The sequence below is a fragment of the Streptomyces sp. NPDC001068 genome (assembly GCF_042897315.1).
Classification (GTDB): Bacteria; Actinomycetota; Actinomycetes; order Streptomycetales; family Streptomycetaceae; genus Streptomyces.
Map to the genome: position 1 here is coordinate 1 of NZ_JBIAYD010000020.1, position 56651 is coordinate 56651.

Here is a 56651-nt window from a genome sequence, read left to right on the forward strand (position 1 = left end):
CCGGCGACGTTCACCGTCACCAGTGCGAAGGCGACGCCGATCGGCGCCGGCGCGGTGGCCGACATCCTGGCCTCCTGCCTGGGCTCGGACGCGTCGCAGTACCACGCGGTGCTCGCGGTCCGCGCTCCCGTCGCCACCCAGGACGAGGACGGCGTGGTCGTCGCGGCCAACTCCGCGAACCAGTACGTGCAGTGCGAGTCCAAGGGCCGTAAGGGCACCAGCCAGGACTCCCCGCCCACCTTCATCAACGACCGCCTGTGGGGCACCGGCCACCTGATCGAGTACTTCGACTCCACCACCGAACCAGCCGGCGGTGGCCAGTACCTCTCCCTGGGTGCCGGGCACTACGCATCCAACATCGCCAAGGTCACCATCAGCTTCGGCGCCGACCCGACGCAGTACCCGGCCGCCATGGCGGGCGGCGCGTTCGCCTACACCATCGCCCTGTCCGCCGGCACGACCCCCCTCGATCCCCACATCCAGACCCCGACCCCCTACGTCCACGCCTACGACGCATCCGGCAAGGAGATCTACAACCAGAAGACCGATTCCTCCTGAGGCAGGCAAGGTTCGTGCGGAGATCCAGCACGGCGACAGTGGCGGTGGCGCTCGCTCACCGCGGATGGCGGCCGAATGCGAGCACGTCGGTGTCCACCTCCGAGGCTGGTCTCTCAGGCGGCTGAAGGGGGAGAGCCGCGGCGGCGAGGGCGATCTGCTCGGCTCGCTGCCGTGACGCTGCCGCAGCTGCCCGCGAGGCCGCGAGGGCTTCCTTGAGCCTCACCACCTCCTTGCGCAGCCGTGGCTCCACTTCCGGTGTCTGGTGCGTCTGCGCACGGACCTGGGCGTAGAACTCCTCTTTGCGGAAGGCCTTACGCACGGGAAGAGCCGGTCCTCCCGCAACACCGCTCGGTGCATCCGCCCGTCAGCGGCGCCGGGGGCCGGGCCGACACCGGTCCCGCGCCCCGGCGCTGCTCGAGAAAGAACCTCGCCGTCCGACCGCGCGAATCCGCAGCGCCTGTAGCACTCGTGCTGGCAGCTGCCTTCACCGGTGAGGCTGGCGTGGGGAAAACCGTCGTGTCAGATCGTCGCTGTCCCAGCCGGACCACCCCCGCCACAAGGCCATCTACCTGGCCAGCCGCGCCGTCGGTGTCGCTGGGAACCACCACGCGATCGGTCCCCTCGCTCGGCGACGTCCCACGCCCGCACAAGTCCACGCTGATCCCCGAACGGCCGCGTCCCCATCCTGGTCACCGAGCGCCGATTCCCGCGGCTCCGACCGGCTGAACCGGTGCACAAACCGCTCGTTCACCGCGCCCAACTCACACGCCCACACACGCACATCAGCAAGGTCCCCACCCATAAACACACCAACGAGCGACCTGGCCAGCAGTCACGATAGAGACCGTTGCAGTCGTCGTGGGCGTGAAGTGCGGAATGCCGGGGGGAGACAGGTCGGGGCGTGGCCTGTGACGTCGCGCCGGGTGGCTCTTGCGCCCGGCGCTGTCCCGGGGACGTCGACGCCGACCTCCACGACGAGGTTCGGCGCCACGAGAGTGACGTGCAGCTTCTCACGACTTCCCCACGGGCGGACAACGTACGCGGGTAGGCGAGCCGGTGCCTCCGCACCCGAACCCCCTATGGGCGTCGAAGTGTGGCTCGCTGAAGCGGAAGTGGCGGGAGTGTGACCATCGCGCCATGACATGTTCATGTTTACTTCGCATGGTTAACGCTTCTGGCCTCAATGATCGCGATCATGAAATATCTGAAGGCCCTAAAAGTGACTCTGCCCGTGATGCTCGCCACCCTCATGCTCTCCATCGCGGGCTCTATGTCCACTGCGTCGGCGGCGACGACCTACTGGACCTACGAGGACCGCTTCGAGGACAACTGCCTCGCCGCCTCCCCCATAACCTCCAATGTCTGGTCGGACGACTGCAGCAGCACGGTAATCCACGTCTACGACTGGTATTGGGGGAACGGCTTTCAGACGGTGGACGGTGTCACCTACCGCGCGCTGATCAGCAGAGCCAACGACAAGTGCCTGACCACGGACAACAAGACCAGCAACAACGCTCTGTGGACGAGTACATGCGACGGTGGCGACCAGTGGTGGAACGGTGACTTCAACAACCTCCGGAACCTGAACGGCAACTATCTCCGTACCTCGGGCAACGGCAACGCCGTCTACGCCAGCCCGTACTACGTGGGCGTCGAATTCGACCGTTTCTACTGGGAAGGCTACCGTCATAGCTGACCGATCTACGGCACAACGAAGGGCCTCGCTCCCCGCGGAGCGAGGCCCTTCCGCTTTTCTCTCCGCCGGACATCCGGTGAGGTGAGGAGGCCCGCCGATCGGACTTACTGAGCCGCTTTCATCCTGTACTGGTGGGTGAAATGGGCTGGTCAGCGGGTGTGGTGACGAGGCAGGACCCCTTGTCGCCGGCGTGGTGATTCCACTCAGCACGCCGGCGACAAGGGGTCCTGTTGGTTCCGTATCCTGCCATGTTCGACGTCCCGCACGAGCTTGTCGGGCATGTCGCCTGGCTGCTGCACGATACCGGCGGACTCTCAACACCCGTTGGCGCAAGCTCGGTTGCTTCCAGCAGGCACTCCTCACCCTGGTTACACCTGCGGAAGAACGAGACGTTCGCCCAGCACGGCGCCGGCTTCGGCATATCCGAGAGCACTGCATGGCGTTACGTCGACGAGGCCCTGGACGTCCTGGCCTCCTGGACCCCAGCCCTCCAGGAAGCCCTCACCGGTCTCGGCCAAGGCGACCACGTCATCGTTGACGGCACCCTCATCCCCATCGACCGCGTCAAGGCGGACGAGCCGTACTACTCGCAAAAACACAAGAAGCACGGCATGAACGTCCAGGTCATCGCACGGCCGGACGGAACCCCGCTCTGGTTCTCCCGAGCGACGCCCGGCCGCACCCACGACCTGACCTCCGTCCGCGCCCACGGCATCATCCAGGCCTGCCTCACCCGACAGATCCTCGTCCTCGCGGACCGCGCTTACCAAGGCGCCGGCGCCACCTTCCGCACCCCCTACTACCACCACGGCGAACAGCCCGAGCACTACCAGGCGTTCAACCGCGACCACGCCCGACACCGAGCCCCCGGTGAACGCGCCTTCGCCCAACTCAAGTCCTGCCGTATCACGCGCAGAGCACGTTGCTCGACCCGTCGCATCAGCCGCATCGTCCAGGCCATCCACGTACTGCTGACCTGCCACTTTTCAGGCCCGTGCCGCGGACAGTGCGCGGTTGAAGGTCTGCTGCGTGGGTGTGTGAGGTCACGGGCCCGCGGGCGTCTGAGTGCCGTCGTCACATACGGGACGGCTCCCATATCGGCACGGTCGGCGGGAACCGGGACGCCCTGGCGCTCACAGATCCGGATGATCCGGTGGGTGCGGGCGGCGGTGAGGTCGTGCGCACGGCCGGGCAGTGCGGACGAGATCCACAGCAGCCGCCCGGCAGGGTCGGTCACCACTTGTACGTTCACCACATGCCGACGGCGCTTGTGAGATCGGCCCAGCTGTCGCCGACCCGGTCGCGTTCCGCCGGCGTGCCATCCAGTGACGACTCCCGAACCAACCGCCTCCGCCCCCTGCCCGTCCCTCGGTGCAGGGAAGCGTGCTCGCCGCGTACGTGGGGCTGCCCTTCCGGTCTCCCCTCGTCTGACACGGCTGAACGGCGTTCCCGGTGCCCACTACCATGGCGGCCGGGGATGACCTGCGCCCAGACGCACCACGTTCCAGAGAAGTCCGGAGGTGCCGACTGGTCGAGGCATCTCGGCGGTGTCCCCGAAGGCGATGACGTCTCCTCCGCCTCGGTGGGGCAGCGCTCAACCGCATGGCCGGGCGCCTGATGTCATGGGGGCGTGAGAACACGTCTTGCAGTCGTCGAAGTGCGCTATTTGCGTACCGCACGGAAGACACCTCCCCACTGCGTCAGGCCGTCCTCGCCTGGCTTCCGGCGTGTGCGGGAAGCAGATGACATCCTGGGACAGGGTGGCCGGCTTGTAGGGAACATCCCCGCAGGTGCGGGGAGCCGGAGTCGGCCCACAGCGTGGCTTCGTTCACGGTTGTCGGCAGCGTTTGTCGATCGGTTTGAGCAGCAGTTGGTGATCAGCGGCTCGGCGGATGTTCACGGGAAATGACGTCACCGGGAGCAGCGTCGTGCTTCGTTGCCGTGCTGGCGCTGAACGGAGCGATGAGGAGGGGCGGTGCTCGAAACCCGAGTGCGGGCCGGACTCGGGCCACGGCAGGATGGGCGGATGGAGCAACCCCTTCAAGTGCCTGAACTCGCCGCTGACGCGGGATTCGCGCTGCGGCCGTGGCGTCTTTCTGACCTTCCGCTGGTCCGTGAGGCGTCGGAGGACGACTACATCCCGTTGATCACGACGGTGCCCTCGCCGTATTCCGAGCCGGCAGGCGTCGCGTTTGTAGAACGGCAGTGGGGCCGGGCGACCACGAGGGCGGGGTATACGTTCGTCATCGTGACCTCTGCCGGTCTGCCGGTCGGCCAGGTGGGGCTGTGGTTGAGGGATCTGGAACAGGGCCGTGCGTCGCTGGGCTACTGGGTCGTCAAGTCGGCGCGTGGTCAGGGAGCCGCCGTGGCTGCTGTCAACGCCGTGGTCGGCTGGGCCCTGCGGGATCTGCGGATTCCCCGGCTCGAACTGTGGGTGGAGCCGTGGAATACAGCCTCCGTGCGCACTGCCGAGCGTGCGGGGTTCCAACGCGAGGGACTGCTGCGGGGGTGGCAGCAGATCGGGAACGAACGTCGGGACATGTTCATGTATTCGCTGCTGGATGACGAGACGTGATGTCGTTGGTCCCGCCACCGGGCTGGCAGGACCAACGGGCTGGAAGCAGGGTCAGCCGACCTTGGCCGGGGCTTCGGCGTCGAGGCCGGACCGATCGCCGAGTAGAGCCGATCCCGAGGAGACAGCCTGGTCGAGCAGTCGCTCGACCACCTCGTCGACCGTCTTGTCGCCGGCCACGGATGCGGCCGCTTCGTCTTCGTCTTCCTCGACTCGTCCGATCCGTCTGGCCCACAGGCCCGAGGCCGAACTCCGGGCCAGGCTTCCACGTCACGGACTTACACGATCTTTCAGACACGCTCGGCCCTGAGCCGTCGCATCATCTGAGGCCGAGAGTCTGGCTCAGGGAGTGTTCACCCGCGGGGCAGGCCGGGGACGCCGTGTTCGCGCAGGGGGCCGACCTGCCAGCCGCGTTCCTGGCAGGTGTCGAGGATGCGCGGCAGCGCGGCGAGGGTGGTGCGCCAGGAGCCGGTCGCGGAGGTGCAGTCGGAATCGTGCAACAGGATGGTGCCGCCACCACGCAGGTCCCTCAGGACGGTGCGCTCGACGGACTGCGGGGTGGCCCGCCTGCGCCAGTCCTCGCCCCAGCATGTCCAGAGCACCGGGGTCAGACCGAGGCGCCGGCACGCTAGATGGGCGGCGGTGCTCATCACCCCGTACGGCGGCCGGAAGAGCACGGGTGGTCTGCCGGTGACGTCGGCCACGGCGTCGCGGGCGCGGGCGAGGTCGTCGTAGGCGGCGCGGGGACCGCGGAGCAGCAGCGGGCGGTGGTGCCAGCCGTGGACGGCGATCTCGTGCCCGGCCGTGGCCATCTCCTTGGCGAGCCCCGGTGAGCGGGCCAGCATGGAGCCGAGCAGGAAGAAGGTGGTCCGCAGTCGGCGTGCGTCGAGGAAGTCGAGGAAGCGCGGGGTGGACAGGTGGTCGGGGCCGTCGTCGAAGGTGAGCGCGACGTGATCAGGCCGGCCGAGGCCGGCCAGGCGCGGCATTGCCGCGTTGCGCAGCGGCCCGATCGTGGAGATGACGGGCGCCGCGTGCAGTGCCGCGAGCGTGGGCACCGCCGCGGCCGAGGCGAGCGCCGTGGCACGGACGAGACGGGCCGGGGTCATCGACCGTCTCCGTCCAGGTAATGGGCGACGGCCGTGAAGCGGCCGGGCGTCTCGTTGTAGGTGTAGGCCAGTGGGGCGGCGACACCCAGGCAGGCCGTGGCCGCCACGGTGCCGGCCGTCAGGGCGATCCGTCGTCGGCCGGCGAAGTGTCGTATCGCGGGCTGTGCGTCCGGCGCTGGGTGCGGCCCGGTTCTGGCGGCGATGGCGGTCACCGGTCCGGGGGCCAGGCGGTGCAGGTCGAGTCCCACCGCACGCTGGGCCCGACCGCGCGGTCCGTGGAGGATCTCGGCCAGCACCGGGCCGAGGTCCGCCGGGTCGCGGATCCAGGCCGCCAGGCCCGCCTCGTCCAGGGCGGCCGCGTTGGTATGGCCGTGACCGGGTATGCAGCGGTAGCTGGCCACCGGCAGTCCGGCGGCGAACGCCTCCAGGGAGGTCAGCCCGCCCGCGTTCTGCACCAGGATGTCGCAGGCGTGCATCAGCCCGGCCATGTCGTCCACCCAGCCGAAAGTGTGCGCGATGCCGTCCCCGCGCAACTCCTCCGTGAGGGCCTGGTTGCGGCCGCACACCACCACGGGCACCGCTACTCCGGTCTCCCGTATCTCGGCGGCGGCCCGTCGCACCGGTCCGACGCCCCACGACCCGGCGACCAGCAAGGCCAGGGGAGCGTCCGCGGGCAGGGCGAACCGCTCGCGGGCGGCGGTCCGTTGCCCGGCGGTGGCGGGGGTGAAGCGCGCATCGGTGACCGGACCGACGACCGTGGCGGCGGCCGCGCCCTGTACGTGGGCCTGGGCTGCCGGCACCGGATGCACGGCCAGGTGGGCGTCGATGCCGGGGGCAACCCAGAGGGTGTGGACGGAAAAGTCGGTGAGGTAGGTGAAGGCCGGCACCGTCAGCTTGCCGCGTCGGCGTAGCGCGCCGAGGACCTGGCTGGCGCCGGGGTAGGTCGAGACGACCGCACGGGTGTCCGGCGCGAGCGCCCGCAGGGTGTGGTGCTCGGCCGCGCGGAACAGGGCCCGCCACAGCGCGCCGGGGCGCGTCGCCCGGTCGGTGGCCGCGTACAGGCGCTGGTAGCCCTCCGGCATCCAGGTCAGCATGCGGTGGTAGGCACCGCACAGCAGCCGGCCCATACCGGTGGGCAGCAGGTCGAGGAAGTCGTGCCGGTCCACCAGATACCCGTGCTCGGTCAACAGCTTGGCCAGCCCCGCGGCCGCACCGTCGTGTCCCGCGCCGACACCGGCCGAGATGATCGCGATCCGCCCGGCACCGCGCTGCGGCGGTGCGGCGGACGGCGAGGGCGTCGATTCCGGTGCCCGGTCGTCACGGTGGACCACGGTGGATCGCCTCCTGATGGGCTATGGGGCACACCGAGGCCGCGCGTGCGCGCGGGCCAGGGCCACGACTCGACCGCTGTGGTGCCGGGAAGGAAAGCTACTACATGATGTAGTACTTGGGAAATGATCGCTGCGGGATGGGGGCGGAGGCGATTCGGGCTCTGGCAGCCCCGCTGATGCCGGTCAAGTTACTACGAGATGTAGGGGCGGTGATGGTTCGTCGGGGGGAGGGGTGCCGATGGCGTCAGGTCTCATCACTGTTGCGGCAGCGCTGGATCCACAGGTGATGCTGACGAGGTTCGGGGCGTGGGCCGTACTGGTCGTGGACTTCGCGGAGACCGCCCTGCCCGTGATGGGCGTTCTCCTGCCCGGTGGCACCCTGCTGTTGCCGGCCGAGGTGGATCGTGACGCACTCGAGGCAGGCGTTTCGGGCTCGTCCGTGCCCGACCGTGGGCGGTCACGGCATTGGTGACCAGGCGGCCTTCCGGGATCAGGTGAACCTGGCGAACCGCCTGGGCTTCGTTCCGTTCTTCGTCCCCGCCCCCGATCGGGTCAATCCTGCCTCGCGGATGCAACGTCGTTCCTGCTCTGGGCGTGGCCCGCCAGGTGGGGGTCTCCGTGGACGCCACCGGGCGAAATCCGACCTCGGACGCGCTGTGTGGCGAACGGCCCACCCTTCATATCTACAAGATGTAGTAGATTGGCTGGGCGGCCACCCTGGCGTCGTCGCCATGTCATTCAAGCGCCACCTTGCAAGTGGGAGGCGACCGGTGACAGAGCCCGACCCCCCATTGCCGCTCGCTCATCCCGTGAGCACTTGACGCACGCACAAGGACGGAAGGACCTCTCCCTATGGCCGCGGCCGCCACCGCGCAACTGGCCCTCGACGGACCCGGTATGGACGGCTCGTTGTTCACCTCGGTCACCGACTTCGCCCGTGACACCAAGTGGCTCAACAGGCCCATGGAGGTGTGGACCAACATCGGTCTCGGGGTCTTCGCCATCCTCATGATCGCGGGCTGGTGGACCGCACGGCGCCGTGGCCCGCGGGCGATGACCGTCGCGCTGGCCGCGCCGGTCGCCGTCCTGACAGCCTTCGCCGCCACCGAGGTCATCAAGAAGCTGGTCGCGGAGGTGCGGCCCTGCCGGTCGATGCCCCACGCCTACCTCGTCGACACCTGCCCGGCACCTTCGGACTACTCCTTCCCCAGCGGGCACGCCGCCGTCGCCGCCGCGACCGTGGCAGCGCTCTTCCTGCTCGACCGCCGGCTGAGCGCCGTCGCCGCCGCGTTCGCCGTACTGGAGGGCTTCAGCCGGGTCTACGTCGGCGCCCACTATCCCCACGACGTCCTTGGCTCCGCCGCCGTCGCCCTCCCGGTCGCCTACCTCGTCAGCTGGGTTCTTCGCCGCTGGGCCACCCCGCTGGTCGGTTCCCTGAGCCAAGGTTCGCTGCGCCCCTTGCTGACGACCGAGCTCATCACCACGGCGTCGGCCCGGCAAGCCGTTTCGGCCGGTGATCCACTTTGATCGCCCGTCCGACGCCGCCGCCTCTCAACATCGTGCGGCGTGCCGGAAGCCGGGACCAGGGAGCCGGCACCGGCGTCGGCAAGCCGGCGGTCGGCGGCGGGTCGGCCGTGTGCCGGCGGGACCTCGGGGGAGTGGCGCGCGTAAGGCGGCCCTGCCCGACGGATCCGGGGCCAACCCGAGGCGTAGCCCTGCGGCTTGCCGCCGTCGGCAATGACGCGGACCCGGCGTAGACAGGCCGGACGCCGGCGTCGGGCTCACGCTCGCCCGTGAACCGGCGTTGTCGCTCGGCGGTCGGCTCGCCTTGGAGCGAGCCGCGCACCGCGCATGTTCGTCGTGCTCCTGCCGATCCGCCCGGGCAACGGCGGGCGTGAGGACCGGCGCCTGGAGGTCAGAAGTGCCGCTCTCCGTGCTCCGGACGATCAGGGGCGGCACAGCAGCCGTCCGGTCCGTGTTCAGGTGCATCGTCGTGGTAGATCGCCGCGGCGGCGGTGGTATTCGCCTGTGTCCTGCACAGCGCCCACTGCGCGCTGTCCAACATGCGGTCGCTGTCCGAGGCGGCGTTGGCCAGGCTCGCGCAGCAGACGGCCAGCAGCACACCGCCCGCCAGCAAGGGCAGGCGGCGACGGGCGGGCGGCGGGGCCAGCAGGGCCCGTACCCGCTGGGGCACCACCCCGCCGGTCGCGGCCAGCGCCGCCGGACGGGACGCACCGCTGGACGCCAGGGCGGCGCGGCCCACGGCGTGGGCTACGACCGTGCGGTCACCGACCCGCTCGGCGGCCTCCTCGTCGGCCCAGCGCTCCAGGACGAAGTCGCCCGCGACGGCCACCGGTCGCAGCAACGGGTTCAGGGCGGCCGTGAGCCGCCACACGCTCTGGAAAACGTGGTGACGCCCGCGCAGATGCGCCCGCTCGTGGGCGAGCAGTGCTTCGCGCTCGGCATCACCGAGACGCCGCAGCATCCCTCGGGAGACGACGATCCGGCCCGGTGACCCAGGCAGTGCGAAGGCCAGCGGGACGTCGTCGTCGATTACAGCCAGCTCCGTGTGTCCGGGCAGCTCGGCGCACTCCCGTCGGGCCCGGAGCAGGTGGCGGCCCTGCCGGACGGCGGCCACGCCGAGAGAGACGACACACACCGCGAGCATCAGGGTGCTGACGGCCGCGACCACGGCATAGACCGGGTCCTGGGAGCGCAGCACGGACACGGACCAGCGGCCCTCCTCCGCGATCTGCGGGATCTGTGCCACTCCGGTGAAAGCCAGCAGGGCGAGGGATCCCGCCCATCCGGCCGCCGTCACCAACGCGGCGCAGGCCAGCGCCAGGGCCGCCGGGCGCGGGGGCAGCCGGTGCGCCGCGGGCGGCGCGAGCACCGCGAGTGCGGCGGTGACGAGGAACGGGACATAGACGCTGATCAGCACCGGCTCACCGCTGCCCGGGCGAACGCCGGCTCTCGGGGAACACGTCGTCGTGCCCGGCCAGCAGCTGCTGCAGCAGGTGCTCGTCCTGTTCGGACAGCTCCGAGACGAAGCGGGCCAGCACCGCCTGACGGTCGGAGCCACCCGTCAGAAGAGAGTGCATGCGCTGGGCGGTGTGCGACGCCTCGTCGCGGGCCGGCTCGTAGGCATAGCCACGGCCCTCGCGGTGCCTTACCAGCATGCCCTTGTCATGCAGCCGGGACAGGATGGTGAGTACCGTCGTGTAGGCGAGGTCGCCCGGCAGCTGTTCCCGGACCTCCCGCGCGTTCCGAGGACCGTCTGCCGCCCAGAGCGCGGCGAGTACGTCGCTCTCCAGTTGGCCGCGAGCCCGTCTGCCGGATGCCTCGTGGGCTTCCTCGTCTCCTTGGCCCGTCACCTCACCGTCCGCCTTCCCTCGCCGTCGTCGCGTACAGGCTACCCGCCCATGTCCTACCCGTTGTAGGACGTGTCCTTGCCGGAGACCGCCAGGTAGCCGACGAAGCAGGCGATGGTGACTGTCCAGGCGAGGGTGACCGGACGGCGACTCCGCTGGAGTCGCCGCCGATGACGCTCGCCTGGGGCACGGGACCTGTGACGCCATGGCCGCCGACGAAGCTCCTGCCGCAGGCCGAGTTCTGATGGGTACCGGTGGTCGGCACGGCCTCGCGGTGCCGGAAGCCCGTCACCTGTACTCGCCGCGCACGGCTGCAGTTCGTGGTGCATCTGGCAGTCCCGGAGCAGCGCCCTTGTATCAGCGGAAGATGCCGGTGTGACCGAGCGAGTGGCGGCCCGACTGCGGATGGATCGCGAGGCCGTGCGGGGCACCGCCCACCCTGACGCGGGCAAGCTGCTCACCGGTCGTGGTGTCGATGACGTGGAACTCGGCGTTGTACCGGCCCGACAGCCACAGGACTCTGCCGTCCGTGGAGACGCCGCCCGTGTCGGGGCTGCCGCCGTTCGGCAGGCGCCAATTCGTGGCCCGTCGGCCCTCCTGACCTCGAGCGCGGAGAGGGCGCCCTCGCCCAGGTTCCGGCTGTATATCGCGTGGGAGTCACGGCTGACGCAGGACGGGGCCCGGCGTTCGGCGGCAAGGGTGGAGCGCCGCCATGACAAGGCCGTGGCCGGGAGGCGACACGTGCACCATGCTGACCTGGGGCGAGGGTGGCGGGGCGGCGAATGCGGCACGGCAGTCAGGGGCCGTGAGTCCTTCTACTGGCTCGCCGTCCTGCTGACGATTTCGCTCAGTAGCGCCACCGGTGACCTGGTATCCGAGCGGATGGACTTCGGCTACTGGCTGTCCGCGGTCCTGTTCGCCCTGCTCATCGCCGCGATAGCCCTCGCACACTTCGCGCTTGGCCTGGACGCGGTGTGGAGCTTCTGGATCGCCTACGTCCTCACCCGCCCGCTCGGCGCCTCCATCGGCGACTACCTCTCGCAGCCGACCGATGACGGCGGTCTGGGCCTGGGCACCGTCGTCACGAGCGTGCTGTTCCTCGGCGTTGTCCTCGGCCTGGTGGTGTACCTGGCGGTGACCCGGAAGGACGTCCCGCAGCTGCACCGAGCCGCGCGCCAGGCCGCCTGAACAGGTAGGAGCAGGGGCGTCAGGAGCGACAGGCAGGCGTTGGTTCCGTCAGGAAGAGACGCACATGATCGACGCTCGGCGGTGACCAAGCGGGGTCTCGCCCGCCCCGGTATCAGCTGAACAGAAGGCACAGGCGCGGCTTCTTGACTCCGGCGCATCCAGCAGTGTGACCAACGTCAGGACGGGCCCTCGTGCCTGGACGCCTCGCACGGTCCGGGCGTCTTGCGTGGCTGCCGCTTGTCGTGCCCGGCGCTTTACGAAGGAGTGCGGAGGCGGCTTCTCACCCGCCTCTAACCCTGCAAGCCGTAATGTGGGATGTCCTCCTACAAGATGTAGAGGATACGATTCCGTGGCGTGCGACGACGAGAGGTGCAAGATGGCCGACGGCTCGAGCGCCACGACGACCGGTGTCCCGCGCACCGGCCGCCCATCACAGACCATCCCGACCCGGCGCGCACGAGGCGAGCCCCGGCTCGGGGCCGTGGCAGCCACCTTCACACTCGCCCAGTTGGCCCTCGTCCGGCCGGATCTCGGTCTCGGCTGGGACGAGACCGTCTACGTCAGCCAGGTCAGCGGCCACGTTCCCACCGCCTACTTCAGCGCGCCGCGCTCTCGAGGCATCTCGTTCCTCGTCGCGCCGGTCGCCTCGTGGTCCGACTCCACCGTCCTGCTCCGGATCTACCTGGCCGTCCTCTCCGGACTGGCCCTCTACCTCGCCCTGCGTGTGTGGCGGGGCCACTTCGGGCCGGGCGTTCTGGCCCTGGCCGGTGCCCTGTTCTCCTCGTTGTGGGTGACGCTGTTCTACGGCCTCCAGGCCATGCCCAACTACTGGGTCGCCATCGGCGCTCTGGCTTGCGTCGGCTGCTTCCTGCGCGCCCGCGCGGACGCACGCGACCGGGCGGCCTGGTGGGGGGTGTTCGCGGGCGCGTCCCTGATGGCGGCGATGCGCCCGATGGATGCGGTCTACGTCGTGCTGCCCCTGCTCGCGTTCGGTCTGCTCCTCCGGCGCTGCCCGCGTCTGCTCATCGTGCTGGTCGTCGGGCTGATGGCGGGGGCCGGGGAGTGGGTGATCGAGGCGTACACGAGTTACGGCGGCCTCGCGCAGCGTCTGACCGCCGCCTCCGCCGTTCAGGGCGGCCTCGGCTGGCACCTTGCCGTGCTCGATCAACTGCGCAGTCTCGGCGGCCGTACTCTGTGCCGGCCCTGCACCGGAGTGCCCCCCAACCCCGTGGTGACGTTGTGGTGGTTCGTGCTGCCGCTCCTCGCCGTCTTGGGCGCGGTGGTCGCCGTTCGCGCCCGGCGCGCGCTGCCCGTGCTGCTTCCACTGGCCTGCGCGGTCACGGCCGCCGTCCCCTACCTCTTCCTCATCGGCTACGCGGCCCCCCGCTTCCTGCTGCCCGCCTACGCCCTGCTCGCCCTTCCCGTCGCCCACGGTCTCGCCCATCTGGTCACGGCCCAGGTCGACCGGTTGGCGCGCACCGCAGCCGTCAGCCTGGTGGTGATCGGTGTGGCAGGTCACCTGGTCGTGCAGTACGTCGTCCTGGAGCACACTGTGCACAGCTCCGCGGCCTCCCGCGCCGACTGGTCCCGCACCACGGCCGCCCTCCGCACGCTCGGTGTCCGGCAGCCCTGCCTGCTCAGCGGCTACGACGCCGTGCCGATCGCCTTCTACACCGGCTGTGGCTCTGCCCAGACGGCAGGGCACGACGCCAGCACCACCGTGGCCGAACTGAAACGCGCCGCTCACCACACGTCCTTCGCCGTCCTTGCGCCACCGGGGGTCCGTCCGCCTGTGTACGCGCGCACCTGGCCGGCGGAAAGGGTCGGCGGGCTTCGGGTGTACGTGGGACCAGATGTACGGCAGGGGAGGGGAGCGCCGTGACCGCGACCGAGAGCCTGCCGATCACCTCGGGCAGGCGCCCGTATCTCCAGCTGGGTATCACCCTGGTTGTGCTTGTCGCTGCGGGCTGGATGCTCGCCGCGCACCGGGCCACGCTGGACAGTGGCACCGACCGGCTGGCCGCCGCCGACGGGGAGTGGCTTGTGCTCGCCTGCCTCGCCGCGGTGGGCACCTGGGTGTGCGCGGCCGTGGCCCAGCAGGGGGCGGTGGCCGAACGGCTGCCCAGAGGGCGGCTGGTGGCGGCTCAGTTCGCTGCCGGCGCCGCCAACCACCTCCTTCCGGCGGGGGCCGGAGCGGCGGCGGTCAACCTGCGGTTTCTGACTCGGTGCGGGCTGTCCACCAGGCGCTCGGTGACCGCGCTGGCGGTGAAGGCGGCCGTCGGCGGGATCGTGCGGTGCGCTCTGGGCATGGCCCTGCTCGTTGCCTCGCCCGGCACGGTGCGACTCTCCGCGCGGGCGCCGCATCTGCTGGTCCTGCTGCCGGCGGCGGCCGGAGCCGTAGTCCTAGTGGTCACGATCAGCGGTCGCCTCAGACGGACGGTGGCCCGAGCCTTCGCCGACGTGCGCGATGTGCACCGGCGCCGGGCGCGGGCCTGGGCGCTGTGGGGCGGGTCGGTCGCGTTCGCTCTGCTGCATGCAGGTGTGGTCGTCGCCGTGGTCCATGCGATCGGTATCGGCCTGCCCGCGAACCGCGTGGTCATGGCCTACCTGGTCGCCAGTGGCGCGGCGGCGCTGCTGCCCACGCCGGGCGGACTGGGCTCGCTGGACGCCGCGCTCGCCCTGGCACTCACGGCGGCCGGTGCGCCGGGACCGGCGGCGGTGTCGGCGGTCCTTGGCCACCGCCTGCTGACCGGATGGCTGCCGCTGGCCCCCGGGCTGCTGGTCCTGGCGCTGCTCGCCCGCCGCTCGGCACTGTGAACCAGCGAGGTGCGCGCCCTACCGGGGGTGCCGTGGGCGCGTTCTCAGTCCTGCGGATCCGGTTGCCGTGCGAGCCGGCATCCGTGGCCCCGCAGCGCGGTGATCCGGGGCAGCCGGGACCGCCTGCCCGCCGCTCGTGCCGCCTCGGTGAGTCCGCGGCGCAGGCCCGCCGGCGTCACGTCGAGGGTCTTGGTGGAGCCGAACCAGTTCTCGTCCCACACCTCGGCCATCAGCGTCTCGCGCGAGACCGCCTGACCGGTCCGCTCTGCTGGTGCTGTGACCGGAGAGGTTCACCGGTGTCGGGAGCGGATGAGCCTGTGGAGGGAGCGGACGGCCCGTGGGCCAGGCGTGAAAGGATCGCGGCCGTGACCATCAAGCTTCATGACTTCGACGGCGAACACTCGCTGACGTTGGATGCCGGTGGCCTGGCTGCTGATGCCGCGGTGGTCGACGCGGAACACGAGCCGAACGGATACTTCTGGGAAGGTCTCGTGCGGTTTGCCTGGCCAGACATCGCCGAGCGCCTCGACTTCGACAGCGAGGCCGGCATGTTCTGCGCGGTCGGGAGTCCGAGCGACCTCGTGCTTCTCAAGACGGCCGTTGAGTCAGTCATCACGAGCCCCGAGGCAGTCCGCGACATCATCGCCCGGGCGGAAACCTCGGGCTTCGAGTTCGACGATTAGGGATCCAACCGGATAGCGACACGAGTTGGGTCAGGATGCTGTCCTGAGGGGGCGTCCGCCCCAGCGGATGCCCTTCTCGCTGCGGATCCGGGCACGCTCCTTGCGCTTCAGGGGCGCGAATGGTGGGCGCCAGGCCCTGCCTTCCGGCCAGCACCGCCGCGGTGAGCGCGCCCCCGATGAGGATGCCGGTCACTGGAATGAGCGCGATGCCGTGCACTGGCAGCAGGCCGATGGCGGCGGAGAAGTGGCAAGTTGCACGCCTGCGCGTAGGCCGGCGGACAGTGCTTCCCGGGCGTGGCCGAAGCCTTGGTCGAGGGGGACCCGGGCCGCGGTGGTAACGGCGACGGCGGCGGCCGAGAGTACGGTCAGGACCAGGCGAGCGCGGCGTTGACCGGCAGTAGGGCGGCCGAGGCGGAGTTCATGGGCGATCACCGTCGGTGTCGATGTCCAAGCCCGCGAGTCGTGTCGCCCGGGGCCGCCGACCGGTCCGGTCCGGGACGGCGGCCGCCGGCGTCGTGGCTACTCGGCTGTCGGCTGGGTTGCCGGTCGCTGGGGCCGGGAGGCCGGGCGAGCGCGTTCGGGGGCGAGGAAGAGGGCCATGACGGGGATGAGGTAGAGCAGCCAGACGATGACCTGGAGGACGGTCGGGTCGGGCTGGAAGTTGAAGATGCCCTTCAGCAGGGTGCCGTACCAGGAGTCGGGCGGGATGGTGCTGCTGATGTCGAAGGCGAGGGTGCGCAGGCCGGGCAGGAGGTCGCCCTCTTGCAGGTCGTGGATGCCGTAGGCGAGGACGCCGGCGGCGACGAGGACGAGCATCGCCCCGGTCCAGCGGAAGAACTTGGCCAGGTTGATGCGAAGGGTGCCCTTGTAGAACAGCCAACCCAGTACCACCGAGGTCGTGAGTCCGAGGACGGCGCCGACGAGGGGCCGGACACCGTCGCCGCTGGCCTGCACGGCGGTCCAGATGAAAAGGGAGGTCTCCAATCCTTCGCGGCCGACGGCGAAGAAGGCGGTGATCACCAGGGCGCCGGTGCCGAGCGCGAGGGCGGCGTCGAGCTTGCCCTGGAGTTCGGTCCTGAGGTGGCGGGCGGTGCGTCGCATCCAGAACACCATCCAGGTGACCAGGCCGACGGACAGGATGGACAGGGTGCCGCCGAGGATCTCCTGTGCCTGGAAGGTCAGGGTGGAGGATCCGAACTGGAGCAGGGCGCCGAAGGCGAGTGAGAGGGCGACGGCGATGGCGACGCCTGTCCACACGGGTGCCAGTCGGTCCCTGTTGCCGGTTTTGACGAGGTAGGCGATGAGGATGCAGACGACGAGGCTCGCCTCCAGACCCTCGCGCAGTCCGATCAGGTAGTTGCCGAACACGCCGGTTCCTTTCTACGGTTGAAGCTGTCAGGCACCGTGGTGTGTCAGGTGAACAGCGCCCGGCCCCACCAGCCGCGGCTGTCGCGGGCGCCGGGCGGGACGGCGAACAGTGCAGAACCCACGTGCTGGATGTACTCGTTGAGTGCGTCGGAGCCCGCCAGGTTGGTCTGGACGGGTATGAACCCGGTGCGCGGGTGACGCTGGTGGGCCGGGAAGAACGGGCCCGCCTCCAGTGGGCCGAGGCCGTCGGCGCCGTCGGCGAAGGAGTGTCCGCGCCGCAGGATCGCCGCGCCGCCGTCGGTGTCGGGGAACGCGATCCTGACGGGTGAGTCCGGCTTCGACGCCTTCAGGAATGCCTTGTCGTGCTTACGGGCCCTGCCGACCGGGGCACCTACGTGTTCGTCCCGGCCCAAGATGTCTTCCTGCTCCTGCAATGGGGTGCGGTCCCAGGTCTCGATGTTCATCCGGATCCGTCGGGCTACGGGATACGGGCCGCCCGCCATCCGGCCGTGTCTCCCCCGTCCGGTGGTCCAGACACGCCGATCGAGAGCGGCGGTGTCGGTGCAGGGGATGTTGCGGGTGCCGTCCTTGAACCCCAAGAGGTCGCGCGGGGTCTGCGCGTCGGGCGCGGTGGAGGTCTTGCCGAAACCGAGTTGGGGCCAACGTTCGGCGACCTTGCCGAACCCGATCCGGGCCGGGCTTGCGTGGGTCACTTCGCCACGGAGGCGGCGAGCTTCGACAACGGCTCGGCCAATGCGTTCACTCCGTCGGAGAGTTCCTTGCGCTTGGCCTCGGGGACCTGGTCGTAGGACAGGTAGGTGTAGGAGTCCTTGCCCGAACCGTTGTCCATGCGGTAGGTGTCCAGCCTCTTGGCCAGCGCGGCGAACTGCTTGTCGAGTTCGTCGGTGAGCGTGGAGTCGTTCTTCGCCGCGACCGGCTTGAGCAGGTCGTAGGACTTCTGCGCGCCTTCGAGGTTGGCCTTGAAGTCGACCAGGTCGGTGTGCGAGTAGCGTTCCTCCTCGCCGGTGACCTTGTTCCGCGCGACCTCGTCGAGGAGTTCCTTGGCGCCGTTGGCCATGGAGGTCGGGGTGATCTCGGCGGTGCCGACCCGGTTCACCCAGTCGTTCAGGTCCGTCATCAGTTGGTCGGCGAGTTCCTTCTCCCAGGTGCCGATTCTGCCGTCCTTCCACAGGGCCTTCTCCAGGCGGTGCCAGCCCGTCCAGTCGGTGGCCGGGTCCTGGCCCGCCTCCAGACCGTCCTCCCGGACGTCGACCTTGGGGTCGATGTCGCCGAACGACTCGGCGACCGGCTCCGTGCGCTCCCAGCCGATCCGGGACGGGGCGTAGAGCCTCTTCGCCTTCTCCACGTCACCCGCCTTGACCGTGTCGGCGAACGCCTGCGCCTTGGGCAGGGTCTGCTGGGCCTGCGCCAGCACGTAGGAGCGGTAGGAAGCAACGGCGGCATCGGCCTCCGGGCTGCGTACGGCCGCGGTGTTCTTGCCGGTGGCCTTCACCTTCCGGCGGATCCCGTCGCCCTTCATGCCGGGCTTGCACGCGATCTCGTAGTCACCGGCCTTGAGTTCGGTCACCAGGGACGCCTTGGTGCCGGGGCCGATGTTCTCGCGCTCCGCGGCGATGCGGTCGTCGGGGAAGAGGACGTACACCTCGGTGACCTTGGTGCCCTTGTTCTCCATGGCCAGGGCGACGTGCCCGGCGGGGAACTCGGTCTTCGAGACCTCGCACTCGGTATCCGATGCGGTCACGGTGACCGCGCCGTCCTCGCTCGCCGCCTTCTGCGTGCAGCCCGACAGGGCGACGGCGATGGCCATCGCGGTGCCGGTGCCGAGGAGTACGGGACGGGGTCTGGCGGGCATGGGGGTGCCTCGATTCGCACGGGAGGGCGACGGCGCGGGCACAGGCGCCCGGCCGCAGTTGAGTCTACGTGCATGTAGACAGTGAGGGAAGGCTGTCCTTATCTCGCATCGGTGAGGCGGCGACCTGGACCGGGAGAACGCGGGTCGCGCACCGGTTCGCGGCGGCAGCGGAGTCGAAGCCGTCATCCACTACCGTCATCCACTACCTGCGACGCGCCGATCTCCAGCAGGGCCGGCTCGCACCGGCCTGCACCTCATGTGCCCCCGCCGTCCCCGGACATCGTCCTGAAGCGGTCGGCCGGCTACGAGGCTCGCGGCGCCCGGCCGACGTACAGACCCCCGTGTCCTACCGCACGGGTGCGGGCCGGGCCGCGGCGTCGGCGTGCGCGGCGGTGACCGGCCGATCGTGCCGCTCGCGGCAGTCGGCGTGCCGGAGGCGGACGACCGCGTCGAGTCCGCCGCCGGGGGCTGCCTCCAGGGTGACCTCTCCCCCTCCTGCGCGAGTGAGATGCCGGACCAGGGGCAGACCGAGGCCGGTGCCGTCGTGGTCGGCATGAGGAGCTCGCCAGAAGCGGTCGAAGGCCCGGTGGCGCTCGGCTTCGGTCATACCGGGGCCCTGGTCGGTCACATGCAGCTCGGTCACGGGCGGGGTCCGGGTGCCGTCCACGGGGGTGGCGACGACGGCCAGCGTGACGGAGGTGCCCGGTGCGGACACACGGAGCGCGTTGGAGAGCAGATTGTCGATGATCTGTTCCAGTGCGCCGGGGACCGCCAGCACCGGCACGGACGTGCCTCCGCACACGACGATGCCGACCTGCTGTTCGGCGGCGAAGGCCGTCCAGATGTCCGCGCGGTCGCGGACGACGGCATCCAGATCGGCGGCCGCTGCCCGGATCTCCGTGTTCTCCAGCCGGGCGAGAGCGAGCAGCCCGTGCACCATGCGGCTGAGCCGCTCCAGCTCCCCGAGGGCCTTGTCGAGACTGTCCTGGGCGCAGGGGGCGAGGTGCGGCTCGAAGTTCTCCAGGCGCAGACGCAGTGCGGTCAGGGGTGTCTTCAACTGGTGCGACACGTCGGAGGCGAACGCCTGCTGAGCCTGGAGCAGGTGCTGAAGCCGGGTCGCGGTCCGGGTGAACGACGCCGCGAGCCTGCGCAGTTCCGCCGGCCCGCGGTCGGTGGCGAGGGGATCGGTGATCCGGCCTTCGGCGAGTTGCGCGGTGGCGCGTTCCAGGGCGCGCACGGGGCGGGTGATCGAGCGAGCGAGAGCGAGTCCGATCAGGGATGCGACGGCGAGGACTCCGAGCCCGAGAGCGGCGAGGAACAACCAGGTGGTGTGCACCCTGGCATCGAGCGGGCCCAGCGCGTACACCGTCCGCACCACACAGGCGACGGCGGGGCTGGACCCGCCCGGCACGGTGACGACGAGGAATTCGCTGTCCGCGGGCGCGGTCCTGCGCGTACCGACGGTGGATCGATCGTGCAGCGCCGTGGAGATGTCCGGCTCGGCGGACAGGTCCTCGCCGACCACGGCGCGGGCGGCGGTGTCGGCGAGGACGACCCCCCGGTGGTCGGCGACCAGTACGGTACCGCCGGTCCGCCGCCCGTACGCGACGGCGAGGTCCGGCAGGTCGGTGGTCAGTCCGTGCTCCATCCTGTCCTCGCAGACCTCGGCGAGCGTCATCGCCCCTTGCTCCGCCGTGCGGGAGAAGCGGGCCACCTCGCTGCGGGCGTAGAGAACGCCGAAGGGAACTTCGAGCGCGAGCAGGACGAGCAGTATCAGGCTCAGGTGGCTGAGCAGCAGGCGACGGGTCACCGGAGCTCTCCGCCCAGCGCCCGCGCCGCGGCGGACGTGGCGTCGAGACGCGCCGGGAGGACGAGACGGAAGCCGATGCCGCGAATGTTCTCGATCCAGGATGCGTCGCCGAGCTTGCGGCGAAGCGCGGCGATGTGGACGTCCAGGGTCTTGGTCGGGCCGAAGAAGTTCGGTTCCCAGACCGTGTCGAGGATCTGCCGGCGGGAGCAGACCGCACCGGGGTCCTCCGCGAGGCAGGTGAGCAGGTCGAACTCCTTGGGCGCGAGGGCGATGGACGACTGGTGCAGGCGTACCTGCCGGGTCCGGCGGTCGATGGTCAGCGGGCCGATACGTTGGAGGTCGGGCGCCCCGGGACGATCGAGGCCGTCCGAGGTCCGCGAAGACCCGCACGAAGGGTCCGTGACCGCCGGGCGGGCGCGGCGGGTGACGGCCCGGATCCGGGCGACGAGCTCCCGTACGCCGAAGGGCTTGGAGACGTAGTCGTCAGCGCCCAGTTCGAGCCCGAGTACACGGTCCACCTCGTCGTCCCTGGCCGTGATCATGATGATCGGCACGGACGAGCGGGATCTCAGCGCCCGGCAGACGTCGATGCCGTCCATGTCGGGCAGCCCCAGATCCAGCAGCACCATCGCGGCCTCCGGCGCGGCGAGGCCCTCGGCCCCCGTGGTGGCGTGATCCACGGTGAACCCGAAACGGCGCAGTCCCTCCGCCAACGGTCCGGCCACCCGGTCGTCGTCCTCGATCAGCAAGACACGCATGCCGAAAGGCTCACAGACACCGGCCGCTGCGCGTGGCGCAAACGCCGCAAGCTCCCCCGAGCCGGTGATCTTCCACGGTCGGATCAGTCGCTGTGGCGCGGCTTCTTGACGACATCAAGGGCCTGGCCAGTGCGGCGTAAGCCGAGAGTTAAGACGGCGGACTCCGGCCCGCGGTCTCCCAGGTGACAGTCGGAATCTGATCCAAGGTCAGTACGCCCGCTCCTGTGTCGTCCTCGGACGGATCGGCCGGAACCGTACGAGGCGAAGCGCTGTACCGGGGGTGTCCGCGATCTCTCGCTGTATTCGCTCTGGCAATTCCCTTGATCGCCTTCCCGTAGCGTCGGCCGGGCGGTCGGTGCCACCGGAGCACCACCGGGACAACCCGCCACCGCAGGAACGAGGGACACCGCATGCCCATCGACGAACTGCGCCGCATCCGCCCGGACCTGGTGGATCCCTTCGCGGACGCGCTCCCGGGAGCACGTGCCACCGTGCTGTCCCGCCTGTGGGGCGCCTTCGCACGAGAACCCCTCCCCGGTGTCGCCACGCGCCGCCGTGCGCGCGAGTCCTTGGTGGTCGAACTGCAACGGGGCGGCTCGCTCTCCGCGGCCGAGGCCGGCGCGCGACCGTTCGCCGACGTTCCGCAGGACTTCGCCGTGTCCGGGCCGCGGGGACCGATCAGCGACCCGGTCCATCTGCTGGCACAGCTGGGCCTGCGTACCCCCGCGGCCGAGCGGCTGGCGGCCGAACTCGACAACAGCGTCGTCAACCTGGCCCTCGCCAGAGCCGCGAACACGCACCGGCAGGGCACTCCGGCCGACTCGGCGGATGCCGAGCAGGCGGTCGTCGACGGCCACCCGCAGCACCCCTGCTGCCGGACCCGCACCGGCATGTCCGTCGCCGACGTGCTCGCCTACGCGCCCGAACACCGTCCCGTCGTCAGGCTGGCCCTGGTCCGGGTCCCGGCCGACCGCTGGCAGGGCGCCGGCGACTGGCCGCGGACACTGCGGGACGGCGACGCCCACCTGCTGCCTGTGCACCCCTGGCAGCGCGACCACGTGCTCCGCCACCACCGCGACCTGGCCGTCGTGGAGGAGACGATCCCGGCCCGCCCGCTGCTGTCGCTGCGCACCCTCGCACCGCTCGGCGCGCTGCCCGGCTGCCACGTCAAGACCGCCCTCGACGTCCAGGTCACCAACTACCGGCGCACCATCTCCGCGGCCGAGGTCGCCGACGGGCCCGCACTGTCCGAGCTGGTCGCGGCCGTCATCGACAAGGCCGGTCACGGCGACAGCCTCCGCGTCCTGCGCGAACTGGGCGGCGGCTCGGTACGTGTCCACGGAGAGCCCTCCGCGAGCCTGACGGCCATGATCCGGGAATCCACCGAGTGCCACCTCGGCGCCGGGGAGATCGCGGTACCGCTCACGGCCGTGCACGCGACCGGAGCCGCCGTGGTGTCGGGGGACCCGGTGCGCTGGTTGGCGGACCTCGCCGGACTCGTCCTTCCGCCGGCCCTGACGCTGCTGTCCATGGGGGTGGCGCTGGAGGCGCACGGCCAGAACACGCTGGTCGTCCTGCGGGACGGGCGGCCGGTGCGGGTGCTGTACCGGGACCTGGACGGCGTACGGATCAGCCCGCGCCGCCTGGCCCGGTGCGGTTTCACGCTGCCGCCGCTGCTCGGCACCCGCGCCGGGGACGACACCGGCGCGCTGCGCACCAAGCTCTTCGGCGGCCTGGTCAGCGGGGTTTTCAGCGAGCTGGTCGACGTCCTTGCCCGCACCCGGGCGGCTGACCCACGGGCGCTGTGGGGCACGGTCGCCGAGGCCGGACGCCGCGTGTTCGCCACCCTGCCGGACCAGGAGGACGCGGCGGCGTTCTTCGGGGACACGATGCCGCTGAAGGCCACCGTCGCCATGCGTCTGTCCGAGAACCCGGGCGCCGCGCAATGGACGTCCCTTCCCAATCCCCTGGTGTTGTGCCGTTGACCTCGAATATCCACCGCTGTCCCACTGGAGCGACCACATGACCACCGGCACAGCCGCCCCCACCCACAGCGCCGCCTCCGTCCCTTCCCTGTCCGAGGACCCGTCGCGGACAGCCGACCTCGTCACGACCCACACCCTCCTCAACTGCCTGATCCGCGAGGTGTCCGCGCCCGAGCACCAGGTGACGGTCGTGCACGATCACCTCCTGCTACGGCTGCCCCGCCGGGGCCTGTTGCTCCGTGCCGCACTGCGCCGGGCCTCGTTGACCGGAGCGCATCGCTTCCAGGGCTTGGTGCAGCGGCTCGACGGCGATGCCTGGGTGGCCGTGGACTGGCGCGAGCTGGCCGGCTGCATCCAGGACGAACTGGAACAGCGCACGGGCCTGGCCAACGACGAGTTCCTGGGCCAGGTGGCGGACAGCCGGGAGACGATCCGCGTCGTACTTGAGGAGCGCGCGGGTGCCAGGGCGCCCGCGGACCCGTACATCGCCTCGGAACAGTCCCTGGTGTTCGGCCACCGCTTCCACCCCACGCCCAAGGCCCGAACCGGCGAACCGGCGGACTGGCTGGCGTACGGCCCGGAGACCGGTACCCGCTTCCGCCTGCGTTACCTGGCCGTGCGCCGCCACCTCGTACGCGAGGAGGGCGAGCCGCAGGCACTGGACGCACTGCACCCGGTGGCCGGCCCGGAGTTCGCCGTACTCCCCGTGCATCCCTGGCAGTACCGGCAGCTCAAGGACCACGACCGGCTGCGCGAGGCGGTCGCCGCCGGGGACGTCGTGGACACCGGCACGGGCGGCCCGGAGCTGGTGCCGACCGCATCGGTGCGGACGCTCTACGCCCCCGACACCGACGTGTTCCTGAAATTCAGCCTCAACGTCCGCCTCACCAACTGCGTCCGCAAGCACGCCAGTTACGAACTGTCCGGCGCCGTCGCCCTCAACCGCCTGCTCCAGCCCGTCTTCGCTCGGCTCACCGACCGCTTCCCGGACTGCGCGCTCCTCGCCGAGCCCGGCTACCGCACCCTCGCCACGGTCGGCGACACCGCCCTCCTGGAAGGCTTCGGCGTCATCGTCCGCTCCGGCCTGCGCCACCATCTGCGCCCCGGGGTCACACCGTTGCTCGCCGCCGCGGTGGCGGACGAGTACCCGACCGGCGCGGCCCATGTCTCCCGGCTGCTCGCCCGCGGCGACGGTGACATCCTGGCCTGGTGGAACGCCTACCTCGGGCTGTTGCTGCCGCCGGTACTGGCCGCCTACTTCGAACACGGCGTCGTGCTCGAACCGCACCTGCAGAACGTCGTCGTCGGCGTCGAGGCCGACGGCACGCCCGCGCAGATGTTCTTCCGCGATCTGGAGGGCACCAAGCTCCTGCCCGGCCGTCACGAACAGGCCCTCGGCGAACTCCCGGACGACGTGCGTGGTCCCCTCACCTACGATCCCGAACACGGCTGGAACCGGGTCGTGTACTGCCTCCTGGTCAACCACACCGCCGACATGCTCAGCGCACTGGCCGACCTCGACCCGGCGCTGGAACCCGCCCTGTGGGGCCTGGTCCGCGACCACCTCGCCCGCTACGCCCGCACCGCCGCCGAACCGCCGCGCCTGCGCGCCCTGCTGGCCGGCGTACCGCTCCCGGCCAAGTCCAACCTCCTGCTGCGCTGGTCCCGCAAGGCCGACCGGCACGCCACCTACGTACCCCTGCCCAGTCCGCTCGGCGCGGACTTCCCCCGCGAGGTGGTCCGGTGAGGCCCGAGACGTACGACCTCGTCGCCGCACTGCCCGACGACGATCTGCCCGCCTACGTCTACGACCTGACCGGCCTGCGCGAGCACGTGCGCGGGATCCGGGCCGCACTGCCGGACCGAGTCGAGCTGCTGTACGCGGCCAAGGCCAACTCCGACCCCCGGATCCTGCGCACCCTCGCCGGACACGTCCACGGCTTCGAGGTGGCCTCCGGCGGCGAGTTGGACCACGTCCGTGCCGTCGTCCCGGGCGCACCGGTGGCCTTCGGCGGTCCCGGCAAGACACCGCAGGAGCTCAGCCGCGCGCTGGACGCGGGAGCCGAGCGCCTGCACATCGAGAGCGAACACGAACTCCGCCTGCTCATCGCCCTGCTGGGCGACCGGACCGTGGACGTCCTGCTGCGCGTCAACCTGCCCGTCGACGTGGGCCGCGTCGCCCTGGCCATGGGCGGTGGACCGTTCGGCATGGATCCCGTTCAACTGGACCGCTGCCTGCGGGTGACGGAGACGGTCCCGGGCATCCGGCTGCGCGGCCTCCACTTCCACCTTGCCAGCGGCCTCCAGGCCATGCCCCATCTCCTGCTCGTCGACAAGGTTCTGGCCTGGGCCGGGAGTTGGGCTCGCGATCGCGGTGTGGACCTGCGCGAAGTCAACGTGGGCGGCGGCATGGGCGTCGACTACACGCATCCGGCCAGAAGGTTCGACTGGCCCGTCCTCGGCGCCGGACTGGGCCGCATCCTCGCCCGCCATCCCCACCTCACCCTGCGGATCGAGCCCGGCCGCTCGGTCACGGCGTACTGCGGCTGGTACGTCACCCAGGTCCTGGACGTCAAGTTCAGCCGAGCGCGCGCCTACGCCGTACTGCGCGGAGGCACCCACCACCTGCGCACCCCGGCCGCGAAACAGCACGACCAGCCGTTCGAGGTGATCCCCGACGACAGCTGGCACCGGCCCTGGGACCGTCCCCAGGCGCGGGACGAGCCGGTGACGCTGGTCGGCCAGCTGTGCACGCCCAAGGACGTACTGGCAGACCGGATCATGATCGAACGGCTGCGCGTCGGCGACCGCGTCGCCTTCGCCATGGCCGGTGCCTACGCGTGGAACATCTCCCATCACGCCTTCCTGATGCACCCCCGACCAACCTTCCACCACCTGGACGGCGACGGCGAGGGCGGCGGCGACGATGGCGACGGCCCGCCCGTCGCGGGCGACACGTATGCCCGTCTGACGTCATGAGTGCCGTCCTGCACCCGCCGGTGAAACACGCACTCGCCGTCCGGAACTTCCGGCGCTACCTGCTCGCGCAGCTGGTCTCCAACATCGGCACGTGGATGCAGCGCGCCGCCCAGGACCTGCTCGTCCTCCACACCACCGGCGACAGCGGCGCCGCGGTCGGCACGGTGACCGCGCTGCAGTTCCTGCCGCAGACCCTGCTCGGCCTGAGCGGAGGCGTGCTGGCCGACCGGTATCCGAAGCGGAGGACGCTGCTCCTGACCCAGACGGCGATGGCCGCCCAGTCGCTCCTGCTGGGACTGCTCACGATGACCGGAGCGGTGAACCTGCCGTCCCTCTACGCGCTGGCCCTCGCGCTCGGCACCGCCACCGCCGTGGACGGCCCGGCCCGCAACGCCTTCGTCTGCGAACTCGTCTCCCGCGAGCGCATGGCCGGCGCGGTCAGCCTGAACGCCGCCCAGTTCAACGTGGCCCGCGCCATCGGCCCGGCCCTCGCCGGCCTGACCATCGCGTCCCTCGGGACCGGCCCGGTGTTTCTCCTGAACGCCGTCTCGTACCTGGCCGTCCTCCACGGCCTGCTCACCATCCGTACCGACGCGCCGGACGCGCCGGACGCGCTCGCCCGCGCGCGACCGGGTCGCACCCGAGCGCGCGAGGCACTCCGCCATATCGCGACCACCCCGGAACTGCTGCTGCCGATCAGCCTCGTCGCCCTCGTCGGCACCTTCGGTCTGAATTTCCAGGTCACCGTGTCACTGGTCGCCATCACGGTCTTCCACACGGGTGCCGCCGGCTTCGGCTACCTGTCCGCCGCCTACGCTCTGGGCAGCCTCTTCGGCGCGATCTGCTGGGCCGGTCACGGCAAGCCCCCTACCGGGCGCCGTCTGATCTCGGCCACGATCGGGTTCGGAGCCCTGGAAGTCGCGCAGGGCCTCATGCCGGGATACGTCTCGTTCCTGCTCCTGCTGTTCGTCACCGGATGTGCCGCGGTGACCGTGACCACCACCGCCAACACGCTGGTCCAGCTCCGTGCCGACCCGTCGCTGCGGGGTCGCGTCCTGTCCGTGTACTTTCTCGTCCTGCTCGGCGGCACCCCTGTCGGCGCGCCGCTGGTCGGCCTGGTGTCCGACGCTCTCGGAGCCCGTTTCACCCTGATCCTCGGCGGCGTCGTCTCGCTCATCACCGCGCTCGCGCTCTCCGGCCTGTTCGCGAGCCGAGCCCGACGGGGGACGCGCGTCACGGAACCGACACCTGTGACCAGCTCACCGCTTGTTCCGGTCCGGCCACGCCGCCTCTCCTCTCGCCCGCCCGGAGAAACGTGAGATTCCACATGATTCACGTTCGTCTACTACGTCACGTAGAGGTGGGGCGTATGGTGGGCGGTCGCGGAAACCAGGCAGCCTTTGCTGCTCGATGACGGCAGCGATTCCGGCGGCCTTCCGCTCGCGCCGGTGGCACTGATCGTCGGCGTGTCCCCCAAGGCGCTGGCCAGGGAAAATAGAGAACTGTTGCCGGAGTACCTAGGGTCGTTCTGTGGCTTTTATCGCGGTATGTGAAGACGACGCGGCGGTCCGTGACGTCCTCAAGCGGGCACTGGAGCACGACGGCCACACGGTCGCGGTCGCTGCCACCGCCAACAGCCTGCTGCGGCAGCTCGAGCCGGTTCCTCACCTGGTCGTCCTGGATCTGGGACTTCCGGACGCCGACGGCCGCGACGTCTGCCTGGCGCTGCGGGCGCGTGGCGTCGACGCTCCGGTACTGATGCTCACCGCTCTGGACGGCATGCATCACAAGGTGGGCGGCTTCGAGGCGGGAGCCGACGACTACATGACGAAACCGTTCGACATCCCGGAGTTGCTGGTGAGGGTCCGTGCCCTGCTGCGCAGGACGACCACGACGACCTCACCGAGGGGAGTCGTTCTCGATCCGGCGAAACATGTCGTGACCCACGGTTCGGCGAGCGAGAGCCTGACGCCGACCGAATTCCGGCTGTTGGGCAGGCTCATCGCCTCGCAGGGCGACGCCGTACGCCGCCACGCGCTCGTGGCCGCCGGCTGGCCGTACGGCGCGCGGGTCAGCGACAACACCCTCGACTCCTACGTTCGCCGGCTACGGAACAAGCTCGGTGCGCTGGGCGTGGCCGACCGCCTGGCGACGGTCCGCGGGGTGGGCTACCGATGGGAGTGACGGGCTTCCGCGGGAGGGTCGTCGCGCTCGCGGTTCTGATCGCCACAGCGGTGGTCGCGGTGCTGGTGGTGGTCTCGCACGTGTTGCTGAGCCAGGTGACCGACGCCGACGCGAACACGCTGGCGCACACACGTGCGGAGGCGGTGGCCGCGAACGTGGCCGTACGCGGCGGACACGTCGTGCTCATCGAGGGCGGCAACGAAGCGCTCGACACGGTCTCGTGGGTGTACGCCGACGGACACCTCATCGACGGAATCGTGCCGGGCAGTGTCCTTGACCGCGTCGACGCGCTCGTCGGATCCGGGCGGTCCCAGACCACCACGGTCGGCAGTCACCTCCTGTATGCCCAGCCGATCCGTCTGGAAGGCCACCGGGGCATGGTGGTCGTGAGGGTGGATCTGACGCCGTACGAGACGTCGGAGCAGCACAGCCTGACGATGTCGCTCATCCTGGGCGGCATCGCGATCCTGCTCGCCGGCGTCGTCGCGCACCTCGTGGTGGGCCGCGCGTTGCGGGTGGTCCACGAAATGGCCGCTCTCGCCGACGACTGGGGCGATCACGAACCCGGGCGCCGGTTCGGCCTCGGCGTTCCCCGGGACGAGTTCGGGGAGCTCGGACGAACCCTCGACCGCCTGCTCGAACGCGTGGACAACGCGCTCGCGGACGAGCGCCGGCTCACCGACGAGATCGCCCACGAACTGCGGACGCCCCTGACGGCCCTGCGGGGCGAGGCGCAGTTGGCGCAGCTCTCCGGTCACCAGGTGGCACCGGAGTCCGTACTGACCGAGGTCGACCGCCTGAACACGGCGATCAACACGATCCTCGGAGCCGCCCGGACCCGGATCGACGGCGGCACCCGCTGCGATCTCAGGGCGGCGGCTCGGCAGGCGATCGCCGGCCGCGCCGTCGAACTCGCCATCCCGGCCGATGTCGACGTCGCGGTGGCGAGCGAACTCGTCGTGGCGGTGTTGTCGCCCTTGCTGGAGAACGGCCTGCGGCACGCGAGTTCGCGCGTCCGGCTCACGTCGCGCGTCCAGCCCCACGAGGTTGTGATCGATGTCCTCGACGACGGACCGGGGTTCGACCCGGCGGAGGTCGACAGGGTCTTCGAAGCAGGGGTGACCAGCGGCGACGGGCACGGGTTGGGGCTGGCCGTGGTCAAGCGTCTCGCCGCGTCCGCGGGAGTGACGGTCCGCGCGATCGCGGACGGCCACGGCCGCGTCGAGGTCACCTTCCCGATGGCGGAGGCGATCGCGTAGTCAGGTTGTGTGCAGGTTGGCCGAGCCAGTCTCGGCGCATGACAACGACGAGCGAAACCCGCACGCGCCGCGGTGGGCGCCTGATGCTGAACAAGGTTCCCGAGGTCACCGTCTGGTTCTGGGTGATCAAGATCCTGTGCACGACCGTCGGTGAGAGCTTCGCCGACTGGATCAACATGAAGCTGGGCGTCGGCCTGGTGAACACGGCCTGGATCTTCACCGCGGTGTTCGTCGTGGTGCTGGGCGTCCAGCTGCGGCTGAAGCGGTACGTCCCGTTCCCGTACTGGCTGACCGTGGTCGTTGTCAGTGTCACCGGCACGCTGTACACGGACATCCTGACCGACCAGCTCAACGTACCACTGTGGATCAGCTCCACGGTGTTCTCGGTGCTCCTCGCCGTGGTCTTCGGCGCGTGGTGGCTGCGCGAGCGCACCCTCTCGATCCACTCGGTCACGACGCGCTCGCGTGAGTCGTTCTACTGGCTCACCGTGCTCGTCACCTTCGCGCTCGGCACCGCGACCGGGGACTGGACCCTCGAGCTCACCGGCTGGAGCCCGGGAGCCTCGGTCCTGTTGCCGCTCGGCCTCATCGCCGCGATCACGCTGCTGTGGAGGTTCGGGGCGAACCCTGTGCTGTCCTTCTGGCTCGCGTACATTTTGACCCGCCCGCTGGGCGCCAACATCGGCGACTGGCTCGCCTCGCCGAAGACCGCCCAGCCGGGCGAGCCGACCGGCCTCGCGCTGGGCACCTTCACCACCAGCCTGATCTTCCTCGGCCTGATCCTGGCGACCGTCGTCTACCTGACCGTCACGCGCTCCGACGTGACCGAGACCTACGACGCCACGCACACCCCGCAGATCACCGCCGACCCGCGAAAGGAGCGCGTCGCGCTGGCGGGATTCGGCCTTCTCGCCGTCGCCACCGTGGGCCTGCTGGTCTGGGCGCACGGCCGGCCGCATGTCGGCCCGGCGCCCGAGGAGGACGCCACCTCCACCGTTCACCTCGCCCCCGGCCAGGCCGTGAAGAAGTTTCCGGCCACGAAGGTCGACGCGCTGAGGGCACTCGCGTCGACCTCGCTCAAGGACGCACAGGCGGGAAACCCGACCGGCGCCCACGCGGCTGCCCAGTCGCTGCGAGACCTCTGGGATGCCGACCAGGCTTCGCTGCAGCCGCTGGACAACACCGGCTGGACGTTCCTCGACGCCCAGATGGACCAGGTCCTGAAGACCTTCGGCATCGACCACTCCAACGCGCCGATGCCGGCGGCGCAGCAGGAGGCCGAGCTCAACACCCTCCTGACCGACATGCGCTGACGAACGTGATCGGCGGCGACTTCGCCGCAGTCGCCGCCGTCGGGAGATCCCCGTCCGGCACCAGCACGACGGCACACCGAACCCGGACGTGGCCCGAAGGGTGAGACCAAAGGCGCAGTGGCGCGTAGTACCACCGTACGACCCGGCGGATGTGGATCAGTCCGCGGTACCACCGGATCAGGGTGTCCGGCCTCCTAGCGTTGTCGTGAGGCGCCAGGGGTGACGGACGGGCGCCGGTTCCGACAGGAAGAGGCGCGCATGATCGACGCTCAGCAGCTGACCAAGCGGTACGGGGAGAAGAAGGCCGTCGACGGCCTGGACTTCGCCGTGCGGCCGGGCACGGTGACCGGCTTCCTGGGGCCCAACGGCGCGGGGAAGTCGACGACCATGCGCATGATCGTCGGACTCGACGCCCCGACCAGTGGCTCCGTCACGGTGAACGGACGCCGCTACGCAGGCCACCAGGCGCCCTTGCAGGAGGTGGGGGCGCTTCTGGAGGCGAAGTCGATCCATCCGGGCCGCTCTGCCCACAACCATCTGCGGGCACTCGCGCTGACGCACGGGATCCCCCGGCGCCGGGTCGACGAGGTCGTCGAGATGGCGGGTCTCGGCAGCGTGGCGAAGAAGCGGGCCGGTGCCTTCTCCCTGGGCATGGGCCAGCGGCTCGGTATCGCCGCGGCGCTGCTGGGCGACCCGCAGACGGTGATGCTGGACGAGCCGGTCAACGGGCTCGACCCGGAGGGCGTGCTCTGGATCCGCAACCTGCTGAAGGCCCTCGCCGACGAGGGACGGACCGTGTTCGTGTCGTCTCACCTCATGAGTGAGATGGCCCTGGTCGCGGACCACCTGATCATCGTGGGGCGCGGGCGGCTGCTCGCCGACACCACCGTGGCGGACCTCGTCAGGGAGGCGGGCGGCGACACCGTTCAGGTGGCAACCCAGGAGCCGGGCCGGCTGCGGGAGGCACTGGCCGGACCCGGGGTCGACATCACCGGCCGGGCCGGCTCCGAGGAGCTCCAGGTGGCCGGGCTGACCGCCCGCGAGATCGGTCTGACGGCGGCCGAGCACGGGATCGCGCTGTTCGAACTGGCGGCCCGGACGGTGTCCCTGGAGGAGGCGTTCATGAATTTGACCAGGGATGCCGTGGAGTACCACGGCTCCACGACCGTCGACACCCTCGAGACCGCCGGGAGGACCGCGTGAGCACCACCCTCACCACGACCCCAGAGGCGCCCCCGGCGGCCCCGGCCCGTCCCGCCTACCGGGTGACCGGACGGCGCGTGCTGGCCTCGGAATGGGCCAAGCTGTGGTCGCTCCGCTCGACCTGGATCACCCTGGGTCTCGGCCTGCTCTTCCTCGTCGCCTTCGGGCTCATCGCGGCGAACCACTACAAGTCCGGCGTCGGCTCCCCGCACCAGGACCGGGACTTCGCCACCGCGACCGCCGTGAGCCTGTCCCTCTTCGGCACCAACTTCGCACAGCTCGCCCTCGGTGTGCTCGGAGTGCTCGTCACGGCGGGGGAGTACTCCACCGGGATGATCCGCTCGACGCTCGCGGCCGTACCACGCCGGCTGCCCGTGCTGTGGTCCAAGGCGGCCGTGTTCGGGCTGGTCGCGCTGGTGGTCGCCACCGTCGGTGCGTTCGTCGCCTTCGGGTTCGGCAGCGCCATCGTCTCCGGCACCCCGGCCGCCATGGGCTTCACGCACCCGGGCGTCCTGCGCAGCCTGCTGGGCGCGGGCCTGTACCTCGGTCTGGTCGGTGTCATCGGAACCGCGCTGGGTGCCCTGCTGCGGTCGGTGGCCGGCGGCATCTCGGTACTGGTCGCCACCTTGATGCTGGTGCCGGGACTGGTCTCCCTGCTGCCCAGCTCCTGGCAGGACGACATCAGCCCCTACCTGCCGAGCAACGCGGGCGAGTCGATGTTCGCCCTGACCCACGACAGCCCCGCCCTGTCACCCACCGCCGGGCTGCTGGTCTTCCTCGGCTGGACGGCGCTCGCGCTGGCGGGAGCGGCGTACCGGCTGGTGCGCAGCGACGTCTGACCGCCTGCACCATGGGCAGGTGACGACCTTGACCACCAGCATGATCACTGACGACGAAAGCGGAATGGGACCGCTGGTCGCCCGGTTCGCCCGGGCCGGCCAGCGGCTCCGCCAGGCGGACCGGGCCCGCCCATGGGTGCTGGACACCGCGGTGGTGGTGCTGGTCCTTCTCATGTTCTGTCTGCCGGACCTGGTGCACCATGGCGGCGGGGCGGACCCGGACGGGGACGAGCGGCACAGGTTCCAGTTCGCTTTCACCCAGCTCCCCCTGGCGGCCGTACTGGCCCTGCAGGCCGGTCTGGTACTGCCGCTGCTGTGGCGGCGGCGCCGGCCGATGACCGCCTTCGCCGCCATCGCCGTCGTCTTCGTCCTGCAGTGGTCGCTGGGCGCCGCGCTGCGCGCGGACGTCGCCTTGTTCGTGGCCCTGTACAGCCTGGCCCTGCACGGGCAGCTGCGGCGGCTGCCGTGGGCCTGCGGGGTCATGGCGGCGGGGATGGTGCTGGTGGCGGTGCGGGTCTCGCCGGCCGTGTCCGTCTGGGACGCCCTGTTCTTCCTGCTGAGTACGCTGATCGCGGCCCTGGCCGTCGGCCTGATGGTGCGGACCCGGCGGGCGCAGCTCGCGGGGCTGCGGGAGCGGGCGGCGCGGCTGGAGACGGAACGCGACCAGCGCATCCGACTCGCGACCGCCACGGAACGCGCCCGGGTGGCGCGCGAGATGCACGACATCGTCGGCCACAACCTGTCCGTCATCATCACCCTCGCCGACGCCGGAGCGTACGCCACCGGCACCGCTCCCGAACGCGGCAAGGAGGCCCTGCTGCTCATCGGCGACACCGGCCGGACGGCCCTCGGCGAGCTGCGCCGGGTGCTCGGCGTCCTGCGCGAGGCGTCGGACGGCACCCGGCAGGCACCCGAACTGAGCCCCCAGCCCGGCCTCGCGGACATCGAGACGCTGTGCGACAGCGTGCGTACCGCCGGCCTGGAGGTCGTCTACCGCACCGTCGGCGAGGTGGACGCCCTGGACCGCGGGGTGCAGCTGACGGTCTACCGCATCGTCCAGGAAGCCCTGACGAACACGTTGAAGCACGCCGGTGCCGGCACCCGGGTGAACCTGACGGTGGTCGTCGGGGGCGAACGGCTCGTCATCCGGATCCGGGACGACGGGCCGGCCGGTCCCGCCGGGACCCCGGGACCACGGAACGAGGAAGGACACGGACTGGTGGGCATGCGTGAACGAGCGGCACTGTACGGAGGGACCGTGACCGCCGGCCCCGCGGCCGACGGCGGATGGGCCGTGGAGGCCACCCTGGACCTCACTCCGCGGGGAGGCACCCGGTGACCACGGTACTCATCGTCGACGACCAGCAGCTGCAGCGCTACGGCTTCCGGGTGCTGCTCGACTCCATCCCCGAGACGGAGGTGGTCGGTGAGGCCGCGAACGGTGCCGAGGCCGTCCGCAGGACCGCCGAACTCCGTCCCGACGTCGTGCTGATGGACGTACGGATGCCCGGCATGGACGGCATCGAGGCGACCCGCCGGATCGCCGAGGCCGGCGGGCGTTCCCGGGTCCTCGTGCTGACCACCTTCGACGTCGACGAGTACGTGCATGCCGCCCTGCGGGCCGGAGCCAGCGGCTTCCTCCTCAAGGACGCGCGCCCCGACGAACTCCTCGCCGGGATCCGCGCGGTCGCCGGGGGCGACGCGGTGATCGCGCCGGCCCTCACCCGCCGGATCCTGGACGAGTACGCCCGGCACGTGCCCGTGCCCACCGGACCGGGGGATCCGGGCGACGACCCGCGCCTGGCCTCCCTGACCGAACGCGAGCGTGAGATCCTCGTCGCCATCGGCAAGGGCTGGACCAACGGCGAGATCGCCGCCCGCTTCGTCGTGGCCGAGTCCACCGTGAAGACCCATGTCGGCCGTGTCCTGGCCAAGATCGGTGCCCGGGACCGCGTCCAGGCAGTGATCTTCGCCTACGACCGGGGTCTCGCCCGCCCCGGTGTCAGCCGACCGTAAGGCACAGGGAACGGCTGAGGCGTCCTGCTCCGGCGCGCACAGCGGCGTGATCGCCGCTCACCCGCCTCCACATGGCTGCCGCCGGTCCCGGGACCGCCGGTCCTGGCGCTGGGCGCCCGCCGCTCGGCACCGTGAACCAGCGAGGTGTTCGCCGTACCGGGTCCCGGGGGCCATGTGGGCGCGTTCTCAGTCCGGTGGATCCGGTTGCCGTTCCAGCCGGTACCCGTGGCCCCGCAGCGTGGTGATCCGGGGCAGCCGGGACCGCCTGCCCTCCGCCCGTGCCGCCTCGGTGAGTCTGCGGCGCAGGCCCGCCAGTGTCACGTCGAGGGTCTTGGTGGAGCCGAACCAGTTCTCGTCCCACACCTCGGCCATCAGCGTCTCGCGTGAGACCGCCTGGCCGGCCCGCGTGACCAGCACCGCGAGCAGGTCGAACTCCTTGGCCCGCAGGGGGACGTCGACGCCGAGCAGAGCGCAGCGGCGGGCCGTCACGTCGACGACCAGATCGCCCAGCCGCACCGGTTCCCGGGCCGGCACGGCCACCACGTGCCGTCTGAGGTGGGCCCGCAGCCGGGCGAGCAGCACGGTCAGGCTGAACGGCTTGACGAGGTAGTCGTCGGCGCCCGCGTCCAGCCCGGCGATGATGTCGATGTCGTCGGTCCGTGCCGTCAGGACGACGATCAGCAGGTCGGGGAGGCGGGCGCGCAGCTGCCGGGCGACGTCCAGGCCGTCCATGTCCGGCAGCCCCAGGTCCAGCAGCAGTACCTCGTACGGTGCCCGGGCGGCCTCCGCCAGGGCGCCCGCTCCGGTGCGGCACCACGTCGGGGCGTAGTCGTGGCCGCGCAGGCCGGTTTCCAGGTGGCGGCCGATGGTGTCGTCGTCCTCGACGACGAGGACGCGCAGTCGGCTGCGGTCCGGTGCGGCGGGCGTGCGCATGGTCGACAGCCTAGAAGTCGCGGGGCCGAGGGGCCCGTCCTGGGTGCACACGGTGTTCACAGGTCGCGGAGCTCCTCCACGGCCGGGCGGTGGCTGCCGCGGACGCCGTTGAGGGCCGCCGCCAGGATGGCGGCGACGGCGGCCGCCCCGGTGAGTGCCAGGTAGCCACCGGGGATCGACAGGGCCGCGGGCGGCGGATCGAAGACGCCGGTCAGGACCGTGACCAGCATCTCCGACAGGGCCCAGCCGATGAGGGCGCCTCCGGCCAGGCCCCCGACGGCCAGCAACAGCGCCTCGGAGAGGACCATGCCTCGCAGGTGGCGTGGTCGCGCGCCGAGGACGGTGGCGATGGCGAAGGTCCGGCGGCGTTCGGCGAGGCCGAGGGCGAGGACCAGGCCGCCGGCGCCGGTGGCGAGCAGGACGGCGAAGGCGAGCTCGATCCGGGTGAGACCGGCCAGGTCGACGGAGGTCAGGCTGGTCCCGACGGTGCCGCGGGTCTGCGTGAGGTCGGTGACGGTGGCCCCCGTACCGAGGTTTCCTCGCAGGTGGGCGGCGACCCGCTGCTGGTTCGTGCCGCCGGTGTCGAGGAGGAAGGCGCCGACCGAGTCGTCGCCGGTGGCCTTGGCGATGTAGGCGGCGTTGGCGACGAAGAAGCTGTCCTTGGGTGCGGTGGGGAACTCCTTGGCGATGCCGGCGTAGTGGAAGGGAACCGTGCGCAGGGACTTGGTGCGGGCGTCCTGGATACGCAGGTTGACGGTGTCGCCCGGGGACAGCTGGAAGTCGTTGACGGTCTCGACGCTGACGAGGAGGTTGTCAGGGCGCTGGGCGAGGCGGCGCATCAGCCGGCCGGCGGTGCCGCCGGCGAAGTAGGCGTCCTGGAGCGAAGTGGCCCTGGCGACGCTGTCCGGTCGGACGCCGTAGAGGTCCTGCAGGTCGGCGCCGACGTAGGCGAAGCGGTGCTGGAGCGGTTCGACGTGCCGTACGCCGGAGATCTGCAGGGCTGCTCCGGCCCCGGGCGCGACGTGGGCACCCGGTGGTTCGGTGACGGTGACGTCGGCGCCGTTGGTCAGCCGGGCGTCGACCTCGGCCTGCTGATGGTAGGTGGCGTTGAAGACGGCGGTGGAGATCGCGAAGGAGACGGCGAGGGCGAGCAGGACCACCGACCGGGCGAACGGGCGGCGGCGCCGGGCCAGGACGGCAGCGGTGGTGCCGGCCAGGGTCGCGGTCAGCGGCCGGACCAGCCGGGCCAGGACGGGACGGCCGTGGGCGAGGGCGAGCAGGACCAGGCGCCACAGCAGCAGGGCCGCGCCGATCCACAGCAGGGCGGGGCCGAGGAAGGCCCAGTACGACACGGAGATGCTGGGGACGCCCTCGGGCGCGAGGACGAGTGAGTACTGGTTGCCGGAGGAGGCGCGGAAGACGAACCAGGAGCCGGTCAGGAGGGCGAAGTCCAGCCCGCAGCGCATCCACCAGGGCGATCGTGAGCGCCGTACGGCCTCCTGCTTGCGGGTGTCGGCGACGGTGACCGTGCGCAGGTCCCGCAGGGCGGGGACGAGGACCGCGCCCGTGGCCACCGCGGCTCCCAGGACGAAGGCGACGGCGTACCAGACGGACCAGGTGCCCGCGCTCGCGCCGAAGGAGGCCGTGCCGAAGGCGAGCCGGCCGGTGAGGGCGGCGATTCCCAGTCCCGCCAGGCCGCCGAGGAGGCCGATGAGAGCGGCCTCCAGGCCGGCGAGGGCGGTGATCTGACGGGGTCGCAGGCCGCGCAGCCGCAGCAGCCCCTGTTCCTGGCGGCGCCGTTCACCGCCCGCCGAGGCGACCGCCGCCGTCAGCGCGGCGGCCAGCACCGCGCCCGGCACACCGAGGAAGAGGAAGAGGATCTGGGCGTACAGGGCGTCCTGGCGGGCCGAGTCGAGCGCCGCGCCGACGTTGTTGCCGACGAGGGCCGTGCCTGCGGAGCGGGCTTCGAGGTTTTGGGCGGCGCCGGTGACCGCGGTGAAGGCGGCGGCCGGGTCGGAGGGCAGCCGGGTCGTGTCGCGAGCGGTGTGGATCTGGGTGGTGACACCGGTGGCCCCGCGGGTGAGGGCGGCGAAGCGGGCGGAGGGCAGCAGGACGACGTTGTCCGGGGGCGCGGTCGGCTGGGACTGGCTGGGAGCGCCGACGGTCTGAAAGAGGGAGTCGGCCTGCGGCAGGTCGACCACACCGTCCACCCGCACCTGGCGCAGACCCGCACCGGGCAACCGGATGCCGATGGTGTCGCCGGGCGCCGCGTGCAGGTTGGATGCGGTCTGCTGGGCCAGCAGGACACCGGTGGACGAGCCGGAGAGCGTGCGAACGGCGTCGGGGAAGCGGGCGCGGTAGCCGTCGGGCAGGCCGAGGGCCATGCCGGGACCGGTGGCCTGGGTGCTTCCCTGTATCCGGGCCGTGAACCCGCCGGTGCGCGCGTAGCCGACCGGCAGCGCGGCACGGGTGCCGTCGGCGGCGCGCACCAGGGACAGAACGGAGTCCGGGTCGGCGCCGGGCTGTACCTGGACCTGCCACTCCACGGCGACCGAGTGCACGGCACGCCGGGTCATGGTCGCCTTCGACGCGGTCAGGAAGGAGCCGAGCGCGGCGACCAGCGCGACCGCGAGAGCGATGCCGGTCAGCGCGGCCAGGAGCCGTCCGGCGCGGTGGCGGGCCAGTCCGTGGGCCCAGGCGGTGATCATGGCATCTCCTCGATGGCCGGCGGGGTTCCGATGCGGTGCCGGGGCAGTCCCCGCTCCGGGGCGGTGGTCACGGAATCTCCTCGGGTGCGAGCAGCCGCCCGTCGCGCATGCCGCGGCGGACGGAGAGCCGGGCGGCGACGGCCGGGTCGTGGGTCGTGACGACGAGTGCCGCGCCGGTGTGGTCGGCGGCCGTCAGCAGGGCGTCCAGAACGCGGGCGCCGGTGGCGTGGTCCAGGCGCCCGGTGGGTTCGTCGGCCAGGATCAGACGTGGCGCCTGGGCCAGGACCCGGGCGGCGGCGACCCGCTGGGCCTGACCGCCGGAGATCTCCTCGGGGAGCCGGTCGGCCAGGTCCGCGGCGTCCACCAGGGCGAGTGCCGCGAGCGCGCACAGTCGCGCCTCGCCCTCCGGACGATCCGTCAGGACCAGGGGCAGGGCGGTGTTCTCCACCACGCTCAGGGCCGGTACGAGGCTGTCTCCCTGGAAGACCAGACCGGTGTCGTACGGTCCGAGCGTGGCCGCCCGGGTGACGGCGCCGCTGGTGGGCTGCTCCAGGCCGGCGAGCAGATGCAGCAGCGAGCTCTTGCCCGACCCCGAGGGGCCGACCACCGCGAGCCGGTCCCCGCTCCGGATCTCCAGGTCGGCCCCGTGCACGGCCACGACCGCCTGAGGCCCGCGGCCGAAGGTCAGGGCGGCGTCCGTGCAGCTGACGAGTACCTCATCCGACGGCATCGTGCGCCTCCTCGTGGTCCTGTCGCCGGGCATCGGCGCACTTCCCGTCCGTCAGGGTGATCACCCGGTCCGCGATACGGACCGCTTCCCGGCTGTGCGTGACGATCAGGACCGCGCACCCCTCCGCGGCCCGCTCCCGCAACATGGCCAGTACCGACTGCTCGGTCTCGCCGTCGAGTTCACCGGTCGGTTCGTCCGCGAGCAGGACGGCGGGCGAGTTGGCCAGCGCCACGGCCAGCCCGGCCCGTGCCAGCTCGCCGCCGGACAACTGACGCGGCAGGGCGTGCGCCCGGTCGGCGAGCCCCACCCGGGCCAGTAGTTCCCCGGCCGGGACAGCGGCCCTGCGGCCCAGCGCACGCTGCGGCAGGCGGACGTTCTCGCGCACGCTGAGGTGCGGCAGCAGGTTCCGGGTCTGCAGCAGGACCCCGATGTGCCGGGCCCGCAGTCTGGCTCGCTCGGTCTCGGGCCGATGACTGATCCGTACGCCGTCGACGTGGACCTCGCCACCGGAGGGCTCGTCGAGCCCGGCCAGGCACGCCAGCAGCGTCGACTTGCCGGCCCCGGACGGCCCCACGACCGCGACCGTCTCGCCACGGCGCACGCTCAGCGACACCCCGCGCAGCGCGAGTGTCTCCTCCTCGCCGGCCCGGTGGAAGCGGTACAGCTCGCGGGCCGTGAGGACGTCGCCGGCGGCGGCACCGCCGGCCGGTGTGCTGTCGTACATGGTGCTCACCGCCAGGTGAAGGAGTCGCTGACGATGCGCCACGGATCGACGTTGTCGGCCCTGACCGGTCCGGACAGGGTCAGGTCCACCTCGTGCCCCGCACGGTAGTACGCGTACCGCTCGAAAGCGTCCCGCACCACCTTGCCGGTGACCGGGTTCCGCGCCGAGTCGCCCTGGTAGGTGAGCAGGACCACCCGGCCGGCTCGCCGGGTCGCCTCGCTCACCGCGGGTGAGGAGAATCTGGGTACCTGGGAGCGGAGTCGAGGTACGACCGCGTTGGTGACCGAGCTCGCCGTAGGCGCGCCGGAGGCGGAAACCGCGGTGATCCGCACGGTGTTGAGCTTGTCGGTGAACGCGGTGGTGCCGCCCTGGCTCGTACGGGCCCAGCCCTCGGGGACCTTCACGGTGAAGCCGGTGTAGGAACCGCCGGTCGGCCGGTAGGCGACGTACACCTGGTTGTCGGGGATGTCACCGGGTGGGTTGGACTCGGTGGGTGCCGGCTGGTTCTGTCGGCTGACGGTGGCCGAACCGGACGCCGGGCCGCCTGTGCCGGCGTGCGACCCGGTGCCGGAACAGCCGGTGGTCACCGCCGTTGCGAGGGTGAGCCCGACGACCGCGTACGTTCTTGTGCGTGCTGTCATGGTCACTGCCCTCCAGGGGAGTCCTCGGACCGGACGGTCATGGCACCGACGCTAGGAGGAGGTCGGTTAACACCCCGCTCACCGAGGGTTAGACGACGGCAAAACCGTGTGGCGCAGCGCGTCCGCCCAGATGAACGGCCCGCATGATGAGGGCATGAGACAGCGCGTGGTGCGAGTCGCCCTGACGGCGGCCCTGGTCGCCGTCCTACTCCTCGCCGTCCCGCTGGCCCTGGCGATCAGGTCGTCCCTCTACGCCGACCAGCGCGACACCCTGGAGCGGTCGGCCCTGGCCGCGGCCGTACGCGTGAGCCCGGACTTCGTGACCGGTGATCCGGTGGAACTGCCCGCACCACCGTCCGGCGGGCGTCTGGGCCTGTACGACCCGGGGCTGCGACTGCGCGCGGGCAGTGGCCCGCGGCCCGGCGACAGCCCGGTCCGGCAGTCCCTGGGCGGTGCGGCCGTGCGGGGCCGGGCCGGCCAGGACCTGGTGGTCGCCGTACCCGTCTCCCACGCGGAGAAGGTGATCGGCGTCGTACGGGCCTCCTCGCCCGCCGGTGCCGTACGCAACCGGGTCACTGTCGCCTGGCTGCTGCTGCTCGGCGTCGCCGCACTCGCGCTGACCGTCGCGGTCCTCGTGGCCCGCCGGCAGGCCCGGGTGCTGGCCGCGCCGCTGGAGGATCTCTCCCGTCAGTGCCGGGCGGTGACCGAGGGCGACCTGACCGTACGGGCCGCACCGAGCCGCGTCGCCGAGATCGACCAGGTCGCCCGCACTCACAACGAGATGCTGCACAGCCTTTCGGAACTCCTGCGCCGCGAGCGTGACTTCACCGCCAACGCCTCCCACCAGCTGCGCACTCCGCTCACCGGCCTGCAACTCGCCCTGGAGGCCGGTCTCGAGCAGGACGACGACGCCCGGCTGCGGCCCGTGCTGGCCGAGGCGCTGGCCAGCACCCAACGCCTGCACCACACGGTGGAGGAAGTGCTGCGCCTGTCGCGCTCCGGAGAAACGGCCCGCCCCACCGCCGGGACCACCGCCGTACGACAGCTGCTGCGGGAGACGGAAGACCGGTGGCACGGCCTGTTCGCCCAGGACGGAAGGCGTCTGGAGTGCTCCACCGAGGAGACACCGGCCGGCATCCGGGTTCCGGGCGCGTCCGTCTCGGAGGTGCTCGGGGTCCTGCTGGACAACGCCCGGGTGCACGGGCGCGGCACGGTCCGCGTGGCGGTTCGGGACCTGGAGGACGCCCTCGCCCTCGACGTGAGCGACGAGGGTGCCGTGACGGGCGAGCCGTCCCGGCTCTTCGACCGCGGGCGCACCGGCGGCGGAGAGGGGACAGGCATCGGCCTGGCCCTCGCCCGTGAACTGGCCGTTTCTCTCGGAGGCAGGCTCTCCCTGACCAACCGGCACCCGGCAACGTTCACCTTGCTCCTTCCCGTCGGCCGGAGCGAGACACGGGGGGCGGGGACACGGGGGTGAGACGGGCCGGGACTCCCGCGGCCGACGTGCGATACGTGCCCTTCATGCCGACTCCTCGCGCCGCTGGTGGGACGTGGGCCGCCGCACACCCACCGCCCGTGTTCATGAAGCGGACGATGTGGTGTCATTCGCGTGGAACGGTCGCGTCCGTACCGCCGGCCGCCGATCCGGAAGCCACCATCTCCCCGGCGGCGCGGCCTGCACGTCAGGATCGAAGGGGCAGGGTGTGGAGAGCATCACCAAGAACAGGCAGTCGCTGGACGCGCTGCGTGCCATGGTCTCGCGCGCTTACGGCGCCGACCGGGTTCCGGTCGGCGACGGGTGGGTGAGCGAGCTGGGGCACGGCTGGTTCAACGTCGCCTACCGCATACGCCTGAGGGACGGCGCCGAGGTCGTTCTGAAGATCGCCCCGCCGCCGCAGGTGGAGGTGATGACCTACGAGCGCGGCGCGATGTCGACCGAACTGGCCATGCTGGAGCTTCTGCGCACGCATACCTCCGTGCCGGTTCCGGCCGTCGACTTCGCCGACCAGAGCCGCGAACTGTGCGACGCCGACTACTTCTTCATGCCGTACGTCGATGCCGAAAACCTCGGGATCATCGCCGAGACACTCCCCACCGTAGAACGCGACGCCTACATGGAACAGGTCGGCGCGGCCAACAGGGAGATCAACTCGCTGCGCGGCGCGGCGTTCGGGCCACTGGCCGGTCCTGGCGATCCGAGCTGGCGGCGGGTGTTCACCGGCATGCTCGAGGACGTCCTGCGCGACGGCGAGCGCCGGAGCGTGGACATCGGATGGGACTACGACACGGTCCGGGCGGTCATGGCCGAACACGCCGGCAGTCTCGACGAGGTCACCGAACCGCGTCTGGTCGAATGGGACCTGTGGGACAGCAACGTCATGGTCCGTGACGGAAAGCTCGTCTGCGTCATCGACCACGAACGTGCCTTCTACGGCGACCCGTTGATCGAGGCAGGTTTCACCGGCGTACAACTGGCCGCCTTCGGCGACCCATCGGCCTTCATGCGCGGCTACGGCCATGGTGAGCTGACCGCGAGCCAGCGGGTGCGCCGCAACCTGTACGGCCTCTACCTCATGCTCATCATGGTCATCGAGACCGTCTACCGCGCCCACGCCGGCACCACGCAGTACGACTGGGCGCGCCCGAAACTCGACGAGGCGATGGCATCGCTCGGCCGCACCCGGCCGTGACCACCACCCCCCTCGCCCGCGACTCCGACAGCACCAGCCGGCTCGGCACCGAGCCGGTGGGCCGGCTGCTGTGGCGGGCCTGCACGCAGACGACCGCAGCGGTCGGCGTGTACGGCGTCTACGCCCTGACCAACGCCTGGTTCGTCGGCCAGGGCGTGGGCGACGACGCGATGGCGGCGGTCAACCTGGCCGCCCCGCTGCTGCTGTTCCTGGGCGCGGTGTCCACCACCGTCGGCGCGGGCGGCGCCTCCCTGATCTCCCGTGCCCTGGGCGCGGGAGACCGAGGCGCCGCCGCCCGTGCGGCGGGCAACTCCTTCGCCCTGTTCTGGATCTGCGCCGCCGCCACCACCGGGCTCGGTCTGGCTCTCCTCGACCCGCTGCTCGCCCTGCTCGGCGCGCACGGCGAACTGCGCGACACCGCCCGCCCCTACGCCGTGGTGCTGCTGTGCGGGGCGATCGTCTCCACCGGCTTCTCCAGCCTGGTGCGCGCCGAGGGCCGGACCGGCTATTCCACCCTGTTGTGGGTCGTGGCCGTCGCCGTACAGATCACCCTCGACCCCCTGCTGATCTTCGGATGCGGCCTGGGAGTACGGGGCGCGGCCCTCGGCACCGTCGGAGGCCAGGCCGTGTCCGCGGCGATGAGCCTGTGGTTCTTCTTCCGCCGACGCGGCCGCCCGTATCGCATCGGCCTGCACGACCTGCTGCCCCACGGTCCGACACTGCGCACACTCCTCGCCGTCGGCCTTCCCTCCTTCCTGGCCGGAACAGGCGTCACCCTGCTCGCCGTCCTCGTCAACACCACCCTCGCCGCCACCGGACCGGCCACCGCCCTGGCCGCCTACGCCGTCTGCGCCCGCCTGCAGACCTTCGCGACGATGCCGCACACCGGCATCAGCCAGGCGCTCCAGCCTCTCGCGGGCTACAACGCCGGCCGGGGCCTGCACCAGCGCGCCCTGCGCGCGTGCCACCTCGCACTGCGCGGCTCCCTGCTGTACGGCCTGCTCACCGCCGTCACGCTCGCGCTGGCGGCACGCCCCCTGACCGGAATCTTCCTGAACGACGCCGACACCATCGCCACCGCCGCGCAGGCGCTCCGCGTCATCGCCCTCGGCCTGACGGTCGCCGGCGTCGGCCCGCTCGTTGCCTCCTACGCCCAGGCCCTGGGCCGCCCCACGCCCGCTTACCTGCTCACCCTCGGAACGCTGCTCCTGATCAAAGTCCCCCTCGTCGTCGCCCTTGGCCGGCTCGGCACCGGCGGCGTCTGGGCGGCACTGGCTTCCGGCGAACTCGCCACCGCGGCCGTCGCGCTCCTCCTCCTGCGACGCCTGCGCGGCAACACGCCCAAGGCTCCGTGACCCTCTGGTGCGGCCACGACGCGCGTCATGACGGGGCCAGGGGCTGTCGAGGGAAGTCTGCGGGGCCGTGCCGTCTTCGAACGGGACGTTCAGCTGCCGGCCCAGCCGTTCCGGGTCCGCGGCACCCGCGCGCGGCGGTGCCGGGAGAGGTTTCCGCTGTGGCAACCGCCGCAACCGTGCTGCGTGGGACACTTCGAGCAACTCACCCAGTTGGACGCCCAGCAGGCACGCAGGAATTCCCAGGTCTTCCTGGGAATCCCGATGCTCGATCAAGTCGTCGCTCGCAGTTGAGGTTTGTAGAGTTCGTGCCGCGTGGCTTCGAGCGGCGGGTTTCGGCGGCTGAGGTGTCCGGTGTTCAGCGAGGTGGCGTTACGAGGCCGATCTCGTAGGCGGTGATGACCAGTTGGACTCGGTCGCGGGCTTCGAGTTTGGTGAGCAGTCGCGCTACGTGTGCCTTTGCGGTGGCCACGCTGATGTAGAGATGGGCGGCGATCTCGTTGTTGGACATGCCGCGTCCGATGAGGGTCAGTACCTCACGTTCCCTCTCGGTGATGTTCCCGGCCGGTCGTGGCCGCGGGGCTGGTTCGGGGCGGGCGGCGAACTCTGCGATCAGGCGGCGGGTGACGCTCGGGGCGAGCAGGGCGTCTCCGGCGGCGACCACGCGGATCGCCCCGAGGATGTCGTCCAGGGCCATGTCCTTGACGAGGAATCCGCTCGCACCCGCTCGGAGCGCGCCGTAGACGTACTCGTCGTCGTCGAACGTGGTGAGGATGAGGACGCGCGTCGCTCCAGCGGCTGCCGTGATCAGCCCGGTGGCCTCGATGCCGTCCATGCCCGGCATGCGGATGTCCATCACCGCCACGTCGGGCTCGGTCTCCCGGACCAACTGGACCGCGTCGGCGCCGGTTCCGGCTTCTCCCACCACATCGATGTCGGGGGCGTCGGCCATCAGGACGCGCAGGCCGTTGCGGACCAGTGGCTGGTCGTCGGCGAGCACGACGCGGACCGTCATGAGATGTGCACTCCTTCGGAGAGGGGGAGTCGCGCCGCCACGCGAAAGCCGCCCTCGGATCGCGGCCCGGCGGTGAACTGGCCGCGTAGCAGGGTGACGCGTTCCCGCATTCCGGTGATGCCGTATCCGGTGCCGGAGGTGGGGCCGCCGCGGCCGTCGTCGGCGACCTCGATGGTCAGTTCACCGTCCTGGTAGCCGATGGTGACGCGGCAGTCGGGGGTGTTCGCGTGGCGTACGACGTTGGTGAGGGCCTCCTGGACGATCCGGAAGGCTGCCAGGTCGACATCGGGGGGCAGGGGCCGTCGTCCTCCGAGCCATCGCATGTCGACATGGATGCCCGCGTCCTTCGCCGAGGCGGTCAGCCGGTCGAGGTCGGCCAGCCCCGGGGCAGGCTCGCGCGGCGCGGCCTCCGCCCCAGGGCCCGGTTCGGTGCGGCGTAGTGCGCCCAGGGTGCGCCGCAGCCCGGCGAGGGTTTCCCTGCTGGTGTCTTCGATGGTGGCCAGCGCGTTGCGGGCCTCGTCCGGCTGTGTGTCGATGACCCGGCGGCCCACGCCTGCCTGGATGGCGATGACGCCGATGCTGTGCGCGATCATGTCGTGCAGCTCACGGGCGATCCGGAGCCGTTCGGCGGCGACGGCCTGGGCGGCGGTCTGCGAGCGCAGTGCCGCGGTGTGCTCTCGGCGTTCGCGAACCGAATGGCCGGTCATCCAGGCGGCGGCGAGCGCCAGGGCGAGGACCACGACCGTGCGGGCGAAGCCGTCCGTACCGGTCCCGAGGCGTGCGGCAAAGGCAACCTGTACGGCGAGCGTCGTGACGGCAGCGGTGACCGCGATACGGCGAGGCCGGGTGGCCACGATGTATCCGGCGGCGAGGTCGTTCGCCAGAACCAGCAGATACACGACCTGCCAGAACGGGGTTGTCGTCGCCGTGGCGTACGTACCCAGGAGCATCAGGGCCAGGGCCGGAAGTGGGCGGCGGCGCAGCAGTTCGAGAGGCAGGACCGTGACCGCGGCTGCCGAGACGGAGGGCAAGCCGGGGGAGTCGAAGGGTGTGCCGCGTGCTGCGAAGAACAGTGCGAAGGGGTAGGCGATCGCCCCGCACCAGGCCAGAGCCGCCCGCGCGGCCGGCCGAAGGTGCCAGGACAGCAGGGGACGCGGCTTGGCGGACATGGGGCGATCGTAATCGCCCGACCAGCGGCGGAACACTGGCCCGTGGGCGTACGCCCACGGGATACCAGGCATCCCGCGAGTGCAGCCGACAGACCGATGCCGGACGGACGCTCTCCCCGGCACCGTTGGCCGGGTGATCGAAGTCAACGAACTGACCAAGCGATACGGCAGGGCCACTGCCGTCAACGGCCTGACTTTCACCGTGCGCCCCGGGCACGTCACCGGGTTCCTCGGTCCCAACGGTGCCGGCAAGAGCACCACGCTGCGCATGCTCCTCGGCCTGACCGAACCCACCAGCGGCACCGCCACTGTCGACGGTCACCTGTTCCGGGACCACCCGCGCGGCCTGCGTCACGTCGGTGCCCTGCTCGACGCCCGTGACGTCCATGGCGGTCGCAGCGCAGTGGCCTGTCTGTCCGCCCTGGCCCGCAGCAACGGTATCCCGCGGCACCGGGTGGACGAGGTCCTTGAGGAGGTAGGACTGGCTCCCGCGGCCCGGCGTCGCATCGGCGGGTTCTCCCTGGGCATGAAGCAGCGGCTCGGCATCGCCACGGCTCTGCTCGGCGACCCTCCGGTACTGCTGTTCGACGAGCCGGTCAACGGCCTGGACCCGGAGGGCGTGCGGTGGGTACGCGGCCTGTTCAGGCGACTGGCCGCCGAGGGGCGCACTGTGTTCGTCTCCAGCCACCTGATGAGCGAGATGCAGAACACCGCCGAGCACCTGATCGTCATCGGCCGGGGCGAGTTGATCGCCGACGAGAGCGTGGCGGAGTTCGCGGCCCGCGGCACCCGCCGGAGCGTGACCGTGCGGACACCCGACAGCACCGCGCTGGCAGCTGTGCTCGAAGCCGAGGGCGCATCGGTACAGCCGGACGACTCGGTCGCCGACGCAGAGGAGTGGCTCACCGTGACCGGCCTGAGCGCGGCCCGCATCGGGGAACTCGCCTCCCACCACCGCATCGTGCTCCTTGAGTTGGCCACCCGTACCTCCTCACTGGAGGAGGCGTTCATGGAACTCACCGCCGACAGCGTCGAGTACCTCGCGGGAGAATCCCGATGACCTCGACCACCACACAGCAGACGGGGGTCTCGGCCGCCGTGCGCGCCGCCGACCCCGGCGCCCGCTTCCGGGACCTCCTCGCCGCCGAGTGGATCAAACTCTGGTCGCTGCGGTCCGTTTCCTGGGCGTTCGGGGTCAGCGCGCTGGTCATCATCGCCGTCAACATCAGTGCGGCCGTCGCGGACTACGACAACTGGCCGACCTACAACGAAGGGATCCGGGCCCTCTTCGTTCCGATCTGGGCCATGCGGGACGCCTTCACCGTCGGCGCCTGCATGGTCCTGATACTCGCCACCGGCAGCATCGGTGCCCTGACGGTCGTCGGCGAGTACAGCACCGGACAGATCCGCACGACCTTCGCGGCAGTACCGGCCCGTCGATCGGTCGTAGCGGCCAAGATGGCCGTCGTGACGGCAGTCATGCTCGTCCACGGCACCGTCGTCGCGGGAACCTCGTTCGGCGTGACACAGGCCATCCTGTCCGGTAGGGGCATCGGCCTGTCCCTCGGCTACCCTGGCGCGCTTCGCGCCGTCGCGGCGTCCGCCCTGCTCGCTCCGGTGTGCGCGCTCGTCGGGATGGGCCTCGGCGCCCTCATCCGGCACACCGCAACCACCCTCGTGACGTTCACCGGAATCCTTCTGCTTCTGCCCTTCCTCCTCAACGACCGCCACCGCTGGTCATCCGCCATCCTTCACGCGCTGCCCCGCAGCGCGTGGGAACGACTGGTGCAGATGGGCGACCCCTTCGGATCGGCCCCCTACCCGGCGACCATCAGCGGGTCGTGGATCGTGTACGCGGCCTGGCCCCTCGCCGCAGCAGCCGTCGCTGTGGTCGCCGTCCGCCGGCACGACCCGTGAGCCCGCAGGAACTGGCTGCCAAAGACGTACACCGGGCCGTTGCAGCAGGCCCTTGATCCGTACTCGCCGGGTGCCAGGCGGGGGGTCTGCCGCACGATCGGGTGAACTGGAACCCAAACCGTGGGGCAGGTCAAGATGTCACCCGGTCGTGCGGCAGACCTCAACGCTGTCCCGCTGTTCATCGATCGGCGCGTAGTCGCGTTCCCGGCCTGTCCGGTCGACGACCTTCCGTCCGAACCTCAACCGCGTCCCGGTCCGACGGTTGATACCCACCTCTCGGCGAGCGGGGCAGGTCCGGGCTTCTTGGGTTTCCGACAAGGTGGGGCCAACTCAGACCGTTAACGCCGGCTCAGTGAGGACATTCGCGAGTAATCGGTGACGGGGCATCATCCGATTGCTCAACCGAAGGTCCAGACGCCGTCGCCGAGCAGTTGGTCCAAGTCATTGGCGACCTGATCGATGAGGTCGTTTCCGAAGACGACGAGGGCTTGTTCGGCGTAGTGGGCGAACGTGCCGAGGCGGGCGTCCGCGGTGACGAGGAACTGGAACTCGTCGTCGGCGATGGCGCTGCCCGGCCAGGGCGGCTGCCCCGGGCCGCCGACGCGGTGCGGATCGAACTCCCAGCCGTTGAGATATGGACGGCACTCGTAGACCCATTCGCCGGGCCGGACGCAGGCACGCAGGCCGCGCTCGATGACGCCTTCGGCGGCTGAGATCGCTGGAGCGCCGCGGTCAAGCATGCCGTAGAACCAACGGCGCGAGTCGAGCGGCGCGGTATACCGTCCGCTCCCGCTGGCGTAGTCGAAGCCGATGCGAGCCTCGCCGCGACGCGCTATCCGTCCGGACTCGGCGTCGTGGAGAGAATGCCTCGCGGGCGGGGCCGTAGCGGGCTCGCCCGGCGGGGTCCAGAGGTGGGACCGGACCATCGTGACGTCCCGAAACCCGACGGCCACAAGGGCGCTGCGCAACTGCCCGTCGGCCTCGGCGACCAGGAACCCCTTCGCCGGCGGCTGGAACCGCAACAACGGCGGCTTGGCGAGCAGTTCGGCACGTGAAGCGGTCAGGCCCCCGACAGCAGCGAACCCGGTGCCCCGAACGGTCTCCAGCCAGCACGCCGCGGCAACCCTTCCACGGTGAGTCAGCACGCGGACATCGACGTCCCAGTACGGGATCGATCCCATCGCGTGCCAGACCGACAGAGGGACCCGGTGCGGCCCGGAGCCGGCGGAGAGGCCGAGCGCCTCCTGCGCCTGCGCCTCGTCCCACCGGACCGATTCAATGCCCCACTCAGGCTGCGTCTGGGGGAAGTCGAGCTCGGCGACTTCACCGACCAGGACACTGCGCTCCCATCCTGCGGTGAAACCCGCAGATTCCAGGGAGGCCGTCAGCCGTGATGCTTCTGTGTCGTGGGCGAACACGCGCCACTCCACAGGTTCCACACGCGCAGCTGCGCACTGCTGCACTTGCGAAGCAAGCCGCGCGGTCGAGATCGAGGCGTCCAGGGCGGGGTGATCGACGATGCAGTGGGTGCCGTAGTGCGTGAGGGTCAGCGGCCCGATCCGCTCGACCACGGTGCCGAATCGCGGATGCGCCGAATCGGGGTTACGCAGGCTGCGATCGTACGCTGCCAGCAGTTCCCCCACGTTCATGACCACCGCGGTATTCAAGCACTGCGGTTTCCGTGACGCCATTGAAAATGTCAGGGACGCCGAGCGCGGTGCGGCTCTCGTCCGGCCGGTTGGTCGGGAGCCGACTATCCTGCTGAGGTTGACAGGCGTGTTCCTCACTCACACCATCCGAGATTCCGCGAACCCGCACGGGGCCCGGCGGCCAGGTTGAGGCCGGCGAGCGTGCGCCGACTCTCGCCGTACGGGATGTGGCGGAGGAGGCCGGGCTCACGGCACGCGCGGAGGATGCTTACGTCGCCGTCTTCGTCCAAGACGACCGACTCGACGTACGCCGCATCACCGCCGTCGTCTGCATCATCTCCTGGAACGGTGAGTAGAAGGCGAGTTCGCCGCTATTACGGTTGCGGCGCACGAGTAGATGGCGGTGACCGGGCTGGTCGTCGGCAACGTCGGCCAGGGCCCAGTCGTAGTAGCGGTGTCCCTTGGCGCCGCCGCGGCCTGCGGAGAGCTTCTGCCAGGCACGCTTCGGCAGTTTCTTGGCCAGTGCATCGGCCCGCACTATGCCCACCCGGGTGGCGATCTGGTGATCGCAGGCGACCGCGAGGACGTAGCCGACCTGGCGGTCTTCCAGCGCATCCCGCAGATGCGGATTGCCGCCGTAGACCTCGTCTGCGGCCACCCAGGCCGCACGGACCCTGGCGTCCAGGGTCCGGTCGATCATACGGAGGGCGAGGGCGGGCTTCGTGGCGAAGCCGACCTCCTCAGGAATCCCGGCCGACCGGCAGCGGGCCGCGTCCGTGATCCACGAACGCGGCACATACAGTTCCCGGTCGATCGCCGCGTGACCGCGTCGGCTGGAATAGGCGAGGTAGACGGCGACCTGGCTGTTCTCGATGCGTCCGGCAGTGCCGGTGTACTGGCGCTGCACGCCCACCGTGGCGGTGCCCTTCTTCAGGTCGCCGGTCTCATCGACCACCAGTACCGCCTCCTCATCATGCAGTCGCTCGACGACGAAGCTGCGCAGATCGTCCCGGACTGCATCGGCATCCCACTTCGCCCTCGACAGCAGATGCTGCAGGCCGTACGGGGTGGTATGGCCGACGTGCTCGGCCAGCGTCCAGCAGTTCTTGCGCGGCAGGTCCGACAGGAGCCCGAGTACGAACTCCCGCGCACGCCGGCGCGGTTCCACCCGGGCGAACCGTCCCGCGATACGGCCCATCAGAACCTCGAACATGTCCTGCCAGCGGGCAGGATCTATGCTGTGACCTGCGGCCACCGCCTGATCTTCTGTCTTCACACACCGATGATCATCGGTGGCCGCGCCCGTTCCGCATGCCGCCGATCAAAGGAAACAACAAGCGCGCAACGGATGAGTTGCGAGCTGCGGCCCGGCGCCGCTCGCCGCCTACCATTCGGGGCAAGAGGCTCACGCGCGCCTCCGGGCAGGGGGCTAGGCATGCGGTCGACCACCTCACGGCCGGTGTTCCGGCGCTTCGTCGGTACCGTCGCGGTCGGCATGGCCCTGGCCGCAACCTCGGGGTGCACGGTTCCCGTCAATGCTGTCGCCGGCATCTCCGTGACCGGCGACGGCCATCTGCTCGGCGTCATGATGGTCTGCGGGCATCACATCGATGGCGCGACCCTCTACGTGAACAGCGACGACGTCAACAAGCAGGTGACCATCGGTTCATGGACCGCCGACCGCCCCCTCGCACCCGGTCTCGCCGCCTGGACCCTCGATTCACCTGCCCCCGGCTGGACCGCGACCAGACCGCTGACCCCGCTCACCGCCAAGACGACGTATGCCTTCTACGGTTGGACCAAGGACAACTCGTGGTCAGCGAACAGCGTCTCCTTCACCCTGAGCGACCGGGACCGGCTCACCCCAGGAAACGTCCGCTACGAAGAGATCTCCGACAAGGGCGACGCATCCGAAGTCACCCTCCCCATAGCGGAGTTCAAAGCCAGGGCCTGCCAGAACATGTAACGCTACGGTGCCTCCGGCCAGGTCGAGGTGCTCCTGTTGCCGGAAGGCACGCGCTCAACCTTCGCCGACACAAGATCACGATCTACAACTGGATTACTAAGAACACAGATACAGGCCGCTACGCAACTCGGGGCAGGTCAGAGAGAGAAACGATAGCTGGCTGCGGCCGCAGCTGGGCGGCTTCGAACAGGCGGACCTGAAGGTGGCACGATCGGCTCCGGTTTGGACTGGCGGTGGGGTGTGGCGTGGGCGAATGGCGGACTGATCCGACGTCTGCGATGTGCCGGGCCTTGGTGGACGGGGCGGAACTGTCCTCGTTCGCAGGCGGACGGTTCGACGTTCGGGCAGCGGTGGCAGCCATCCGGTCCGAGGTCAAGGACGGATTCCTGCTCGACCAAGTCCCCTGGGAGCATTTCCCAGAGGGAGATCGGGTCAGGGAAGCCGTTCACCTGCTGCATACGAACGACTCGCCTGTTCGCACCGGAGCAGGCGTTGTGGATGGCCTGTGTGCCAACGACATGCGGGCCGCAGCCGCTCTCGCTGTGCCGTTCCTGATCCGTATCGCCGCCGATACCCGACACCCGTACCGCGCCGGCGCGCTCGCAGAGGCCGCCGCCCCGGCACGCGCCCGCTACTTCGGCGTGGCCTCCCGCGACGAACTGCTGCTCCACCGCACCGACACCAAGGGACGTGATCCGTACGACGCCTACGGCGTTGAGGTGACCGGCTACCCTGCTGGCTGGTCGGTCGCCGCCGCCCGGGCCGCGATCACCGCCGACATCGCTCTCCTGCAGCCCCTTCTCGGCGCCCCCGACCCGTCGATACGCATCCGCGCCGCCTACACGCTGGCCACCGCCGCAGACCCTGACCGAGCGGTCCGTACCTCGTTCCGCGCCCGGCTTGCCGCCGAGCGGGACCCGATCGTCTGCGCCGCCTTGATCCTCGCCACCGCCGAAGCCACCCGAACCTACTCCCACGCGCCGACCATCGCGTGGATGCGCGAGTGGTGGCGGGACCCGTCACAGGCGCCCGAAGTCCGGCTGGCCGCCACGGTCGGCTGGCTCTGCCTCACCGACGAACCCGTCCCCGACGACTTGCGCGCCGTGGTCGACGACCTCGCCACCGACGAGCGCGCCCACGCCATGGACGCCCTGCCCTGGATGGCCGTTGCCGGCGGATCCGGCGAAACAGGACTGCACCGCTGCGCGCGAAAGATGCTCCTCCTCGACCAGCCCGACCCTGAGCACTGCGACGACCCATGGGCCTCGCACCTCTGACGGTGAGAAACCAGCCGTCCACGATCATCAGGTCCCAAACGGGTCTGGTGCAGGTTCGGGTGAGGTCAAGATGTCACCCGATCGTGCGGCAGATCCATAACTGCTCCCATGTCCTGGGCTCGTAGGCCCAGCGTTTCACGACAAGCGGGTCCTCATCGTTGCCGCGCGGGATGTACGACGCCTGGTAGCCGTAGCAGCCCTGGAGCAGGGGACGCTGGGAGAACACGAGCCGGCCGCACTCGCCCAGGCACGTAAGCCACGCGACTGCCTACTACCGCTGGAGACGTCTTCGTCGCCCACTAGTGTTCGACGTGGTAGCGGCTTTGGGAGACAACGGCCTGGCGGAGCTTTGTGGTGAACTCGGGAGTGCGGGCGATGCGGTCGACGCCACCGGCTTTGCTCTGACGCAGGGCGTTCTTGAAGCTCTGTTCCAGTGTGCCCGTCATGCGGGACATGAGGTCGTCGCTGAGATGGGCGAGATCGATGTTGAGCAGGTCCCGCGGGGCGGGCTGCCTCAGACGAGTGAGTGTGTGGGCGGACATGGCCGCCAGAGGGTAGAGCCAGTTCTCCAGGGTTTCGCCCAGTAGCGGCCGGTCTTCGGCGTACTGGGTGAGGAAAGCACGTAGTCGGGTGTGGACATCGAGGCAGAGACGGTAGATGTCCAGGTCGTGGCGGGAGGAGAAGATCTGGGTGTAGTGCTGGTCGTCCAAGAGCAGTGCGTCCGAGTGCCGCAGAGCGATGTGCGGTTCACGCTGGACAAAGGCCGTGAACTCCCGGGCCAGGCGGGTCATGCTGATGACGCGGTCGAGAGGGAAGCCGAGGTTGCGGTAGTAGCTGGCTCGGCGTTCGTAGTAGTAACCGCCGGCGTGGCCCAGACTTTCCTCGATGTCTTTCTGGATGGCTTCGGTGGCTCGCAAGGCGCCTGCTGGGAGTTGCGTCTGGCTGTTCGTGGCACGGATGATGCGGTCGCGCGCGGTGCCTGACTCGGGCGCAACCACGATCTTGACCAACAGGGAGCGGTCGCGGTGCTGGCCGCCATTCTGGATGTAACTGTAGATCTCATGGCTGGTCTGCAGCCCGTTGACGATCTGCGGCTCCTTCACGACGATTCGTTTGCCTGCGATCTGGGCAGCGTCCGCGACCACGGTGACACCGTTGTTGAACCACCAGAAATCCTCGCCCGTGCCGGACTTGAGCGTCTCACCGATGGCGTTGTTCACCGCGGTTGACCCGGCGTAGTCACGAACGTTCGACTCGAACAGTTCCAACCGCAGAGCTTCGTTTTCGGAGGTGATGAAGCGGTAGTACTCGTCCAGGCGGGCCAGGCACACGTACCCCTCACCGAGCGAGGTGCTCATCGGGGTTTCGGTGAATACCAACTGTGCGACAGCTTTGGCTCCCCGGGCGGTGCGTTCACGTAGATCGGCAGCGTTCAGATACTCCAGGTCTGCCAGGGTGTCCGAAGTGATCTTCGCGAGCTCCCGCCGCAGACGATCTCCCTTGGCCTTCACGTTGGGGTGCGGTGTCTCAGCGGCCTTGTTGGCATAGATCACCTTGATGCGGACCTGCGGGAACGACGACGCCAGCTCCTCAAGGATGTGCAGGAAACGCCGTGTTCGATCCAGGAGCTTGGCATTCGTGTGCGGGGCCAGGTCCTCTTCGTCCCTGCTCATGTCCAGCAGTGTCGGCAGGTGGAAGTGCAGCTTCTCGACCACCGTCTCCTGGTAGCCCGATGAGGTCTTGGCCTGCAGGATCACCAACTCGATCTTGCTGGCACGCGAAGGCAGGAACTGATGGGCATCTGCGGTGACGTAGCGTTCGTCGACGAAGGTCCAGATGCCGTCGATGCCGCAGTCGTGAGCCCCATCGACGATGCCGTCCATGATTTCGTCGTTGTCGAGGTCCCAGTCCTGCAGGGCCTTGTCGGCAGCGAAGAATGTGAAGAAGTCATCCCGGCTCTTGTCCGGCGCCAACTTCCGGTGCTGATCCTCCAGGATGCGATCGAGCAGCCGCTGGTCGTTGTTCTGTGCGTACGTCATACAGCACCACCCCCCACCAAGGTGTCAAACCCGGACAATGATGCTGGCAGGTTAGTGATGCTGTGAACACCCCGCGGACTGAGGAGAATTGCAGAAAGAGAGCTGGTGGATCGAGCCGGCAACGCTTCCCGAGGCGGTGATCGTGGCTGGGGATGGCATCAGGTGCCAAGTCGGCGTCGAACGCCGCCATGAGCGCCCAGTTGTTGGGGCCTCGGAAGCTGAGGATGGCTGAGTGAGGAAGACGCTGAGAGCCGGTGACCGTGGTGGCGGCAAGGGTGGGGGCGGTGAGGCAGGTGGCGCCGTTCAGGCCCGCAAGTTTGCCCGCACCATTGGCGGTCAGAATGCTCCTATAACCCCTCCCACAACCCTGCTGACATCCCCTCCCATAACCCGTCCGATACTGACTTCGGCCCGTGAGGGTGATGGTGGTGGGAGCCCGAGGGAGAGGCTCGTTCCCGCAAAGAATCCGTTGAAGAGGTCGCGGCCCAACGGGGGCTTCCAGGCGGCCGTCCCTCTGCGCCAGTACCTCTCGGCGGCGTTCGACGGCTTCCCCTGTCGGTCTCCCGGCGGGCCCTCACAGGCGCCCTGTCGCTGGTCTGTCGGCGCAGGTCTCAGGCGTCGATGCGCACCCAGGTACGGCCGGCGCGGAGGAACAGGGTGCCGTCGCGGCCCTGGCCGCAATGCATGACCACCCGCCCGGGCACCCGCACCCGCTCCTGGCTGATGGCGACACACACGTCGCCGACCAGCTCCGCGCGGGTCACGGTGGTCCTGCGCTTGTAGTGGTCGCGGCTGGTCAGGACCACCCGCGTGCCGCGCACGGCGAATCCGTCCGGGGCCTTCACCGGGCTTCGATAGCTGGCGACTTCGCCGGTGGAGGGTGTGATCCGGGTCAGGAAGGTTCCTTTGGGGCTGTACCAGACCAGCCACAC

Annotated in this window: 47 protein-coding genes and 10 pseudogenes (1 of these 57 running past the window's edge); 29 read left to right on the forward strand and 28 right to left on the reverse strand. The window is 70.4% G+C overall.

The window, feature by feature from the left end:
- A pseudogene (locus ACFY3I_RS39365) lies at window positions 1-558 on the forward strand (hypothetical protein); the annotation flags it as partial.
- Between the two features lie 55 nt (window positions 559-613).
- Here ACFY3I_RS39365 and ACFY3I_RS39370 read toward each other — a convergent pair.
- Together ACFY3I_RS39370 and ACFY3I_RS39375 are read right to left on the reverse strand one after the other, a co-directional pair.
- Entirely contained in the window at window positions 614-877 is a 264-nt protein-coding gene (locus tag ACFY3I_RS39370) for a hypothetical protein (protein ID WP_390865751.1), read from the reverse strand.
- A 324-nt stretch (window positions 878-1201) separates the two neighbouring features.
- Window positions 1202-1360 (reverse strand): annotated as a pseudogene (locus ACFY3I_RS39375) (IS701 family transposase); the annotation flags it as partial.
- Window positions 1361-1753: 393 nt separating this feature from the next.
- Between ACFY3I_RS39375 and ACFY3I_RS39380 the strand changes: the two are divergent.
- Together ACFY3I_RS39380 and ACFY3I_RS39385 are read left to right on the forward strand one after the other, a co-directional pair.
- Window positions 1754-2254, forward strand: a complete 501-nt coding sequence (locus tag ACFY3I_RS39380; RefSeq protein ID WP_390865752.1) for a hypothetical protein — start codon at window positions 1754-1756, stop codon at window positions 2252-2254.
- Window positions 2255-2444: 190 nt separating this feature from the next.
- Window positions 2445-3246 (forward strand): annotated as a pseudogene (locus ACFY3I_RS39385) (transposase family protein); the annotation flags it as partial.
- Here the strand turns inward: ACFY3I_RS39385 and ACFY3I_RS39390 are convergent.
- A pseudogene (locus ACFY3I_RS39390) lies at window positions 3244-3580 on the reverse strand (transposase family protein); the annotation flags it as partial. The pseudogenes ACFY3I_RS39385 and ACFY3I_RS39390 overlap by 3 nt on opposite strands.
- Before the next feature lie 700 nt (window positions 3581-4280).
- On the opposite strand from ACFY3I_RS39390, the gene ACFY3I_RS39395 reads away from it, so the two are divergent.
- Window positions 4281-4829 (forward strand): GNAT family N-acetyltransferase, encoded by a 549-nt coding sequence (locus ACFY3I_RS39395; protein WP_390865753.1) that lies wholly within the window; start codon window positions 4281-4283, stop codon window positions 4827-4829.
- 51 nt (window positions 4830-4880) lie between these two features.
- On the opposite strand, the gene ACFY3I_RS39400 is transcribed toward ACFY3I_RS39395, so the two are convergent.
- The 3 genes from ACFY3I_RS39400 to ACFY3I_RS39410 all read right to left on the reverse strand — a co-directional run bounded on the left by ACFY3I_RS39400 (window position 4881) and on the right by ACFY3I_RS39410 (window position 7263).
- A complete protein-coding gene (locus tag ACFY3I_RS39400; protein ID WP_390865754.1) occupies window positions 4881-5006 on the reverse strand; it encodes a hypothetical protein in 126 nt (41 codons plus the stop codon).
- A gap of 173 nt (window positions 5007-5179) precedes the next feature.
- Window positions 5180-5932 carry a polysaccharide deacetylase family protein gene (locus tag ACFY3I_RS39405; RefSeq protein WP_390865755.1) on the reverse strand — a complete coding sequence of 251 codons (753 nt, stop codon included), beginning with the start codon at window positions 5930-5932 and terminating at the stop codon, window positions 5180-5182.
- Window positions 5929-7263: a glycosyltransferase gene (locus ACFY3I_RS39410; protein WP_390865756.1), complete on the reverse strand. Its 1335-nt coding sequence runs from the start codon at window positions 7261-7263 to the stop codon at window positions 5929-5931. Before ACFY3I_RS39410 ends, ACFY3I_RS39405 begins: the two co-directional genes overlap by 4 nt.
- 852 nt (window positions 7264-8115) lie before the next feature.
- Here ACFY3I_RS39410 and ACFY3I_RS39415 point away from each other — a divergent pair.
- A complete protein-coding gene (locus ACFY3I_RS39415) occupies window positions 8116-8790 on the forward strand; it encodes a phosphatase PAP2 family protein (protein ID WP_390865757.1) in 675 nt (224 codons plus the stop codon).
- Window positions 8791-9178: 388 nt separating this feature from the next.
- Here ACFY3I_RS39415 and ACFY3I_RS39420 read toward each other — a convergent pair whose 3' ends face one another.
- From ACFY3I_RS39420 to ACFY3I_RS39430, 3 genes and pseudogenes are all read right to left on the reverse strand, one after another.
- Entirely contained in the window at window positions 9179-10204 is a 1026-nt protein-coding gene (locus ACFY3I_RS39420) for a M56 family metallopeptidase (RefSeq protein ID WP_390865758.1), read from the reverse strand.
- A 4-nt stretch (window positions 10205-10208) separates the two neighbouring features.
- The gene (locus ACFY3I_RS39425) at window positions 10209-10637 is read right to left on the reverse strand and encodes a BlaI/MecI/CopY family transcriptional regulator (protein WP_390865759.1); all 429 of its coding nucleotides are present in this window, start codon (window positions 10635-10637) and stop codon (window positions 10209-10211) included.
- A gap of 354 nt (window positions 10638-10991) precedes the next feature.
- A pseudogene (locus ACFY3I_RS39430) lies at window positions 10992-11302 on the reverse strand (YncE family protein); the annotation flags it as partial.
- Between the two features lie 136 nt (window positions 11303-11438).
- Between ACFY3I_RS39430 and ACFY3I_RS39435 the strand changes: the two are divergent.
- The 3 genes and pseudogenes from ACFY3I_RS39435 to ACFY3I_RS39445 all read left to right on the forward strand — a co-directional run.
- Window positions 11439-11822, forward strand: a pseudogene (locus tag ACFY3I_RS39435) (hypothetical protein); the annotation flags it as partial.
- A 376-nt stretch (window positions 11823-12198) separates the two neighbouring features.
- Window positions 12199-13704 carry a hypothetical protein gene (locus ACFY3I_RS39440; protein ID WP_390865760.1) on the forward strand — a complete coding sequence of 502 codons (1506 nt, stop codon included), beginning with the start codon at window positions 12199-12201 and terminating at the stop codon, window positions 13702-13704.
- Entirely contained in the window at window positions 13701-14639 is a 939-nt protein-coding gene (locus ACFY3I_RS39445; RefSeq protein WP_390865761.1) for a lysylphosphatidylglycerol synthase domain-containing protein, read from the forward strand. Before ACFY3I_RS39440 ends, ACFY3I_RS39445 begins: the two co-directional genes overlap by 4 nt.
- 44 nt (window positions 14640-14683) lie before the next feature.
- Here the strand turns inward: ACFY3I_RS39445 and ACFY3I_RS39450 are convergent.
- Window positions 14684-14908: pseudogene (locus ACFY3I_RS39450) on the reverse strand (helix-turn-helix domain-containing protein); the annotation flags it as partial.
- Between the two features lie 96 nt (window positions 14909-15004).
- On the opposite strand from ACFY3I_RS39450, the gene ACFY3I_RS39455 reads away from it, so the two are divergent.
- Window positions 15005-15322, forward strand: a complete 318-nt coding sequence (locus tag ACFY3I_RS39455; protein ID WP_390865762.1) for an Imm51 family immunity protein — start codon at window positions 15005-15007, stop codon at window positions 15320-15322.
- 130 nt (window positions 15323-15452) lie between these two features.
- Here ACFY3I_RS39455 and ACFY3I_RS39460 read toward each other — a convergent pair.
- From ACFY3I_RS39460 to ACFY3I_RS39485, 6 genes and pseudogenes are all read right to left on the reverse strand, one after another.
- Window positions 15453-15744 (reverse strand): annotated as a pseudogene (locus tag ACFY3I_RS39460) (ABC transporter permease); the annotation flags it as partial.
- Between the two features lie 97 nt (window positions 15745-15841).
- Window positions 15842-16690, reverse strand: coding sequence for an iron uptake transporter permease EfeU (efeU, locus tag ACFY3I_RS39465; RefSeq protein ID WP_390865763.1), 849 nt, complete (start codon window positions 16688-16690; stop codon window positions 15842-15844).
- A 44-nt stretch (window positions 16691-16734) separates the two neighbouring features.
- Window positions 16735-17385 (reverse strand): annotated as a pseudogene (locus tag ACFY3I_RS39470) (Dyp-type peroxidase); the annotation flags it as partial.
- Window positions 17386-17399: 14 nt separating this feature from the next.
- On the reverse strand, window positions 17400-18563 hold the full coding sequence (gene efeO, locus ACFY3I_RS39475) for an iron uptake system protein EfeO (RefSeq protein ID WP_390865764.1): 1164 nt from the start codon (window positions 18561-18563) through the stop codon (window positions 17400-17402).
- 346 nt (window positions 18564-18909) lie between these two features.
- Window positions 18910-20373: a sensor histidine kinase gene (locus ACFY3I_RS39480; protein WP_390865765.1), complete on the reverse strand. Its 1464-nt coding sequence runs from the start codon at window positions 20371-20373 to the stop codon at window positions 18910-18912.
- Complete coding sequence (locus tag ACFY3I_RS39485) at window positions 20370-21131, reverse strand: response regulator transcription factor (protein ID WP_390865766.1); 762 nt, start codon at window positions 21129-21131, stop codon at window positions 20370-20372. Before ACFY3I_RS39485 ends, ACFY3I_RS39480 begins: the two co-directional genes overlap by 4 nt.
- Window positions 21132-21541: 410 nt before the next feature.
- Here ACFY3I_RS39485 and ACFY3I_RS39490 point away from each other — a divergent pair, with 410 nt between their 5' ends.
- The 12 genes from ACFY3I_RS39490 to ACFY3I_RS39545 all read left to right on the forward strand — a co-directional run bounded on the left by ACFY3I_RS39490 (window position 21542) and on the right by ACFY3I_RS39545 (window position 34909).
- A complete protein-coding gene (locus tag ACFY3I_RS39490; RefSeq protein WP_390865767.1) occupies window positions 21542-23116 on the forward strand; it encodes an IucA/IucC family protein in 1575 nt (524 codons plus the stop codon).
- A gap of 37 nt (window positions 23117-23153) precedes the next feature.
- Window positions 23154-24863, forward strand: coding sequence for an IucA/IucC family protein (locus ACFY3I_RS39495; RefSeq protein WP_390865768.1), 1710 nt, complete (start codon window positions 23154-23156; stop codon window positions 24861-24863).
- On the forward strand, window positions 24860-26095 hold the full coding sequence (locus ACFY3I_RS39500) for a type III PLP-dependent enzyme (protein WP_390865769.1): 1236 nt from the start codon (window positions 24860-24862) through the stop codon (window positions 26093-26095). The genes ACFY3I_RS39495 and ACFY3I_RS39500 overlap by 4 nt, the downstream gene beginning before the upstream one ends.
- Window positions 26092-27414, forward strand: coding sequence for an MFS transporter (locus tag ACFY3I_RS39505; RefSeq protein WP_390865770.1), 1323 nt, complete (start codon window positions 26092-26094; stop codon window positions 27412-27414). Before ACFY3I_RS39500 ends, ACFY3I_RS39505 begins: the two co-directional genes overlap by 4 nt.
- An 81-nt stretch (window positions 27415-27495) precedes the next feature.
- On the forward strand, window positions 27496-27648 hold the full coding sequence (locus ACFY3I_RS39510) for a hypothetical protein (RefSeq protein ID WP_390865771.1): 153 nt from the start codon (window positions 27496-27498) through the stop codon (window positions 27646-27648).
- The gene (locus tag ACFY3I_RS39515; protein ID WP_390865772.1) at window positions 27626-28279 is read left to right on the forward strand and encodes a response regulator transcription factor; all 654 of its coding nucleotides are present in this window, start codon (window positions 27626-27628) and stop codon (window positions 28277-28279) included. The genes ACFY3I_RS39510 and ACFY3I_RS39515 overlap by 23 nt, the downstream gene beginning before the upstream one ends.
- Window positions 28270-29538, forward strand: a complete 1269-nt coding sequence (locus ACFY3I_RS39520; protein ID WP_390865773.1) for a sensor histidine kinase — start codon at window positions 28270-28272, stop codon at window positions 29536-29538. The genes ACFY3I_RS39515 and ACFY3I_RS39520 overlap by 10 nt, the downstream gene beginning before the upstream one ends.
- Before the next feature lie 38 nt (window positions 29539-29576).
- Complete coding sequence (locus ACFY3I_RS39525; protein ID WP_390865774.1) at window positions 29577-30851, forward strand: hypothetical protein; 1275 nt, start codon at window positions 29577-29579, stop codon at window positions 30849-30851.
- A 258-nt stretch (window positions 30852-31109) separates the two neighbouring features.
- Window positions 31110-32054, forward strand: a complete 945-nt coding sequence (locus ACFY3I_RS39530) for an ATP-binding cassette domain-containing protein (RefSeq protein WP_390865775.1) — start codon at window positions 31110-31112, stop codon at window positions 32052-32054.
- On the forward strand, window positions 32051-32893 hold the full coding sequence (locus tag ACFY3I_RS39535) for an ABC transporter permease (RefSeq protein ID WP_390865776.1): 843 nt from the start codon (window positions 32051-32053) through the stop codon (window positions 32891-32893). The genes ACFY3I_RS39530 and ACFY3I_RS39535 overlap by 4 nt, the downstream gene beginning before the upstream one ends.
- A 40-nt stretch (window positions 32894-32933) precedes the next feature.
- On the forward strand, window positions 32934-34232 hold the full coding sequence (locus tag ACFY3I_RS39540) for a histidine kinase (protein WP_390865839.1): 1299 nt from the start codon (window positions 32934-32936) through the stop codon (window positions 34230-34232).
- Window positions 34229-34909 (forward strand): response regulator, encoded by a 681-nt coding sequence (locus ACFY3I_RS39545; RefSeq protein WP_390865777.1) that lies wholly within the window; start codon window positions 34229-34231, stop codon window positions 34907-34909. The genes ACFY3I_RS39540 and ACFY3I_RS39545 overlap by 4 nt, the downstream gene beginning before the upstream one ends.
- Window positions 34910-35095: 186 nt before the next feature.
- Here ACFY3I_RS39545 and ACFY3I_RS39550 read toward each other — a convergent pair whose 3' ends face one another.
- From ACFY3I_RS39550 to ACFY3I_RS39570, 5 genes are all read right to left on the reverse strand, one after another.
- On the reverse strand, window positions 35096-35842 hold the full coding sequence (locus ACFY3I_RS39550) for a response regulator transcription factor (RefSeq protein ID WP_390865778.1): 747 nt from the start codon (window positions 35840-35842) through the stop codon (window positions 35096-35098).
- Window positions 35843-35898: 56 nt separating this feature from the next.
- Complete coding sequence (locus tag ACFY3I_RS39555) at window positions 35899-38550, reverse strand: FtsX-like permease family protein (RefSeq protein WP_390865779.1); 2652 nt, start codon at window positions 38548-38550, stop codon at window positions 35899-35901.
- A gap of 67 nt (window positions 38551-38617) precedes the next feature.
- Window positions 38618-39280, reverse strand: a complete 663-nt coding sequence (locus tag ACFY3I_RS39560; protein WP_390865780.1) for an ABC transporter ATP-binding protein — start codon at window positions 39278-39280, stop codon at window positions 38618-38620.
- Entirely contained in the window at window positions 39267-40004 is a 738-nt protein-coding gene (locus tag ACFY3I_RS39565) for an ABC transporter ATP-binding protein (protein ID WP_390865781.1), read from the reverse strand. The genes ACFY3I_RS39560 and ACFY3I_RS39565 overlap by 14 nt, the downstream gene beginning before the upstream one ends.
- A gap of 5 nt (window positions 40005-40009) precedes the next feature.
- Window positions 40010-40645: a hypothetical protein gene (locus ACFY3I_RS39570; RefSeq protein WP_390865782.1), complete on the reverse strand. Its 636-nt coding sequence runs from the start codon at window positions 40643-40645 to the stop codon at window positions 40010-40012.
- Between the two features lie 154 nt (window positions 40646-40799).
- On the opposite strand from ACFY3I_RS39570, the gene ACFY3I_RS39575 reads away from it, so the two are divergent.
- The 3 genes from ACFY3I_RS39575 to ACFY3I_RS39585 all read left to right on the forward strand — a co-directional run bounded on the left by ACFY3I_RS39575 (window position 40800) and on the right by ACFY3I_RS39585 (window position 44690).
- Window positions 40800-42122 (forward strand): histidine kinase dimerization/phospho-acceptor domain-containing protein, encoded by a 1323-nt coding sequence (locus tag ACFY3I_RS39575; RefSeq protein ID WP_390865783.1) that lies wholly within the window; start codon window positions 40800-40802, stop codon window positions 42120-42122.
- 226 nt (window positions 42123-42348) lie between these two features.
- Window positions 42349-43335 (forward strand): phosphotransferase family protein, encoded by a 987-nt coding sequence (locus ACFY3I_RS39580; protein WP_390865784.1) that lies wholly within the window; start codon window positions 42349-42351, stop codon window positions 43333-43335.
- The gene (locus tag ACFY3I_RS39585) at window positions 43332-44690 is read left to right on the forward strand and encodes an MATE family efflux transporter (protein ID WP_390865785.1); all 1359 of its coding nucleotides are present in this window, start codon (window positions 43332-43334) and stop codon (window positions 44688-44690) included. Before ACFY3I_RS39580 ends, ACFY3I_RS39585 begins: the two co-directional genes overlap by 4 nt.
- 355 nt (window positions 44691-45045) lie before the next feature.
- On the opposite strand, the gene ACFY3I_RS39590 is transcribed toward ACFY3I_RS39585, so the two are convergent.
- Together ACFY3I_RS39590 and ACFY3I_RS39595 are read right to left on the reverse strand one after the other, a co-directional pair.
- Complete coding sequence (locus tag ACFY3I_RS39590; protein WP_390865786.1) at window positions 45046-45702, reverse strand: response regulator; 657 nt, start codon at window positions 45700-45702, stop codon at window positions 45046-45048.
- Window positions 45699-46871, reverse strand: coding sequence for a sensor histidine kinase (locus ACFY3I_RS39595; RefSeq protein ID WP_390865787.1), 1173 nt, complete (start codon window positions 46869-46871; stop codon window positions 45699-45701). The genes ACFY3I_RS39590 and ACFY3I_RS39595 overlap by 4 nt, the downstream gene beginning before the upstream one ends.
- Window positions 46872-47004: 133 nt before the next feature.
- Here ACFY3I_RS39595 and ACFY3I_RS39600 point away from each other — a divergent pair, with 133 nt between their 5' ends.
- On the forward strand, window positions 47005-47931 hold the full coding sequence (locus tag ACFY3I_RS39600) for an ABC transporter ATP-binding protein (protein ID WP_390865788.1): 927 nt from the start codon (window positions 47005-47007) through the stop codon (window positions 47929-47931).
- The gene (locus ACFY3I_RS39605) at window positions 47928-48788 is read left to right on the forward strand and encodes an ABC transporter permease (RefSeq protein WP_390865789.1); all 861 of its coding nucleotides are present in this window, start codon (window positions 47928-47930) and stop codon (window positions 48786-48788) included. The genes ACFY3I_RS39600 and ACFY3I_RS39605 overlap by 4 nt, the downstream gene beginning before the upstream one ends.
- A 398-nt stretch (window positions 48789-49186) precedes the next feature.
- Here ACFY3I_RS39605 and ACFY3I_RS39610 read toward each other — a convergent pair whose 3' ends face one another.
- A complete protein-coding gene (locus ACFY3I_RS39610) occupies window positions 49187-50455 on the reverse strand; it encodes a DUF2716 domain-containing protein (protein WP_390865790.1) in 1269 nt (422 codons plus the stop codon).
- 134 nt (window positions 50456-50589) lie between these two features.
- Between ACFY3I_RS39610 and ACFY3I_RS39615 the strand changes: the two genes are divergently transcribed.
- Window positions 50590-50793, forward strand: coding sequence for an NUDIX domain-containing protein (locus ACFY3I_RS39615; protein WP_390865840.1), 204 nt, complete (start codon window positions 50590-50592; stop codon window positions 50791-50793).
- Here the strand turns inward: ACFY3I_RS39615 and ACFY3I_RS39620 are convergent.
- Window positions 50733-51635: pseudogene (locus ACFY3I_RS39620) on the reverse strand (IS701 family transposase); the annotation flags it as partial. The gene ACFY3I_RS39615 and the pseudogene ACFY3I_RS39620 sit on opposite strands and share 61 nt — an antisense overlap.
- Window positions 51636-51872: 237 nt before the next feature.
- Here ACFY3I_RS39620 and ACFY3I_RS39625 point away from each other — a divergent pair.
- Both ACFY3I_RS39625 and ACFY3I_RS39630 read left to right on the forward strand, forming a co-directional pair.
- Window positions 51873-52403, forward strand: a complete 531-nt coding sequence (locus ACFY3I_RS39625; protein ID WP_390865791.1) for a hypothetical protein — start codon at window positions 51873-51875, stop codon at window positions 52401-52403.
- Between the two features lie 494 nt (window positions 52404-52897).
- Window positions 52898-53680, forward strand: a complete 783-nt coding sequence (locus ACFY3I_RS39630) for a hypothetical protein (RefSeq protein ID WP_390865792.1) — start codon at window positions 52898-52900, stop codon at window positions 53678-53680.
- Between the two features lie 73 nt (window positions 53681-53753).
- Here the strand turns inward: ACFY3I_RS39630 and ACFY3I_RS39635 are convergent, their stop codons facing one another.
- The 3 genes from ACFY3I_RS39635 to ACFY3I_RS39645 form a co-directional block, all read right to left on the reverse strand.
- Complete coding sequence (locus ACFY3I_RS39635; protein WP_390865793.1) at window positions 53754-53906, reverse strand: hypothetical protein; 153 nt, start codon at window positions 53904-53906, stop codon at window positions 53754-53756.
- A gap of 73 nt (window positions 53907-53979) precedes the next feature.
- Window positions 53980-55719 carry an AIPR family protein gene (locus ACFY3I_RS39640; RefSeq protein ID WP_390865794.1) on the reverse strand — a complete coding sequence of 580 codons (1740 nt, stop codon included), beginning with the start codon at window positions 55717-55719 and terminating at the stop codon, window positions 53980-53982.
- A gap of 611 nt (window positions 55720-56330) precedes the next feature.
- A protein-coding gene (locus ACFY3I_RS39645) for a hypothetical protein (RefSeq protein ID WP_390865795.1) crosses the window boundary here: on the reverse strand, window positions 56331-56651 show its 3' end. The gene runs 597 nt beyond the window's last position; only the last 321 of its 918 coding nucleotides appear in the window; its start codon lies beyond the right edge, outside the window; its stop codon occupies window positions 56331-56333.

Bases quoted from the DNA above. Each gene is read 5' to 3' on its own strand.
- efeO (WP_390865764.1), bottom strand. From the start codon at position 18,563: ATGCCCGCCAGACCCCGTCCCGTACTCCTCGGCACCGGCACCGCGATG.
- ACFY3I_RS39590 (WP_390865786.1), bottom strand. From the start codon at position 45,702: ATGACGGTCCGCGTCGTGCTCGCCGACGACCAGCCACTGGTCCGCAAC.
- ACFY3I_RS39440 (WP_390865760.1), top strand. From the start codon at position 12,199: ATGGCCGACGGCTCGAGCGCCACGACGACCGGTGTCCCGCGCACCGGC.
- ACFY3I_RS39495 (WP_390865768.1), top strand. From the start codon at position 23,154: ATGACCACCGGCACAGCCGCCCCCACCCACAGCGCCGCCTCCGTCCCT.
- ACFY3I_RS39640 (WP_390865794.1), bottom strand. From the start codon at position 55,719: ATGACGTACGCACAGAACAACGACCAGCGGCTGCTCGATCGCATCCTG.
- ACFY3I_RS39490 (WP_390865767.1), top strand. From the start codon at position 21,542: ATGCCCATCGACGAACTGCGCCGCATCCGCCCGGACCTGGTGGATCCC.
- ACFY3I_RS39525 (WP_390865774.1), top strand. From the start codon at position 29,577: ATGACAACGACGAGCGAAACCCGCACGCGCCGCGGTGGGCGCCTGATG.
- ACFY3I_RS39405 (WP_390865755.1), bottom strand. From the start codon at position 5,932: ATGACCCCGGCCCGTCTCGTCCGTGCCACGGCGCTCGCCTCGGCCGCG.
- ACFY3I_RS39550 (WP_390865778.1), bottom strand. From the start codon at position 35,842: ATGCGCACGCCCGCCGCACCGGACCGCAGCCGACTGCGCGTCCTCGTC.
- ACFY3I_RS39570 (WP_390865782.1), bottom strand. From the start codon at position 40,645: ATGACAGCACGCACAAGAACGTACGCGGTCGTCGGGCTCACCCTCGCA.
- ACFY3I_RS39560 (WP_390865780.1), bottom strand. From the start codon at position 39,280: ATGCCGTCGGATGAGGTACTCGTCAGCTGCACGGACGCCGCCCTGACC.
- ACFY3I_RS39380 (WP_390865752.1), top strand. From the start codon at position 1,754: ATGAAATATCTGAAGGCCCTAAAAGTGACTCTGCCCGTGATGCTCGCC.
- ACFY3I_RS39555 (WP_390865779.1), bottom strand. From the start codon at position 38,550: ATGATCACCGCCTGGGCCCACGGACTGGCCCGCCACCGCGCCGGACGG.
- ACFY3I_RS39565 (WP_390865781.1), bottom strand. From the start codon at position 40,004: ATGTACGACAGCACACCGGCCGGCGGTGCCGCCGCCGGCGACGTCCTC.
- ACFY3I_RS39625 (WP_390865791.1), top strand. From the start codon at position 51,873: ATGCGGTCGACCACCTCACGGCCGGTGTTCCGGCGCTTCGTCGGTACC.
- ACFY3I_RS39595 (WP_390865787.1), bottom strand. From the start codon at position 46,871: ATGTCCGCCAAGCCGCGTCCCCTGCTGTCCTGGCACCTTCGGCCGGCC.
- ACFY3I_RS39575 (WP_390865783.1), top strand. From the start codon at position 40,800: ATGAGACAGCGCGTGGTGCGAGTCGCCCTGACGGCGGCCCTGGTCGCC.
- ACFY3I_RS39520 (WP_390865773.1), top strand. From the start codon at position 28,270: ATGGGAGTGACGGGCTTCCGCGGGAGGGTCGTCGCGCTCGCGGTTCTG.
- ACFY3I_RS39540 (WP_390865839.1), top strand. From the start codon at position 32,934: ATGATCACTGACGACGAAAGCGGAATGGGACCGCTGGTCGCCCGGTTC.
- ACFY3I_RS39605 (WP_390865789.1), top strand. From the start codon at position 47,928: ATGACCTCGACCACCACACAGCAGACGGGGGTCTCGGCCGCCGTGCGC.
- ACFY3I_RS39395 (WP_390865753.1), top strand. From the start codon at position 4,281: ATGGAGCAACCCCTTCAAGTGCCTGAACTCGCCGCTGACGCGGGATTC.
- ACFY3I_RS39485 (WP_390865766.1), bottom strand. From the start codon at position 21,131: ATGCGTGTCTTGCTGATCGAGGACGACGACCGGGTGGCCGGACCGTTG.
- ACFY3I_RS39530 (WP_390865775.1), top strand. From the start codon at position 31,110: ATGATCGACGCTCAGCAGCTGACCAAGCGGTACGGGGAGAAGAAGGCC.
- ACFY3I_RS39505 (WP_390865770.1), top strand. From the start codon at position 26,092: ATGAGTGCCGTCCTGCACCCGCCGGTGAAACACGCACTCGCCGTCCGG.
- ACFY3I_RS39415 (WP_390865757.1), top strand. From the start codon at position 8,116: ATGGCCGCGGCCGCCACCGCGCAACTGGCCCTCGACGGACCCGGTATG.